Origin of the sequence: Lutibacter sp. (genome assembly GCF_016342705.1) — a bacterium.
Taxonomy (GTDB): Bacteria; Bacteroidota; Bacteroidia; order Flavobacteriales; family Flavobacteriaceae; genus Lutibacter.
Genome location: NZ_JAEINV010000010.1, coordinates 1 through 57,671 on the forward strand (window position 1 = coordinate 1; position 57,671 = coordinate 57,671).

61 protein-coding genes, 1 tRNA gene and 1 pseudogene (1 of these 63 running past the window's edge) are annotated in these 57,671 nt (G+C 30.0%); 38 read left to right on the forward strand and 25 right to left on the reverse strand.

The genetic code is table 11. From position 1 onward, the window contains the following. The first annotated feature begins 957 nt into the window (after window positions 1-957). The 5 genes from thrS (at window position 958) to JEY78_RS10430 (ending at window position 5,286) form a co-directional block, all read left to right on the forward strand. Complete coding sequence (gene thrS, locus JEY78_RS10410; RefSeq protein WP_291850636.1) at window positions 958-2,898, forward strand: threonine--tRNA ligase; 1,941 nt, start codon at window positions 958-960, stop codon at window positions 2,896-2,898. A 23-nt stretch (window positions 2,899-2,921) separates the two neighbouring features. Next, window positions 2,922-3,482: a translation initiation factor IF-3 gene (infC, locus tag JEY78_RS10415; protein WP_291851001.1), complete on the forward strand. Its 561-nt coding sequence runs from the start codon at window positions 2,922-2,924 to the stop codon at window positions 3,480-3,482. A gap of 85 nt (window positions 3,483-3,567) precedes the next feature. Continuing rightward, entirely contained in the window at window positions 3,568-3,765 is a 198-nt protein-coding gene (gene rpmI / locus JEY78_RS10420) for a 50S ribosomal protein L35 (protein WP_291850639.1), read from the forward strand. Window positions 3,766-3,861: 96 nt separating this feature from the next. Continuing rightward, entirely contained in the window at window positions 3,862-4,206 is a 345-nt protein-coding gene (gene rplT / locus JEY78_RS10425) for a 50S ribosomal protein L20 (protein WP_090224892.1), read from the forward strand. 132 nt (window positions 4,207-4,338) lie between these two features. After that, window positions 4,339-5,286: a TerC family protein gene (locus JEY78_RS10430; protein WP_291850646.1), complete on the forward strand. Its 948-nt coding sequence runs from the start codon at window positions 4,339-4,341 to the stop codon at window positions 5,284-5,286. Between the two features lie 18 nt (window positions 5,287-5,304). Here the strand turns inward: JEY78_RS10430 and JEY78_RS10435 are convergent, their stop codons facing one another. The 12 genes from JEY78_RS10435 to JEY78_RS10490 all read right to left on the reverse strand — a co-directional run bounded on the left by JEY78_RS10435 (window position 5,305) and on the right by JEY78_RS10490 (window position 19,687). Then, entirely contained in the window at window positions 5,305-6,942 is a 1,638-nt protein-coding gene (locus tag JEY78_RS10435; protein WP_291850649.1) for an ABC-F family ATP-binding cassette domain-containing protein, read from the reverse strand. A gap of 135 nt (window positions 6,943-7,077) precedes the next feature. Further along, window positions 7,078-8,154 (reverse strand): peptide chain release factor 1, encoded by a 1,077-nt coding sequence (gene prfA, locus JEY78_RS10440; protein ID WP_291850684.1) that lies wholly within the window; start codon window positions 8,152-8,154, stop codon window positions 7,078-7,080. Between the two features lie 48 nt (window positions 8,155-8,202). Then, on the reverse strand, window positions 8,203-9,381 hold the full coding sequence (locus tag JEY78_RS10445; protein ID WP_291850686.1) for an AIR synthase related protein: 1,179 nt from the start codon (window positions 9,379-9,381) through the stop codon (window positions 8,203-8,205). Window positions 9,382-9,486: 105 nt separating this feature from the next. Next, window positions 9,487-10,992, reverse strand: coding sequence for a carboxypeptidase regulatory-like domain-containing protein (locus JEY78_RS10450; RefSeq protein WP_291850689.1), 1,506 nt, complete (start codon window positions 10,990-10,992; stop codon window positions 9,487-9,489). Window positions 10,993-11,003: 11 nt separating this feature from the next. Next, window positions 11,004-12,398, reverse strand: coding sequence for a CsgG/HfaB family protein (locus tag JEY78_RS10455; RefSeq protein WP_291850691.1), 1,395 nt, complete (start codon window positions 12,396-12,398; stop codon window positions 11,004-11,006). A gap of 20 nt (window positions 12,399-12,418) precedes the next feature. Next, window positions 12,419-12,829, reverse strand: coding sequence for a curli production assembly/transport component CsgF (locus JEY78_RS10460; protein ID WP_291850694.1), 411 nt, complete (start codon window positions 12,827-12,829; stop codon window positions 12,419-12,421). Between the two features lie 21 nt (window positions 12,830-12,850). After that, complete coding sequence (csgH, locus tag JEY78_RS10465) at window positions 12,851-13,579, reverse strand: curli-like amyloid fiber formation chaperone CsgH (protein WP_291850696.1); 729 nt, start codon at window positions 13,577-13,579, stop codon at window positions 12,851-12,853. Between the two features lie 3 nt (window positions 13,580-13,582). Further along, window positions 13,583-14,038 (reverse strand): hypothetical protein, encoded by a 456-nt coding sequence (locus tag JEY78_RS10470; RefSeq protein ID WP_291850699.1) that lies wholly within the window; start codon window positions 14,036-14,038, stop codon window positions 13,583-13,585. Window positions 14,039-14,164: 126 nt separating this feature from the next. Next, window positions 14,165-15,187, reverse strand: a complete 1,023-nt coding sequence (locus JEY78_RS10475) for a hypothetical protein (RefSeq protein WP_291850702.1) — start codon at window positions 15,185-15,187, stop codon at window positions 14,165-14,167. Between the two features lie 422 nt (window positions 15,188-15,609). Beyond that, window positions 15,610-16,053 carry a hypothetical protein gene (locus tag JEY78_RS10480; RefSeq protein WP_291850705.1) on the reverse strand — a complete coding sequence of 148 codons (444 nt, stop codon included), beginning with the start codon at window positions 16,051-16,053 and terminating at the stop codon, window positions 15,610-15,612. 73 nt (window positions 16,054-16,126) lie between these two features. Then, window positions 16,127-17,071, reverse strand: coding sequence for a hypothetical protein (locus JEY78_RS10485; RefSeq protein WP_291850707.1), 945 nt, complete (start codon window positions 17,069-17,071; stop codon window positions 16,127-16,129). A 429-nt stretch (window positions 17,072-17,500) separates the two neighbouring features. Further along, window positions 17,501-19,687 (reverse strand): glutamine synthetase III, encoded by a 2,187-nt coding sequence (locus tag JEY78_RS10490; RefSeq protein WP_291850710.1) that lies wholly within the window; start codon window positions 19,685-19,687, stop codon window positions 17,501-17,503. A gap of 219 nt (window positions 19,688-19,906) precedes the next feature. On the opposite strand from JEY78_RS10490, the gene JEY78_RS10495 reads away from it, so the two are divergent. Continuing rightward, entirely contained in the window at window positions 19,907-20,926 is a 1,020-nt protein-coding gene (locus tag JEY78_RS10495) for a glutamine synthetase beta-grasp domain-containing protein (RefSeq protein ID WP_291850714.1), read from the forward strand. Between the two features lie 66 nt (window positions 20,927-20,992). Here the strand turns inward: JEY78_RS10495 and JEY78_RS10500 are convergent, their stop codons facing one another. After that, on the reverse strand, window positions 20,993-21,928 hold the full coding sequence (locus JEY78_RS10500) for a calcium/sodium antiporter (protein WP_291850717.1): 936 nt from the start codon (window positions 21,926-21,928) through the stop codon (window positions 20,993-20,995). A 137-nt stretch (window positions 21,929-22,065) separates the two neighbouring features. Here JEY78_RS10500 and JEY78_RS10505 point away from each other — a divergent pair, with 137 nt between their 5' ends. The 5 genes from JEY78_RS10505 to JEY78_RS10525 all read left to right on the forward strand — a co-directional run bounded on the left by JEY78_RS10505 (window position 22,066) and on the right by JEY78_RS10525 (window position 25,198). Next, complete coding sequence (locus tag JEY78_RS10505; RefSeq protein ID WP_291850720.1) at window positions 22,066-22,431, forward strand: BlaI/MecI/CopY family transcriptional regulator; 366 nt, start codon at window positions 22,066-22,068, stop codon at window positions 22,429-22,431. 2 nt (window positions 22,432-22,433) lie between these two features. After that, on the forward strand, window positions 22,434-24,074 hold the full coding sequence (locus JEY78_RS10510) for a M56 family metallopeptidase (RefSeq protein WP_291850723.1): 1,641 nt from the start codon (window positions 22,434-22,436) through the stop codon (window positions 24,072-24,074). A 526-nt stretch (window positions 24,075-24,600) separates the two neighbouring features. After that, window positions 24,601-24,717, forward strand: coding sequence for an SsrA-binding protein (locus JEY78_RS10515; RefSeq protein ID WP_367158780.1), 117 nt, complete (start codon window positions 24,601-24,603; stop codon window positions 24,715-24,717). A gap of 35 nt (window positions 24,718-24,752) precedes the next feature. Then, window positions 24,753-24,826: transfer RNA gene (locus JEY78_RS10520), tRNA-Arg, on the forward strand. A 231-nt stretch (window positions 24,827-25,057) separates the two neighbouring features. Further along, window positions 25,058-25,198 (forward strand): hypothetical protein, encoded by a 141-nt coding sequence (locus JEY78_RS10525; RefSeq protein WP_291850729.1) that lies wholly within the window; start codon window positions 25,058-25,060, stop codon window positions 25,196-25,198. A gap of 100 nt (window positions 25,199-25,298) precedes the next feature. Here the strand turns inward: JEY78_RS10525 and JEY78_RS10530 are convergent, their stop codons facing one another. Further along, entirely contained in the window at window positions 25,299-26,255 is a 957-nt protein-coding gene (locus JEY78_RS10530) for an IS110 family transposase (RefSeq protein WP_291850731.1), read from the reverse strand. A 450-nt stretch (window positions 26,256-26,705) separates the two neighbouring features. Between JEY78_RS10530 and JEY78_RS10535 the strand changes: the two genes are divergently transcribed. The 12 genes from JEY78_RS10535 to JEY78_RS10590 all read left to right on the forward strand — a co-directional run bounded on the left by JEY78_RS10535 (window position 26,706) and on the right by JEY78_RS10590 (window position 37,298). Further along, entirely contained in the window at window positions 26,706-26,885 is a 180-nt protein-coding gene (locus tag JEY78_RS10535; RefSeq protein WP_291850733.1) for a hypothetical protein, read from the forward strand. A 2-nt stretch (window positions 26,886-26,887) separates the two neighbouring features. Continuing rightward, window positions 26,888-27,016: a hypothetical protein gene (locus tag JEY78_RS10540; protein WP_291850736.1), complete on the forward strand. Its 129-nt coding sequence runs from the start codon at window positions 26,888-26,890 to the stop codon at window positions 27,014-27,016. Between the two features lie 478 nt (window positions 27,017-27,494). After that, on the forward strand, window positions 27,495-29,225 hold the full coding sequence (locus JEY78_RS10545; protein WP_291850739.1) for a helix-turn-helix domain-containing protein: 1,731 nt from the start codon (window positions 27,495-27,497) through the stop codon (window positions 29,223-29,225). A 105-nt stretch (window positions 29,226-29,330) separates the two neighbouring features. After that, a complete protein-coding gene (locus tag JEY78_RS10550; protein WP_291850742.1) occupies window positions 29,331-30,410 on the forward strand; it encodes a serine hydrolase in 1,080 nt (359 codons plus the stop codon). Between the two features lie 21 nt (window positions 30,411-30,431). Further along, window positions 30,432-31,292: an SDR family oxidoreductase gene (locus JEY78_RS10555; protein WP_291850746.1), complete on the forward strand. Its 861-nt coding sequence runs from the start codon at window positions 30,432-30,434 to the stop codon at window positions 31,290-31,292. An 18-nt stretch (window positions 31,293-31,310) separates the two neighbouring features. Continuing rightward, entirely contained in the window at window positions 31,311-31,679 is a 369-nt protein-coding gene (locus tag JEY78_RS10560) for a hypothetical protein (RefSeq protein WP_291850749.1), read from the forward strand. An 11-nt stretch (window positions 31,680-31,690) separates the two neighbouring features. Then, the gene (locus JEY78_RS10565; RefSeq protein ID WP_291850752.1) at window positions 31,691-32,308 is read left to right on the forward strand and encodes a CatB-related O-acetyltransferase; all 618 of its coding nucleotides are present in this window, start codon (window positions 31,691-31,693) and stop codon (window positions 32,306-32,308) included. A 177-nt stretch (window positions 32,309-32,485) separates the two neighbouring features. After that, complete coding sequence (locus JEY78_RS10570) at window positions 32,486-33,466, forward strand: alpha/beta hydrolase (protein WP_291850755.1); 981 nt, start codon at window positions 32,486-32,488, stop codon at window positions 33,464-33,466. Window positions 33,467-33,581: 115 nt separating this feature from the next. Beyond that, window positions 33,582-34,226 carry a hypothetical protein gene (locus JEY78_RS10575; protein ID WP_291850757.1) on the forward strand — a complete coding sequence of 215 codons (645 nt, stop codon included), beginning with the start codon at window positions 33,582-33,584 and terminating at the stop codon, window positions 34,224-34,226. Between the two features lie 32 nt (window positions 34,227-34,258). Next, window positions 34,259-34,864, forward strand: coding sequence for a hypothetical protein (locus tag JEY78_RS10580; RefSeq protein WP_291850760.1), 606 nt, complete (start codon window positions 34,259-34,261; stop codon window positions 34,862-34,864). Window positions 34,865-34,909: 45 nt separating this feature from the next. Then, complete coding sequence (locus JEY78_RS10585; RefSeq protein ID WP_291850762.1) at window positions 34,910-36,046, forward strand: serine hydrolase; 1,137 nt, start codon at window positions 34,910-34,912, stop codon at window positions 36,044-36,046. A 4-nt stretch (window positions 36,047-36,050) separates the two neighbouring features. Continuing rightward, complete coding sequence (locus JEY78_RS10590; protein WP_291850765.1) at window positions 36,051-37,298, forward strand: S41 family peptidase; 1,248 nt, start codon at window positions 36,051-36,053, stop codon at window positions 37,296-37,298. A 934-nt stretch (window positions 37,299-38,232) separates the two neighbouring features. Here the strand turns inward: JEY78_RS10590 and JEY78_RS10595 are convergent. Beyond that, on the reverse strand, window positions 38,233-38,568 hold the full coding sequence (locus tag JEY78_RS10595; protein WP_291850768.1) for a helix-turn-helix domain-containing protein: 336 nt from the start codon (window positions 38,566-38,568) through the stop codon (window positions 38,233-38,235). A 511-nt stretch (window positions 38,569-39,079) separates the two neighbouring features. Between JEY78_RS10595 and JEY78_RS10600 the strand changes: the two genes are divergently transcribed. The 9 genes from JEY78_RS10600 (at window position 39,080) to JEY78_RS10640 (ending at window position 45,594) form a co-directional block, all read left to right on the forward strand. Then, window positions 39,080-39,316: a hypothetical protein gene (locus JEY78_RS10600; RefSeq protein ID WP_291850771.1), complete on the forward strand. Its 237-nt coding sequence runs from the start codon at window positions 39,080-39,082 to the stop codon at window positions 39,314-39,316. A gap of 248 nt (window positions 39,317-39,564) precedes the next feature. Next, the gene (locus JEY78_RS10605; protein WP_291850773.1) at window positions 39,565-39,822 is read left to right on the forward strand and encodes a DUF2493 domain-containing protein; all 258 of its coding nucleotides are present in this window, start codon (window positions 39,565-39,567) and stop codon (window positions 39,820-39,822) included. A gap of 345 nt (window positions 39,823-40,167) precedes the next feature. Further along, complete coding sequence (locus JEY78_RS10610) at window positions 40,168-40,869, forward strand: TlpA disulfide reductase family protein (RefSeq protein WP_291850776.1); 702 nt, start codon at window positions 40,168-40,170, stop codon at window positions 40,867-40,869. Between the two features lie 138 nt (window positions 40,870-41,007). Beyond that, a complete protein-coding gene (locus JEY78_RS10615) occupies window positions 41,008-41,931 on the forward strand; it encodes a hypothetical protein (RefSeq protein ID WP_291850778.1) in 924 nt (307 codons plus the stop codon). Window positions 41,932-42,275: 344 nt separating this feature from the next. Further along, on the forward strand, window positions 42,276-43,034 hold the full coding sequence (locus JEY78_RS10620) for a hypothetical protein (RefSeq protein WP_291850781.1): 759 nt from the start codon (window positions 42,276-42,278) through the stop codon (window positions 43,032-43,034). Window positions 43,035-43,313: 279 nt separating this feature from the next. Next, window positions 43,314-43,982, forward strand: a complete 669-nt coding sequence (locus tag JEY78_RS10625; RefSeq protein ID WP_291850783.1) for a hypothetical protein — start codon at window positions 43,314-43,316, stop codon at window positions 43,980-43,982. Window positions 43,983-44,162: 180 nt separating this feature from the next. After that, a complete protein-coding gene (locus JEY78_RS10630; protein WP_291850786.1) occupies window positions 44,163-44,597 on the forward strand; it encodes a nuclear transport factor 2 family protein in 435 nt (144 codons plus the stop codon). Between the two features lie 273 nt (window positions 44,598-44,870). Next, a complete protein-coding gene (locus JEY78_RS10635; protein ID WP_291850790.1) occupies window positions 44,871-45,401 on the forward strand; it encodes a CIA30 family protein in 531 nt (176 codons plus the stop codon). A gap of 19 nt (window positions 45,402-45,420) precedes the next feature. Next, a complete protein-coding gene (locus JEY78_RS10640; RefSeq protein WP_291850793.1) occupies window positions 45,421-45,594 on the forward strand; it encodes a Lacal_2735 family protein in 174 nt (57 codons plus the stop codon). A 46-nt stretch (window positions 45,595-45,640) separates the two neighbouring features. On the opposite strand, the gene JEY78_RS10645 is transcribed toward JEY78_RS10640, so the two are convergent. The 4 genes from JEY78_RS10645 to JEY78_RS10660 are packed head-to-tail and all read right to left on the reverse strand — an operon-like array spanning window position 45,641 to window position 47,184. Next, window positions 45,641-45,814: a hypothetical protein gene (locus JEY78_RS10645; RefSeq protein ID WP_291850796.1), complete on the reverse strand. Its 174-nt coding sequence runs from the start codon at window positions 45,812-45,814 to the stop codon at window positions 45,641-45,643. Beyond that, window positions 45,804-46,031 (reverse strand): hypothetical protein, encoded by a 228-nt coding sequence (locus JEY78_RS10650; RefSeq protein ID WP_291850798.1) that lies wholly within the window; start codon window positions 46,029-46,031, stop codon window positions 45,804-45,806. Before JEY78_RS10650 ends, JEY78_RS10645 begins: the two co-directional genes overlap by 11 nt. Beyond that, entirely contained in the window at window positions 46,028-46,429 is a 402-nt protein-coding gene (locus tag JEY78_RS10655; protein ID WP_291850802.1) for a DUF5675 family protein, read from the reverse strand. The genes JEY78_RS10650 and JEY78_RS10655 overlap by 4 nt, the downstream gene beginning before the upstream one ends. Beyond that, window positions 46,429-47,184, reverse strand: a complete 756-nt coding sequence (locus JEY78_RS10660; protein ID WP_291850805.1) for a hypothetical protein — start codon at window positions 47,182-47,184, stop codon at window positions 46,429-46,431. Before JEY78_RS10660 ends, JEY78_RS10655 begins: the two co-directional genes overlap by 1 nt. Before the next feature lie 157 nt (window positions 47,185-47,341). Here JEY78_RS10660 and JEY78_RS10665 point away from each other — a divergent pair, with 157 nt between their 5' ends. The 4 genes from JEY78_RS10665 to JEY78_RS10680 all read left to right on the forward strand — a co-directional run bounded on the left by JEY78_RS10665 (window position 47,342) and on the right by JEY78_RS10680 (window position 49,149). Next, window positions 47,342-47,545 carry a hypothetical protein gene (locus JEY78_RS10665; protein ID WP_291850808.1) on the forward strand — a complete coding sequence of 68 codons (204 nt, stop codon included), beginning with the start codon at window positions 47,342-47,344 and terminating at the stop codon, window positions 47,543-47,545. A 124-nt stretch (window positions 47,546-47,669) separates the two neighbouring features. After that, window positions 47,670-47,888, forward strand: a complete 219-nt coding sequence (locus JEY78_RS10670) for a type II toxin-antitoxin system Y4mF family antitoxin (protein ID WP_291850811.1) — start codon at window positions 47,670-47,672, stop codon at window positions 47,886-47,888. Window positions 47,889-47,891: 3 nt separating this feature from the next. After that, entirely contained in the window at window positions 47,892-48,227 is a 336-nt protein-coding gene (locus JEY78_RS10675) for a HipA N-terminal domain-containing protein (RefSeq protein ID WP_291850814.1), read from the forward strand. Further along, window positions 48,217-49,149 carry a HipA domain-containing protein gene (locus JEY78_RS10680; RefSeq protein ID WP_291850817.1) on the forward strand — a complete coding sequence of 311 codons (933 nt, stop codon included), beginning with the start codon at window positions 48,217-48,219 and terminating at the stop codon, window positions 49,147-49,149. The genes JEY78_RS10675 and JEY78_RS10680 overlap by 11 nt, the downstream gene beginning before the upstream one ends. A gap of 178 nt (window positions 49,150-49,327) precedes the next feature. Here the strand turns inward: JEY78_RS10680 and JEY78_RS10685 are convergent. From JEY78_RS10685 to JEY78_RS10710, 6 genes and pseudogenes are all read right to left on the reverse strand, one after another. Beyond that, a pseudogene (locus JEY78_RS10685) lies at window positions 49,328-49,536 on the reverse strand (transaldolase family protein); the annotation flags it as partial. 85 nt (window positions 49,537-49,621) lie between these two features. After that, entirely contained in the window at window positions 49,622-51,037 is a 1,416-nt protein-coding gene (gene xylE, locus JEY78_RS10690) for a D-xylose transporter XylE (protein ID WP_291850819.1), read from the reverse strand. 13 nt (window positions 51,038-51,050) lie between these two features. Next, window positions 51,051-52,376: a xylose isomerase gene (gene xylA, locus JEY78_RS10695; protein WP_291850822.1), complete on the reverse strand. Its 1,326-nt coding sequence runs from the start codon at window positions 52,374-52,376 to the stop codon at window positions 51,051-51,053. A 40-nt stretch (window positions 52,377-52,416) separates the two neighbouring features. Further along, window positions 52,417-53,901, reverse strand: coding sequence for an FGGY family carbohydrate kinase (locus JEY78_RS10700; RefSeq protein WP_291850824.1), 1,485 nt, complete (start codon window positions 53,899-53,901; stop codon window positions 52,417-52,419). A gap of 4 nt (window positions 53,902-53,905) precedes the next feature. Then, window positions 53,906-54,904 (reverse strand): GntR family transcriptional regulator, encoded by a 999-nt coding sequence (locus tag JEY78_RS10705; protein ID WP_291850827.1) that lies wholly within the window; start codon window positions 54,902-54,904, stop codon window positions 53,906-53,908. A gap of 539 nt (window positions 54,905-55,443) precedes the next feature. Continuing rightward, window positions 55,444-55,755, reverse strand: a complete 312-nt coding sequence (locus JEY78_RS10710) for an isoamylase early set domain-containing protein (protein ID WP_291850830.1) — start codon at window positions 55,753-55,755, stop codon at window positions 55,444-55,446. Window positions 55,756-56,068: 313 nt separating this feature from the next. On the opposite strand from JEY78_RS10710, the gene JEY78_RS10715 reads away from it, so the two are divergent. Both JEY78_RS10715 and JEY78_RS10720 read left to right on the forward strand, forming a co-directional pair. Continuing rightward, window positions 56,069-56,554: a biotin/lipoyl-containing protein gene (locus JEY78_RS10715; protein WP_291850833.1), complete on the forward strand. Its 486-nt coding sequence runs from the start codon at window positions 56,069-56,071 to the stop codon at window positions 56,552-56,554. 36 nt (window positions 56,555-56,590) lie between these two features. Continuing rightward, a protein-coding gene (locus JEY78_RS10720; RefSeq protein WP_291850836.1) for an acetyl/propionyl/methylcrotonyl-CoA carboxylase subunit alpha crosses the window boundary here: on the forward strand, window positions 56,591-57,671 show its 5' portion. The gene runs 362 nt beyond the window's last position; the window shows 1,081 of its 1,443 coding nt (coding positions 1-1,081); its start codon is at window positions 56,591-56,593; its stop codon lies beyond the right edge, outside the window.

Below are 57,671 nucleotides of genomic sequence, written 5' to 3' on the forward strand. Positions count from 1 at the left end.
TAATTACCCCGTTAGCGGCTGCAAATGTAATACCTTTTTTTTCATTCTAGCAAACTTTTTCGAATCTTTTTTAAAAATAATCTCAAGCTCCCAAATCAAATCCCTTAAATATAGCAACTTAAACCTTGATTTATTTTTTGAAAATATTTAAAATTTGTACTTAAAAAAGTTATTTACCCTATTGCAATGTCCTTTTTACAAGTAAAATTGTACTAAAACTAAAGTAAGTAAATAAGATATTTACAATTAATTACTTTGATTATAGCTTTATTTGGCAAATATGAATCCCTTTAATTAATATACTCTCTTAAAATCAGACAGAATAATTGTAGAAATGGATTCTATTTTTTACTTATTTGATTGATTTATCAATTTTAGCCTTCTTTTGTAAAATTGAAACAACAGTAAATAAACTTCATCAATAGCAGTCTTTAATTTAATATTGCTGTTGTTAATTATAGTACTACTATTATTAATATCAAATAAACACAAACCAATTTTCACGTTTGTAAAAAAATAATCATCAATTGTAATAAAAAAAAGCAAAATTAGCTTTCTATAAAAATAATTTAAAAAACTAAACATCTAGTGTTATCCTAAATCCTAACAAAGATTCAAAAAATAATTGATATCAGCCCATCAACTTCACTCTCTTTATTATATATATGTAAATAAATTAAGTCTTACATTTACTTTGAGTTTAACATATTATTTAATCATATAAATAATATGTTAAACTCACCCCTTTTTGTTGACTTACATTAGGCACTACTATTTAATAGCATTCTTTCACATTAAATAATAATACCTATTCTATAATTTTAACTATCTATTCAAATACAAAATGAATTAATTAGTGTTATAATTAAATGCTCTCTACTTCTTTTTTTAATTCTACTAAATTAATATTGTATTCAAACAAGAATTCTAATATCTTTGCACCTTTAATAAAATATTATGATTCAAATAACTCTACCAGACGGTTCAATTAAGGAATTCCCTAAAGGGGTAAATGCTATTGATGTTGCAAAAAGCATTAGTGAAGGATTAGCTAGAAATGTAATTTCGGCAAAGTTTAATGAGAAAACTATTGAAACTTCAACCACTTTAACCGAAAATGGAAGTTTAACTTTATACACATTCAACGAACCAGAAGGTAAGAAAGCTTTTTGGCATTCATCTGCACACGTTTTAGCACAGGCAATTACATCATTTTACCCAAATGTTAAATTAACAATAGGACCTGCAATTGATAATGGGTTTTATTATGATGTAGATTTAGGTGATGATACTATTTCAGAAAAAGATTTTAATGAAATTGAAAACAAAATGCTTGAATTTGCAAGAGGTAAATTTGAGTTTTTAATGCGTGAAGTGTCAAAAAAAGATGCTTTAGATTTTTATAAAAATCAAAACAACCAATATAAGGTTGAATTAATTGAGAACTTAACTGATGGAGAAATCACTTTTTGTGATCATTCTGATTTTACAGATTTATGTCGCGGTGGACATATTCCAAACACAAGCATTATAAAAGCAGTAAAAATTACAAGTGCTGCTGGTGCATATTGGAGAGGAGATGAAAAAAACAATCAACTTACTCGAATTTATGGAATATCGTTTCCTAAACAAAAAATGCTTACTGAGTATTTAGAATTATTAGAAGAAGCAAAAAAACGAGATCACAGAAAATTAGGTAAAGAACTAGAATTGTTCGCCTTTTCAGCAAAAGTTGGACAAGGATTACCTTTGTGGTTACCAAAAGGTGCTGCTTTAAGAGAACGTTTAGAAAATTTCTTGAAAAAAGCACAGAAAAAAGCAGGTTACGAAATGGTAATTACGCCACATATTGGTCAAAAAGAATTATATGTAACTTCTGGCCATTATGCTAAGTATGGTGAAGATAGTTTTCAGCCAATTAAAACACCAAAAGAAGATGAGGAGTTTTTATTAAAACCTATGAACTGCCCTCATCACTGTGAAATTTACAATAACAAACCATATTCTTACAAAGAGTTACCAAAACGATTTGCTGAATTTGGAACAGTATATAGATATGAACAGAGTGGTGAATTACACGGATTGACGCGTGTAAGAGGATTTACACAAGATGATGCACATATTTTTTGTACGCCAGATCAATTAGACACAGAGTTTAAAGCAGTTATAGATTTAGTATTATACGTATTTAAATCGTTAAGTTTTGAAAATTTCACTGCCCAGGTTTCATTAAGATCAAAAGAAAAAAGTGACAAATATATAGGTAGTGATGAAAATTGGGAAAAAGCAGAAACTGCCATTATAAACGCTGCTAAAGAAAAAGGCTTAGATTATGTTATTGAATATGGAGAAGCTGCTTTTTACGGACCTAAATTAGACTTTATGGTGAAAGATGCTTTAGGTAGAAGTTGGCAATTGGGAACCATTCAGGTTGACTATAATTTACCGGAACGTTTTGATCTTCAATATAAAGGAGCAGATAATCAACTTCACAGACCCGTCATGATTCATAGAGCGCCATTTGGCTCAATGGAACGGTTTATTGCGGTATTACTCGAGCACACGGCAGGTAAATTTCCACTTTGGTTAACTCCAGAACAAGTTATTATCCTACCAATCAGTGAGAAATATCAAATATATGCTGAAAAAGTTTTACATTTGCTAGAAAATTCCGAAATTCGCGCCCTTGTAGATGAAAGAAATGAAAAAACTGGTAGAAAGATACGAGATGCTGAAATGAACAAAATCCCATTTATGTTAATTGTGGGTGAACAAGAAGAGAGTGAAGGAACTGTATCAGTTAGAAAACAAGGTGAAGGAGATTTAGGAACATTTACAATAGAAAAATTTATTTCATTAATAGATAACGAAATTAATAGTACATTAGAAAAATTTTAAGTTTAATTTAAAACCTAGAAGCCATAGCATTAAGTAGAAATAAAGGTCAAAGAAAACCTTGGAGAGTAGTAAAAGAAGATCAACATAGAATTAATGAAAAAATAATTCATGTTGCTGAAGTACGTTTAGTAGGTGAAAACGTAGAAGTTGGTGTATATCCTTTAATTAAAGCAAAAGCTTTAGCTAAAGAGATGGAATTAGATTTAGTCGAAATTTCACCAAAAGCGGATCCACCTGTTTGTAAAATTATAGATTATAAGAAATTTTTATACGAACAAAAAAAACGTGAAAAAGTTCAAAAAGCTAAAGCTTCAAAGGTTGTAGTTAAAGAAATTAGATTTGGTCCTAATACTGATGAGCATGACTTTGAATTTAAAAAGAAGCACGCACTAAAGTTCTTACAAGAAGGAGCAAAATTAAAAGCCTTTGTATTTTTTAAAGGAAGATCAATTATATATAAAGACCAAGGTCATATATTATTATTGAGATTAGCTACGGAACTTGAAGAATTTGGAAAAGTTGAGCAAATGCCTAAATTAGAAGGGAAACGCATGATTATGTACATTGCTCCTAAAAAGAAATAAACCTTCGACTATGTTAAGTAATAATTAAAAGTTACTTTTGCGGCCGAATTAAAATATTAAGCAAGATAAAAAAAGTATAAGAGAGATGCCTAAAATGAAAACAAAATCTAGTGCTAAGAAGCGTTTTAAGCTTACTGGCTCTGGTAAAATAAAGAGAAAACACGCTTACAAAAGTCACATTTTGACTAAAAAAAGCAAAAAACGTAAGTTAAAACTTACTCACTCAGGTTTAGTACATAAAGCTGATGTGAATAGTGTTTTACAACAGTTAACTTTAAAATAATAAAGTTACAGGGAAATTAATAATTAACCTTGGAGTAGTGCACAAACAAGTGTAAATTAAATTTTACCGCCTACTACAAAAAAACAAATTGAAATTATGCCAAGATCAGTAAATTCAGTTGCTTCAAGAGCTAGAAGAAAAAAGATATTGAAGCAAGCAAAAGGTTACTTCGGACGTAGAAAAAACGTTTATACAGTAGCAAAAAATGCGATTGAAAAAGGAATGGTTTATTCTTATAGAGATCGTAAAAACAAAAAGAGAACTTTCCGTGCTTTATGGATTCAACGTATTAACGCTGGAGTTCGTCAGTATGGAATGTCTTACTCACAGTTTATGGGACAAATTAAAGCTAATAATATTGAATTGAACCGTAAGGTACTTGCCGATTTAGCTATGAATAACCCAGAAGCTTTTAAGGCAATTGTAGATACAGTAAAATAGATTTTTAATTTCTTGCTTATATAAAAAACCCAATCTTTTTAGATTGGGTTTTTCTATTTAATACAAATTTCATATGCTGCTAGAGTTCTATTTTTTTGTATATATTTACACTGAATTTTAATAACTTATAGTATGCTTGTCTGGGGAATATTTATTGCTGTTATACTCATTTTTTTAGCGTTAGACTTAGGCGTTTTTAACAGAACTCCACACATAATTAGCACCAAAGAAGCAACAAAATGGACTGCAATTTGGGTAACAATCTCCCTGTTATTTTCTGGTGTAATTTATTGGTTATATTCAACAAATATAATTGATAACGTTGACAACCTCTCCTCTACTGATGCTACTTTAAAATACATTACAGGATACCTAATAGAACTATCTTTAAGTGTAGATAATATTTTTGTGATTGCAGTTATATTTACTTCATTTAAAATACCTTTAAAATACCAACACAGAGTTTTATTTTGGGGAATTTTAGGCGCAATAGTATTTAGAGCTTTCATGATTTTCTTTGGAGTAATCCTTATTAATAAATTCAGCTTTACCACGTACGTTTTTGGTGCATTTTTAATTTTTACTGCATACAGAATGCTGGTATCAAAAGATGAAGAGTTTCACCCAAAAAAATCTTTTGTTTATAGACAAGTAAGAAAGTTAATCCCAATTACAAGTCATATGAATGGTGAACACTTTTTTGTGAAATTGAAGCATATTACCGCTGCTACTCCACTTTTTATAGCTCTAATTATTATTGAATTTACTGATATCTTATTTGCATTAGATAGCATTCCTGCAATTTTAGCAATTACGTCCGATCCTTTTTTAGTTTTTACGTCTAATATATTTGCAATCTTAGGATTACGATCTATGTACTTTTTCTTATCTAATATGTTAGCTAAATTCCATTATTTAAAATATAGCTTAATTGTAATTTTAACTTTTGTGGGAATTAAACTACTATTAGCGCATAACTATACATTTCCAGAATGGTTTTCACTAACTGTAATAGCAATATCTTTAATGGCTGGAGTAATTGTTTCGTTAAAATTAATAAATGAGGAAGATAAAAGTTAATCGAAAAAAAGAACTAGGTTAGTTCTTTTTTTCGATTTCTCTTAAGTTTTCTATTTTTTTATGTGCCAAGAAGCCGGCAACATCTTCAAAATGTTCTTTAACACGTTTATGGGTAAATTCAAAAACCTTCGCCGCTAATCCATCTAAAAAATCACGATCGTGAGAAACTAGTATTAAAGTACCATCAAAATCTTTAAGAGCTTCTTTTATAATATCTTTTGTTTTCAGATCTAAATGGTTTGTAGGCTCATCTAAAATTAAAACGTTTACTGGTTCTAACAATAATTTAATCATTGCTAAACGCGTTTTTTCTCCTCCTGAAAGTACTTTTACTTTTTTGGTAATATCATCGCCGCTAAACATAAAAGCACCCAACATATCCTTTATTTTGGTTCTTATATCTCCAACTGCAATTTGATCAATTGTTTCAAAAACACTTAAGTTTTCATCTAATAAAGAAGCTTGGTTTTGTGCAAAATACCCAATTTTAGCATTGTGCCCAATTTCCATCTTTCCTTGAAAATCAATTTCACCCATAATGGCCTTAATCATAGTTGACTTTCCTTCTCCATTTTTCCCAACAAAAGCTACTTTTTCTCCACGCTCAATAACTAAATTTGCATTATTAAAAACAACGTGTTCACCGTAATTTTTAGATAATTCCGATACAACAACTGGGTATTGTCCACTTCTTGGTGCTGGTGGAAATTTTAACCGTAATGATGAATTATCTACCTCATCAACTTCTACCAACACTAACTTTTCCAACATTTTTACACGAGATTGTACCTGATTTGTTTTAGAATAAGTTCCTTTAAAACGTTCAATAAACTCCGTGTTTTCAGCAATCATTTTTTGCTGTTCATCATAGGCTTTTTGCTGATGCACTCTTCTATCTTTTCTTAACTCTAAATAATAAGAGTAATTTGCTTTGTAATCATAAATTCTTCCCATTGTCACTTCAATGGTTCTATTTGTAATATTGTCTACAAAAGCTCTATCATGTGAAATTACTATCACCGCTTTTGCTGAATTGATTAAGAAATCTTCCAACCACATCACACTTTCAATATCAATATGATTCGTTGGCTCATCTAATAAAATTAAGTCTGGTTTTTGTAATAAAATTTTAGCCAACTCAATTCTCATACGCCATCCTCCTGAGAATTCGGAAGTTGGTCTATTAAAATCTGAACGTTCAAAGCCCAATCCTTTTAAAACTTTTTCAACTTCAGCTTCGTAATTTACTTCTTCAATGGAATAAAACTTTTCACTTAATTCAGAAACTCTTTCTATCAATGCCATATAAGCATCACTTTCATAATCCGTTCTAACAGTTAATTCTTCATTTATTTTTTCAATTTCGGCTTTCATTGTAAAAATTTCAGCAAATGCTTTTGAAGTTTCTTCAAAAACTGTAGCATTATCTTTAGCCAATAAATGTTGTGGTAAATAAGCAATTACAGCTTCTTTTGGTGCCGAAATATTACCTGATGACGGTTTGCTTGCTCCAGCTATAATTTTTAATAAAGTAGATTTTCCAGCGCCATTTTTTCCCATTAAAGCTATTTTGTCATTTTCATTTATGGCAAATGAAACATTACTAAACAGTGTTGTTCCACCAAATTGAACTGAAATATCATTTACTGTAATCATCTATTAAATTTTTATTTTTTGAATTGGCAAATATACATGATTGTTTTAATACAAAACCATTTAAAATTTACAGTGTATTTCAAAAAAAAAGCAAGAATTTCTTCTTGCCTTTTTTATATTATTTTAAAACTACGTTTAAAAAACTTCACCTAATTCTTTTAACTTTTCAGTATTTTCAGCAAGTTTTAATTCTTCAACAATTTTATGAATATCACCGTTAATAATATTGCTCAAATCGTACATTGTTAAACCTATTCTATGTTCAGTAACGCGACCTTGAGGATAATTGTAGGTTCTAATCTTTGCAGATCTATCACCAGAACTTACCATACTTTTACGCTTTTTGGAATCTTCTTCTTGCTTTTTAGCTAATTCTAATTCATACAAACGAGAACGTAAAACAGTTAAAGCCTTCTCAAAGTTTTTATGCTGCGACTTTTGATCTTGACATTGCGCAACTAAACCTGTTGGAATATGTGTTAAACGAACTGCAGAATATGTTGTATTTACGGACTGACCTCCAGGACCAGATGAACAATATAAATCTTTACGAACATCTTTCATATCAATTTGCACATCAAATTCTTCAGCCTCTGGTAAAACCATTACTGTTGCTGCAGATGTATGAACACGTCCTTGTGTTTCAGTTTGAGGAACTCTTTGCACACGATGCACACCTGCTTCAAACTTTAAATCTCCATAAACATCATCCCCTTGAACACTAAAAATAATTTCTTTAAAACCACCCGAAGTTCCTTCGCTTACATCAACAATTTCTGTTCTCCAATTTTTATCAGCACAAAATTTTATATACATTCTATATAAATCCCCAGCAAAAATACTCGCTTCATCACCTCCAGTTCCTGCTCTTATTTCAACCATTACGTTTTTGGCGTCTTCAGGATCTTTAGGAATTAACATAAATTTAATTTCTTCCTCCAATTGTTGAGTTCTAGCATTTGCTTCCTCTAATTCCATTTTTGCCATTTCAGTCATTTCTGGGTCTGAACCATCGGCAATAATTTCTTTAGCTTCTTCAATATTATTTAACAAAGTTTGATACTCATCTCCAAGCTTCATCACTGAGCTTAAGTCTTTATATTCTTTATTAATTTGAATATAACGTTTTTGATCTGAGATAATATCTGGTTGAATTATTAAATCAGAAACCTCGTCAAAACGTTGTTTTATTATTCTTAATTTATCTAACATCTAGTTTTTTAATTGGATTGCAAATTTACAACAAATTCTTGATATTTTTTAATATTCAAATACTCCGAATTCACTAGTAATTGTTAATTTTTTATTTTCAGAAGCTGCTACCCTACCAATAATTTGAGCATTTACATTAAAACTTTTTGAAATACTAATAATATCATCTGCAATTTCTGAAGGAACATATAATTCCATTCTGTGCCCACAGTTAAAAACCTGATACATTTCCTTCCAATCTGTTTTACTTTGCTCTTGAATTAATTTAAATAAAGGAGGAATTGGAAATAAGTTATCTTTTATTATATGCAAATTATCAATAAAATGAAGAATTTTAGTTTGCGCTCCTCCACTACAATGCACCATTCCGTGAATTTCTTTTGAAGAATATTTCTCTAAAATCTTTTTAATAATTGGTGCATAGGTTCTTGTTGGAGAAAGCACTAATTTTCCTGCATCAATAGGTGAATTTTCAACGGAATCTGTTAATTTAACATTTCCTGAATACACTAAATTACTCGGTACACTTGCATCAAAGCTTTCAGGATATTTTTCAGCTAAATATTTATGAAACACATCATGGCGTGCAGATGTTAATCCGTTTGACCCCATACCTCCATTGTATTCCTTCTCGTAAGTTGCTTGCCCAAAAGATTCTAAACCAACAATTACATCTCCGGGTTTTATGTTGGCATTGTCAATAACATCAGATCGTTTCATTCTTGCTGTTACAGTAGAGTCTACAATAATTGTTCTTACCAAGTCACCAACATCAGCAGTTTCACCGCCAGTTGAATGAATATCAACCCCAAAACTTTTTAAATCTTGTAATAATTCTTCTGTTCCGTTTATAATAGCAGAAATAACTTCGCCAGTAATTAAGTTTTTATTTCTACCTATTGTTGATGATAACATAATATTATCGGTAGCTCCAATACACAATAAATCATCAATATTCATAATTAATGCATCTTGCGCTATTCCTTTCCAAACTGAAATATCACCTGTTTCTTTCCAATACATATATGCTAAAGAAGATTTTGTTCCAGCTCCATCAGCGTGCATTATTAAACAATAATCTTCGTCATTTGTTAAATAATCTGGCACAATTTTACAGAAAGCTTTTGGAAACAATCCTTTATCTACATTTTTTATAGCATTGTGCACATCTTCTTTTGAAGCTGAAACACCTCTTTGACTGTATCTTTTACTAACTTCTGAACTCATTGTTATGTGATTTTATTGTTTTGCAAAAGTAATTTTTCTTTTTTACATAGGAAAACATAAAAAAACCGAATGCAATACATTCGGTTTTTTTATGTTTTATTAAATTTATTCCCAATCTGGCATTATAGCATTTGAAAACATTTTAGTTCTATCATTACTGTCATCAATATCCATTTTGTAAATGTCTTTTATGGAAATTCCATCATTGGATGTGTTTACAAAAATAACTTCTGCTTCATTAGGGGAAAAACGGGGATCTAAATCTACAGTTCCTGCAATTTTATTTGAAGAAATATCTAAATTAGTTGCATCACTAAATTTATGAATAAATATATGTGTATCCAACTGTCTATTATTTGGACTCTCAAATTCTGAAATATCATAACTATATAATAAAAGTTTATTATTTATTGAGATATTTAATCCACCTGCAGCCCCGTGGACTCCAGACAACACATTATTTATAGTATTTCCCTCTAAATCAATTGTGAAAATTGAAATATTGTATCCTGCAATATCATTAGTTTTTAAGGCAATTAAACTTTCATCATTACTCCAGTCACATTCAGTAATAAAACTTCCATCAGTAGTTTTATAAATTTGTTTCAATCCGCTTCCATCTTTATTTATAATGTATAACTTATCATAATGCGGATAAATAAATCTATCTCCATTAGATGACCAAGAATAATCAATTTCATTAAAATTAAATCCTGTAACAGGAACTGCATCGGTTACCTTTTTAACATCTGATCCATTAGGACTCATTGTAAACAAATGTGTTTCATTATTATAAGTTCTTAGAAAAGCAATTAAATTGGATGCCTGATTTTTTCGAGGTCTCCAACTATTCAATTCTTCTGAAGTTAATTGAATTTTATTTTCAGGTATAGAGTCCGTTTCATTAAAACTTGAAGAATAAATAACATGGTTATTATTTTCATATTTTTCAACATATACATATCTATTTTCAGGAAATTGCTTTATTTTAAACGTACTTATTGTACTTAAAACTTCATCATTAATATTATCAGACGCCCCTATTTGCCAAAAATATTTTACTCCATATTTTAAATTTGAAATTACATATGTTGATTCACTGATACTATCAACTTTTATAATATCATTATTATAATCATTTTTAAGTTCAATACTATAAGATATTTCATCTTCATCTGGGTCTGTAGATTCCCACGTAAATTCCACTGAAAGTTCCAAATCTTCAGTAGCATCAATTGGTGAAATTAAAATTGGAGCTGATGGGGGGCGATTTAAAGCATTATCATCTTCCATCTCAAAAATAACATTCACTGTTAAATCTACAGTAACGGTTGCTGGTTCAAATGTTGTTAAATAATTTTCTTTTGTTGCACTTACGGAATAATCTCCTGCTTCAATTTCTTCAATAGTAAAATAGCCATCAACATCGGTAAAAACAGTATTATTGGTAGGGCTTAAAGTAATTTTAGCATTTTCAATTGGATCAAAGCTTACAGCTTCTACAACTCTACCGGTAATAGTACCTTTCCCAATAAAACCTGTTGTTTCTTCACTACAATTGGTTAAAAATACTAATAGAAAGATTAATAAAATATTTATATTTTTTTTCATAATTTCATTTTTTAATCAAACATTACTGGCTTAACACTATTATATGGTTTTCCTAAATAAAAATTTAATCCAAAACCTATTTTGTAATAAAAATCATTCCATTTTCCTTGGTTTAAATCTTCTAATTTGTCTGTAAACAACATATTTTGTTCAACAAACACTTTAATTCCTAAATTATTTACTGGTAAAAATTCTATTCCTCCACCATATTGAAATTTAGCATACGTATTATTAAACTTTTTATCTGAAACAGCCCCAAAACCAGCGTAAATAAAAGGCGTTAAATTATCGTATGGTAAAATATCATATCCTAAATTCGTATCTAAAGAAACGTAGTCATTTTTAAAGGTATTTTCGTTTTCTAATTGAAAATAGCTAGTAACAAAGTTTAAATTTAATCCAGGTTTTTTAAAATACATTTTTATTGACAAATTTGCTCCTAACCTTTTAGCTGCATCTCCATAATCATTATTAGGAATGGTCATTGCCCCATCAAAATTTATTGCTGAAGATCCTCTTTTATCTTCTAATTTTCTATCATATAAGGCCGTAGATTCAGCCTCTTCTTTCTCCTTTAAATATTTTTCTTTTACTAAATTTACAACAGGCTCTCCGCCTTTTGGCACCCACAAACCGTCAACAATTCCTTCAACAATTAAAAGCTCTACAGCTTTATCAATGGCTTCTTTAATTGCCAATTGTGCAGGTTCATTTTTGGTAACACCTGTTTCAACTTCTAACAATTTTTTAATATTAACATATCTAAACAAATTAGCTGAAATTCCTTGTGACAATATTGTTTTTGAAACGTACACATTCTTTAAGATTCTGCCACTTGATGTAGAAACCGCTCTTAAATATACCGTTATTCTATCTTGCCTATATTTTGCAGCTCCACCTAATCCAAAATACCTAGCGCCTGAACCTCCTGTAATTATATTAGAATCATAAGAAACAACGCCACCTTCAATAATAATACCTGCAAATAATAATGGTGGAATTGATGTAGTTTGATCTTCGTTTGCATCTCTTGCATATTCTTGACGTGTAGATCTAATTATTTGTCTTTCATTTAACAAATTACCTATATTCTCTCTTTCTATAGGTTTAAACCAATTAGATTCTTCTAAAGATTTTAATAAAATAGAAGTACCTCCTTGTGAAACAGCTGTGCTAAAAGTAGAGCCATTTTCTACTAGTTTATATTGACCCGTTTGATCTCTAAATTTATAAACACCAACTACGTTTTCAGTAGCAGGAAAAATACTATCTAAAATACTTTTACCGGAAGTATTTTCTCCAATTCTTGCTTTACTAGTTTTAAATGGTTGATTAAAATAAGTGCCACAACTTGTTAATAATAATAAAATAACAAAGCTATTGATAACTTTTAAATACTTTCTCATAATTTTAAGGGTTGTAGTATTTAGTTTGGAATTGTAATTTGAGTTTGCTCTCCAGTTGATGTATCTAAGATATTAACAGACAACCCATTACTTGTTGGACTAACCTCAACTACTAAAGAACCGAAAACAAATGTTCCAACTGATAATGCTTGATCACCAAATTGCTGAGTAAATAAATCTTGAGACAATGAATTTAATAATTGTCTATTTAAGCTTTCTGTAAAATTTTCTAAATCTGAAGCTTGATCAAAACTAAATCCTGAGTCTTCTTCAAAACTATTTTGTGCATTTGCAGACGCCAATAATTGTTGGTAATTAAATGTATCACCGCCAAAAAATGGATTAATTGGTTTGTAAACTAAGTTTTGTGAAAACATGAAAATCGGTATACAAATGAGTATAACGACTTGTATAAATTTTAACTTTTTCATACTTAAAGATAGTAATTATTTTTAGATTCTGCTATTTCTAAATAACATTTTTCGTTGTTTAGAATATTGACTTAAATTTTGTAATGATGCCTTAACTCCTGATTTTAAATAGTCTTCATCTGGTTTAGACATAAATTCAAATAATACTTGATCATCAACCTCCACCGTAATTATACTGCTAGTTCCAAAATACGGTTTTTCTTTAATTGTTATAATAAATGGATATTGCGTTCCTGAAGTTAAATAATCTTGATAAAAATAATCATGAAAATCTTTACCTATTTTAGTTATCACTTCATCAACTACAATACCTTTTAACTCAAAATCAGTTTCTTTTACTTCTTTTTCTTGAGCTTGTTGTTGTTTTTGAGGAAGAATATATATTGAATCTTTTGAAATTAATACACCTTCTTGTTTTACAAACAAATAAATCCGTAAGTCTTCATCTGAATTTAAATTTAATCGAATTTCAGATACAGTCTTACTTTCTTCAGGATTTAATGAAAATTCACCTTCCTGCCTATTGCTTGAAAAATTTCCGGATGCATTTTTTTTTAAAGCTAATAAATTATAGTATAAATTACTCTTAAAAACAGATTCTTCATTTTCAACTTGAGCGCGTATTAAAATTAAATTATCAGATTCCTGAATATTAATTTTTGCCTTAACAGCCTCATTTAGTTGCCCATAAAATTGATTAAAACTTAACATTAAACAACATAAAACAATATGTATTTTAAATTGTTTCATTGGTTAGTAATTTTTTATAATCAATGTGTTAAAGTCAGATTTCTGAATAATACCTATATTTTTAATTATTGAATTTTCACCATAAATTTGAAGGCTATTAGAATTTCCTTGCTGTGTTATATTAAAATTTGATGGTGTACTATTATAGTAGTTTATAAAATTATAATAGTTATTATTACCTAATTGATTTACTTTTTGAGCATCAATACCTTTTTGTTTAATATCAATCTCATTATTATTCCCAATTTGATTTAAACTAACAATATTACTTTGCACTTGATAACTATTCGTAGAAAGTGTTTTTGCTTCAGTTAATTTTGATGATAATTCTTTATTTGATTGAAAATATTGATTTATTACATATGTATTTTCATCTGATAGCTGCTGTGCAGTTATAAAGTTACAATTAACAAAGAACAATGCTAAAGTAATAATTATTATGTAGTTGCATTTTTTCATCTTACTCAAATTTAAGAAAAAAAGAGGGTTTTCACCCTCTTTTTATTGATTATTTTTAGTAGTAATATATTTTTTCGTTATGTTAAGACAATAAGTTTCTTTATTGTTTTAACTAACTAAGAATAATTAAAAAGGAGAAGTCCCATTAGTTTGCATTACACTTGCATTGTTCATGTTACCATATTGTGAAATATAACTAATATTACCCCATCCACTTGCATCTGTATTTTGAGAAACACCTGCTTTATTATTATTTCCTAATTGATAAATAGCACTTAAATTAGCTCCCATAGGTCCAGCTTTTTGATCAACACAAGCTAAGTTTTCATTTCCAATTTGTAATGTGCTTGAATAATTTGATGCAAAACCATCACCTACATTACTATACCCTACTTGAGTACTTAAAGATGTATTTCCTGTACCATTTTGTTCAGCAAACCCATAATTATGAGTACCTGTTTGAACTTGTTTTGCTTTATTGTCATCACCTCCATATTGCCAAATACTTGCTTCGTTCCCTGTACCTGCTGAATGACTGTCTGTTGAATTCTGGATTTGAGTAGCTTCATTATTATTTGTAAGTTGTTCTACCATAGCAGTATTACCATCACCTCTTTGTTTTTGATAAGATGCATTATCATCTCCCATTTGGCGAGTATATGTAACATTATGTTCTGCCCAGCCTATTCCAACATCTTGCATTACAAAGTTTCTATTTCCTGATTGTATAACATCACTATCATTAAAATCTCCATCTTGTTTAACATCTGAATAATTTTGATCACCACTTTGGTATACTTGAGCGTCATTAAATGTTCCTCCTAATCCTAAATAACCATCATTTCCTTTTTGGTTTATCATAGAATAATTTTGAGCTCCTACTTGAAAAACATTCGCATCATTATTATCACCTGTTTGGTTAATAATACTATTATTTTCGTTATCGTAAGAAATATATGTTAGTCTTTGAATTTGTGGAACACTGCAATCTACACAACCAGCCTCATCAGGAGCACTTTGTGTGGATACACCTGTAGCCCATTGATTAACTTGATTGTAGTAAAATGGATTGCCGGTAAAAAATTGCGTTTGAGCAAATAACATACTTGTTGCGCATAGCATAGCCATGCTTAAAATTAATTTTTTCATATTAAATGATTTTAAGTTAGTAATAATTAGTAATAAATTTTTAAAATTTATATGAGGATACTATATCAAGTCAGTAACTAAAAAGCACTAAAATGAATAATATAAATTTTCAATACGGGGAAAACAATTTTTTTTGGGATTTAAACAGTGGGGTAATAAAATAAAAAAGTACTTTATCTATATTTAAGCAGGACTAAATTACAGATACTTAATGAAATAACCATACTTTTTTGCGAAAAATATACAAAATACATCCTTTTACTAATAAAATGTAAAATATGTAACATACATTACATGTTTTTATTAAAAAAACAAATTCATTCCTTCTTTCAATATATGAAAAGGATTAAATAGTGTTAATTATCAATAAGTTAAGTGATGGCAAAAAATAAATTACAAGCTGTAAGCTAAGGTCCGCTCAATTACTTGTAATTTGTAATAGTGATAGTTTTATTGTTTGAAAACTGTAGTATTTTAATATTATTAACAATTGAATTTTCGCCAAATATGTGTAAATTATTATTTGAACCCAATTGTTGCACTTCAAAATTTAAATGGCTAGCACGATAGTAGGTTTTAAAATCAAAATTATTATGATTCCCTATTTGCTGAACCTGTTTATCTCCTCCGTTTGTTATAATGTTTGTAGTATTATAATCTCCTATTTGTAGTATAGAAACTTCTGAATTTACAGTATTGCAATTATTAAAATTTGTAGATTGTACTAAATGGGTATTGCTTTGAGTAACTATATTTTGAAAATATTGGTTTATTAGAAAAGTATTTTGGTCTGTTTCTTGTGAAAAACAAACAATTGAAGAAATGAATAAAAAAAGTAAAAATAACTTATTTAATAGTGTTTTCATTTTAAGACTTTTTTTATAAAAAAAGGGGAAGGAAAAATTCCCTTCCCCTTTTTAATTAATAATTAATACAAATTTAGAAAGGACTTCCTGGTCTAACCATTAATTCTGTTCCAACTTGAGTTACACAAGCTTTGTTAGAATTTCCTTGTTGATTTACATCACTCCAGTTACTTCCCCATAAAGCATCTTGATCTACATTTGTAAAATTAGTTTTACCATGTTGAGTTACGTAACTTTTGTTAAAGTCAAAATTCATAAACATAAATGAATCAGTATTATTTTGATCTACACAAGCCATATTACTATTTCCATGTTGATCAATTATAGAATAATTCCAACCACTAAAACTAGCTGCTTGGTTACTAACTGCAGTGTTTCCGTTACCATGTTGATCTGAATATGCTTCATTATAGCTTCCATACTGTGTTTGTTTAGCTGCATTTTCGTGACCATTTTGATCAATATCAGCAATGTTATGAGTATAATATGATCTACCAGAATTTTGATTTTGCTCTGCATAGTTATCATTTCCTTCTTGGTCTACAAAAGCATCGTTGTATTTTCCATCTTGGAATTGGAAAGATGTATTCCATTCTCCATCTTGATTTACTGTAGCTTCATTTTTATATGCATAACCAGCATCTCCAACTAATTGTTTTGCAAAATTTAATTTACCATTTTGAACAACTGTTCCTTCATTTTCGCGACCATATTGATCAACTATTGAATGATTATATCTACCTGTTTGAGTAACATGAGTAACGTTTTCATCCCCTAATTGTTTAACATATGAATAATTACCCCATCCAAATTGATCAACAACAGCTAAATTTCTTAATTCATCTTGATCAACATAACTTGTGTTTTCAAAAGCTCCTCGCCATCCTGTATCTAATTGAGTTATTGTACAACCATCACATTCTACTTGTTGAGGTGGTTCTATAAAATTTTCAACAGCTTGTGCAAATAACATACTTGTAGCAAATAATAGCGCTACTGCTAATAATAGTTTTTTCATAATAAAAAATTTTTAAATTAATAAATTCATACTTAATACTGTGATATAATTATATAGGGGAATTGAACTACATTTTAAAAATCATTTATTACAAATCATCTTAAAATAATTCTATATAGTTATAAAGTAGGGCGAAACTATTGTGTAGGGTTTATACAGTGGGGAAAAACAATTTTTTTTGCGCAATTGAAATTAATTGTACGTAATACTATTTAATTTCTGGTACTAATGTACAATATTATTTTAAATTTTACAATATTAAAAGTCTTATTTTCAACACTTTAAGTTGTTTTTTTTTTGAAACTTAGGTTACATAAAAGTGAAAAAGTCAAACAATTTAAACATTGTTTGACTTTTTAATAATTAAACTTACAAAAAAATAAAATTCCACAATTTAATGGCCTATAATTATGAATTTAACAATGAAAATTATCGTGTAAATAACAATTCTCTGTATTTAGTAAGTGGCCAAATTTCATCATCAACCATTAACTCCAGTTTATCACAATGATATCTAATCTCTTCAAAAAATGGTTTTACCTCTTTACAATACAATTCTGCTTTTTTAACGGCATTTGTTGTGTTATTTGCTTTTTTTCGAGCGTTAATCATTTCTTCTACTTTTGAATGAATAGCTTCAATATGTCCTGAAATACCTTTTATAAGCTGTATTTGTTGTGTCGCGTGTTCTTCAAAATTGTTACCAAAAATTTCTTTTAGCCCTTTTACATTTTCTATTAACATATTTTGATAGCGCACTGCTGTTGGCACAATATGATTTCCTGCAATATCACCTAACACTCTAGATTCTATTTGAATACGCAAAGTATATTCTTCAATTTCTATTTCATAACGCGCTTCGGTTTCCACCTTACTCATTACATTCATTTCTTCAAACAATTCAATAGATTTTTTTGAAATTCTTGCTTTTAAAGCTTCGGGTGTTGTTTTATTATTACTTAAACCTCTTTTCTTGGCCTCTTTTTCCCAAGCTTCACCATAACCATTTCCTTCAAACAAAATATTTCTTGAAGATTTAATGTATTCTCTTAACACATTAAATATAGCCTCATCTTTCTTTAAATCTTTTTTATCAATTAAAGCATCAACCTCTTCTTTAAAGTCTTTTAATTGTTTTGCAACAATGGTATTTAAAACTGTCATTGGGTTGGCGCAATTTGCCATAGAACCAACTGCTCTAAATTCAAATTTATTTCCGGTGAATGCAAATGCAGATGTCCTATTTCTATCTGTATTATCTAATAAAACATCTGGAATTTTACCAACCACATTTAATTTTAAATCTGTTTTTTCTTCAGGAGATAATTTCCCTTGGGTAACACCTTCTAACTCTTCCAATACTTGTGTTAATTGCGCACCAATAAAAACCGAAATTATTGCCGGAGGCGCTTCATTGGCTCCTAACCTATGATCGTTACTTGCAGATGCAATTGCTGCTCTCAACAATGCCTCGTGGTTATTTACTGCTTTAATAGTATTAATAAAAAAAGTTAAAAACTGAAGATTACTCATAGGTGTTTTTCCTGGCGCTAATAAATTTACACCAGTATCCGTGGATAGTGACCAGTTATTATGTTTTCCTGAACCGTTAACACCTGCAAATGGTTTTTCATGAAATAATACTTTAAAATCATGACGAGAAGCCACCCTTCCCATCACATCCATTAATAATGAATTATGATCTACCGCTAAATTTGCTTCTTCATAAATAGGTGCTAACTCAAATTGGTTTGGAGCAACTTCATTATGTCTTGTTTTTGCGGGAATTCCCAACAACATACACTCCGTTTCCAAATCGCGCATAAAATTTAATGCTCTAGAAGGAATTGAGCCAAAATAATGATCATCTAATTGTTGTCCTTTTGCTGGTGAATGTCCCAATAAAGTTCTTCCTGTTAAAGTAATATCTGGCCTACTTGAAGCCAAAGCTTTGTCTATTAAAAAATATTCTTGTTCCCAACCTAAAGATGATGTAACTTTTTTAACATTTTTATCAAAATATTTACACACATCCGTTGCTGCGGAATCAATTGCTTGTAATGCCCTTAATAAAGGTGTTTTATAATCTAAAGCTTCTCCAGTATAAGCAACAAAAATAGTTGGTATACATAACGTTGTACCATATATAAATGCTGGTGAAGTTGGATCCCAAGCTGTATAACCACGTGCCTCAAAAGTGTTTCTTATTCCCCCATTTGGAAAACTAGAGGCATCAGGCTCTTGTTGCACTAATTGACTTCCTCCAAATTTTTCAATAGCCATTCCATTTTCAATAGTTTCAAAAAATGCGTCATGCTTTTCTGCAGTTGCTCCAGTTAATGGCTGAAACCAATGTGTATAATGCGTAACTCCTTTTGATAGTGCCCATTCTTTCATGGAAGAAGAAACTTGGTCTGCTATTTTTCTATCAATTTTTTTTCCGTGCTCAATTGCACTCATAACTCCTTTAAAAGCTTCTTTTGTTAAATATTGGCGCATTGTATTTTCATTAAATACATTTTTACCAAATAATTCAGATCTTTTAAATTTCTCTTTTATTGTTATAGGTTTTCTACTTTGAGCAAGTGCAATTGCTTTAAAACGTAATTTTGCCATAATATTTAGTATTAGTTAATACGAAGATACAAGAATTTAAAAATATTTTTATCAAAAAAAGAAGGATTTTTTTTAAGTATTTTTCAAATACCCCTGTCAAAAATAAGGCTTCTATAAAAATATACCCACTTTATACATTTTACCCCCTCAAATTTTTATTATACTGTTTAAATAATTATTTTTGCTCAAATATTTGAATCTATATAAATAAATAATATTATGGCGAAAATAAAATTAGAGTATATTTGGTTGGACGGTTACTTACCAACACAAAACTTAAGAAGTAAAACAAAAGTTGAAGAACATGAAAATTTTAAAGGAACAGTTGAAGAACTTGGCGATTGGTCTTTTGATGGTTCATCAACTAAACAAGCAATTGGAGGTTCTTCTGACTGTGTATTAAAACCTGTTGCAATTTATCCAGATCCAGAGCGTATTAATGGATACTTAGTTATGACTGAAGTTATGAATCCTGATGGAACTCCACACATTTCTAACGGAAGATCTACAATAGATGATGATAATGATGATTTTTGGTTTGGTTTTGAGCAAGAATATTTTATTATGGATGTGAAAACTGAATTACCTTTAGGTTTCCCAAGAGGTGGTTATCCTAAGCCTCAAGGAATGTACTATTGTTCAGTTGGTGGTTTAAATACTCATGGACGTGAATTAGTTGAGGAACATGCTGATGCTTGTATTAAAGCTGGGTTAAACTTTGAAGGTATTAACCAAGAAGTTGCTTGTGGACAATGGGAATTCCAATTATTTGCAAAAGGAGCTAAAAAAGCTGGGGATGAAATTTGGATTGCAAGATATTTATTAGATAGATTAACTGAAAAACACGGATATTATATTGAATACCACCCAAAACCACTTGGTGACACTGATTGGAATGGATCTGGTATGCACGCTAACTTCTCTAATACCACTTTAAGAACTTGTGGTTCAGAAGCTACCTACAAAGCTATTTGTGAGGCATTTAGACCTGTAACAGCAGAACATATTGAAGTTTATGGTGCTTTTAACGATCAACGTTTAACCGGTAAACACGAAACTGCATCTATTACAGATTTCTCTTATGGAATTTCTGATAGAGGAGCTTCCATTCGTATTCCAATCTTTACAGTTAAAAAAGGATGGAAAGGTTATTTAGAAGATAGAAGACCTGCTTCAAATGCAGATCCATATAAAGTTGCTGCTAGAATTATTAAAACTGTTAAAACAGCTAAAGTATAATTTTAGAACATTTATAAAATAAAAAAACACTGCGCTTGCAGTGTTTTTTTATTTTATATTACATTTCTACATAAAAGTTTTGAACATAAAAGCAATATAAACGCCTAATAATATTAAGCCTTCCTTCCAAGTAAACTTCATTTTAACAGGCATAAAATTTAAGGGTAATATAAGGAATGAAATTACCAGCATCCAAATAATATCATTTGATATCAAACCTTGATCCAAAACTTTTATAGGTGTAATTATTGAAGTAATACCTAACACTGCCAATATATTAAATACATTGGAGCCAATTAAATTCCCCATAGATATGGCTTTTTCCTTTTTTATAATAGCAATTAATGAAGCTGCTAATTCTGGAACACTTGTCCCAATGGAAACCACTGTCACTCCAATAATTCTTTCGCTTATATTAAAACTAGTTGCTAAACCAACAGCTCCTTTTACTAATAGTTCTGAGCCTCCCCATAAAGCCGCACCACCCATAGCCAAAAACAATATACCTTTATATAAAGGTAACTCTATATCATCTTCAGGTAATTCATCAACAATTGCTGGTTTTTGAAATTTTAACAAATAAATTAAAAACACTATTAATAAAGACACCATGATTATTCCTTCATACCGCTGTAATTCTCCATCAAAAGCTATAAAAAAGTATAACAATATAGATGAAAGCATCATCACTGGCCAATCAATTTTATAAAAACCATCTTGTACACTAATAGTTGCTATTAAAACAATTATAGCTAAAACCAGCCCTAAGTTAGCTATGTTCGAACCGATTACGTTTCCCAAAGCAATATCCGCATGGCCAGTTAATGCGGCATTTAAACTCACAATTAGTTCTGGTGCAGAAGTTGCAAATGAAACAATTGTCATTCCAATAATTATTTTTGGAATATTCAAACGTAATGAAAAGCCAACTGCACTTTTCAATAACCAATTTCCACCAATAACTAATAAAACAAAGCCAACCAACATTAATACTATATTCATACAATATAAATTTCTGCAAATATAGTGGAATATAAATTGCACCAAAATTGTTCAAAATTATAATTTCATGTTAAATAACTATTTTTGTAGTTGTTTAACTATTAATATAGTTTATATTTGATTTAAAATATTTTAGAATGAATAAACTTACCACAAAAGAAGAAGAAATAATGCACGTTTTATGGAAGTTAAAAAAGGCTTTTGTAAAAGAGGTAGTTGCTGAACTTCCAAAACCAAAACCACATTACAACACAGTTTCTACGGTTATTAGAAAAATGGAAGACAAAGGTTTTGTAACTCACGAATCATTTGGAAAGACACACCGCTATTTGCCAACAATTTCTATGGAAGAATATCGAAAAAAATATTTTTCAAGCGCTATTCATAATTATTTTGAAAATTCTTATAAAAATGTAGTTTCATTTTTTGCTAAAGAAGAAAAAATAAGTGCAGATGAACTCCGCGAGATCATAAAAATAATAGAAAGTAAACAAAACAATTAAATATGGAATACTTATTAAAATCTAGCGGATTGGTAATAATCTTAGTTGTTTTTTATAGTTTATTTCTAAAAAATGAGACCTTTTTCACATCTATTAGAAGCTATTTTTTAATTGGCATATTCATTATAATTGTAACTCCACTACTAGAAATTCCAATTTATACATTACAAGAAATACCCCAAACTAATCAATTTAATTTTGCATCAATTGATACAAATAATCAAGCTATCAAAAATTCATTAAATTTGATTTCAATAATAACTAACATTTATTTTTTAGGAGTTCTTTTTTTTAGTTTAAAGTTTGTTGCACATTTCATTTCCCTTATAGTGCTACTAACCAATCACAAAACAACAATACAAAGTGATTTGCATTTTATTGAAACTTCAAAAAATATTGCTCCATTTTCATTTTTCAATAGAATAATTTACAACAAAGAACAATTTACAATTGAAGAATTAGAACAGATTATACATCACGAAAAAGTTCACGTAAAACAATGGCATTCATTTGACACCATTTTATCTCACATCCTTGTCATTCTTTTATGGTTTAATCCATTTGCTTGGTATTTTAAAAAAATAACACAACAAAATTTAGAGTTTTTAGCAGACTCCTGCGCTCTTAGCGTTTCAAAAAACAAAAAACTTTACAAGTTTACTTTATTAAAAGCAAGCGCAAAACATTTCAACATTTCTTTAGTCAATAATTTTTACAATTCATTAATTAAAAAACGAATAATTATGCTACACAAAAAACAATCTCAAAAAAAGAAACAATGGAAATATGCTCTTTTAATTCCAGTATTACTACTTTTTATTTCAACTTTTAACACTAAAATTATTGCCCAAGAAGTAAAAGAGGGAATACTATCTAAATCTAAGATTGAATTAATTTTAAACAAAAATTCAACCAATGAAAATTTAGAGAAATTCTCCAACATTTTCAAAAAAACATTTGATATAGAATTAACTTTCAATAGTATTAAAAGAAATTCTAACAATGAAATTACCGCCATAAAAATTGACGCTAAAAATAGCTCAAACTCAACTCTTTTTATGCGTCAAAGTGATAAACCAATAAAACCAATACTAATAAGTTATGATTCTCAGAAAGATGATATTACTATTGGCAACATTCAGGAAAAAGAAGAATTTCATTTTACATCCAAGAATAATAACAGTATAATTGACACGCTAAAAAAATCAAGCACAAAAATTATTTGGCATAAGGACAAAGACACTAATTTAGAAGTTGAAGTTTTTGATGAATCAAAAGATGAACTATCTAAAAATCATAACATTAAAATAAATAAAGCTGTATTTATATCAGATGATGGAGAAGCAAATGAATTAATTTTAGAAGAAGACAATGCAAGTGAAAATGTGTACATTATTAAAAAAAATAACAAAAATGATGAACAGAATATACTCTCAAAAAAAGGAGAAGTAAAAATTATACATACCAGTAACGATAAACCAATTTATATTGTTAATGGTGAAGAAATAAATTCTGAAGAAATTAAAAATATAGACGTTAATAAAATTGAAAGTATTAACGTTTTAAAGGGTGAAAATGCCATTAAAAAATACGGTGAAAAAGGTGAAAATGGAGTGATTGAAATGGTCTTAAAAAAAGAATAACTTAAGTTTAAATTAAATTTTATAAAACCTGCTTTAAAATATTTTAAATGCAGGTTTTTTTATGAAATAAAATTAAATGTCTCTAAAAAGAGGGTTTCAACAATAAAACATCCTTTACTTTTTAAAACAATACCAAAAGCGCCCATTAAAATATTACACTTTATAACTTTTATTTAGTTTTTAGTTGTTTTTTATAACTTACACCTAGTATTTCATTTACATCAACAAATTAAAGTTCTCTTTTTACAAACAAAAGAAAGTCAATCTTATAAATTCCTCATTTAATAGTTGGATGATATTTTAAAATAGAATTACCTTAATAAAACAATTAATTTATGAACCAAAAACCAACTATTATGATCACTTTTTTTGTCCTAGTTACCAAACTAGTTTTAACAATCATTCACTATTTCCTATAAAAAAAAAGCAACATTAAATTGCTTAAAAAAATCCTACTTATTGTAGGATTTCTTTTATTGTGTATTTTTACATCATGAAAAAACAAATGTTTAAAATAGTTGCTAGTTTGAATAAAATTTTATTGCCTAGTTTTTCAAAAAGAAGACTTGATATGACCAAAGCTAAAAAATGGCAAATGGCAATTATAGGCTGGAGATATTTTGTTACAAAAAATAGTTTGTAAATAATATATTTATATTATATTTGCACCCTCAAAACGGCCTCGTGGCGCAACTGAATAGCGCATCTGATTACGGCTCAGAAGGTTACAGGTTTGAATCCTGTCGAGGTCACTAAAGCTACATACAAATAGCAACAAAACCATCTAAATCCTATGATTTAGGTGGTTTTTAGGTTTTTAGGACTTCATAGAATTTGATGTTATTTGATTTAATATGGTAGCAAAGTGTCAGCTTTTTTTGAAAGTGTCAGCTTAGCTGACACTTTCAAAAAAATGTAGATGTAAATTAATAGTTGATTTGACTTTCGTTTTGAACAATGTTTAACATTTTAAAACGACAACTATGAGAACAAAAAACACATTTTCCACAAACTATTGGCTACAAAGTTCAAGAGCAATTAATGATGAAGAATTACTTTATGTAAGAATTACCATCAATAAAAAAAGACTCAGCATAAGAAGAACTGAGTTAAAAAACAAGTAAATTCTCCGTTATTTTTTGGCAATATAATTCTGAGCCTACTAAAGTATATTTAATATTTTGATAGGCTTTTTTGTTACTAATTACTATTGATTTACTTTAATCAAGAAACAAAATTTTCATCATAAGGTAACCCTGATTTAGCTATTGCAAAAGCCTGTTTCAATAACTTATTACTCACTGCTATTAGCGCTAATTTTTTACTCTTTCCCTTGGATACAATTCGTTCATAAATTGCTTTACATCCCTTATTGTATTTACAAGCTGAAAAACCACATAAGAATAACAAGTTTCTCATTTTTTGATTCCCCATTTTACTAATTCTACTTCTCCCTCTAACACTGCTGCCTGAGTGTCGTATTGTTGGTGTAATACCTGCATAACTGCACAGTTGTTTTGAATTTTCAAAACGATTAAAACCATCGATCATAATAATAAGCATCAGAGCTGTTTTAACTCCCATACCTGGAATACTTTTCAATAAAGTTAATTGCTTTTGCTGATGATCTTTAACTAATGAATTCAAACGATCTTCCAATAAACCTATTTCCTTTTTTATGGACTTTAAGGAGCGATTCAAGGAACGATAAACTGCTTTTGAGGGAATTCCTAAAGCTTCTTCTCCGTGTATTTTATTCTTCATCATTGTACGCTGCTTTAAATAAATATCCATTAAACGGATTAGTTGAAGGCATTCAGCTTGGCTTTCATCCTTTGCTGTGTATAATGGAACTTCATTGAAAGAACCATATTCACATATAGCTTTGGCATCCGACTTATCTGTTTTTATCTTTGATAATTTCATTTGAATAAAACGCTTTACTGATAACGGATTTACTACAGAAACTAAATAACCTTGTTCATAAAGGTATTGGGCTAGACAATAATGATAATAGCCGGTAGCCTCCATTACAACTAAGGTTTCTTTTGTTAGCTTTTTTGTAAACGCTTTAAATCCTTTTAAATCATTTGAAAACTGATAATAATCCCCCTTTGAGTTCACAACATCAAACACATCTTTGCTAATGTCTACTCCAAAAATTTCACTATATTTATACATAAGAAAAAAAGTTTTGGAAAGAATAGCTACTCAAGTTTCAACGACTTAAAATCGAGCTTAAAAACTCATAGAACTGAACGAAATTTAAGTAGAAAAAGAGAGGGGATTATCAGTGTTGACGAAATCTAGGTTTCACCTCATAAACTAACCTTATTCCTCTCTTTTATTCTTTCTGATTAATTATTAAATTTAATGATTTACAAACTTAAGACTCACATCAAAACCGAAGGAACCTCAAAATTCCAAATAGGAGAAATCAGAGATAATGTAATTCACTACGATTTCGAAAAAATCAAAACCTACCTCAACATCAAAGGACATTTGCTATTTGGCAAAAACTTTAAAATATACAAATAAGACGAACCACTAATTTTTAAATTATGCTGCTATTACATTCAAGACCATAACAGTTGTGCTCAAACGGGAATCGACACCAACAAAGGAATATTATTGACAGGACCAGTAGGATGGGGAAAAACATCTTTGATGAAATTATTGTTACACTTAGCACCACACAAAACAAATTATGAAATCATTCCAACAAGAAACATCGTATTCAACTTCAACGCATCCGGTTTTGAAATCCTAGAGCATACAACCAAACTAAAAATTACTGTTTTGATGATTTAGGAGTGGAGCCAACAGGAAGCCATTATGGAAAAGACCTCAACGTATTAGGAGAAATTCTACTTTCAAGATATGACCTTTTTACACGTCATCCTGAACTTGTTTCAGGATCTCATCATAATTCTAACAACTAACAATTCCGTTTCCATAAGAAACAGTAGAGCAAACTACAAACATCCGTGCAGGTAATAAGGTGTTCGTCAATTGCTCCATTTAGCTCCATAAAATACAATTAAAAAAGTATTTAGTAATCAAATATAATTTAAACTCTTCATCTTTTAAGTCGAGGAGCTAGAGGAAGAATTGAAAATTAATCTACATTTACCAAATATAAAAATATTCATTTTTAAAATGATATTAGCTGCTATTCAAAAGCTCTTTAACAAATGATAATAGCGTATATAAAATTGTACTACTTCATCCACCGTAATCATTAAGTTTTGATAATTACGGAGAAAAAAGTAAATTGCTTATTATATTTTGTTTAAAATTATCCAAGTCATAAACATAATTATGATGTTTCAACCTAATGTATAAATCGTCTACAATCGTATAAAAACTAAATAAGTGCAAATTAATTCTAAATCTATAGCTGTGCTACCTTTTGTCAATATGAGCAGTGATATTGATAACGAATATTTTTGCGATGGAATTACTGAAGAGATTATTAATGCACTCACAAAAGTAAAAGGCTTAAAAGTAATTGCAAGAACATCATCTTTTGCCTTTAAAGGAAAGGATATTGATATCAGGGAAATTGGTAAGCAATTAAGTGTAAACACAATTCTTGAAGGGAGTATAAAAAAAGCACAAGATACGGTTAGGATAACAGCGCAGTTAATAGATGTTGTGGACGGTATACATTATTGGTCTAAAAAATACGATAGAGAACTGCTTAACATTTTTGAATTAGAAGACGAAATTAGTTTGGCTATTGCAGACGAAGTTAGAAACAATTTTGGGCATTTTGAAGTGCAAGACCATTTAATTAAGCAACCGACTAACAATATTGATGCCTACCAATTGTTTTTAAAAGGACGCTCTTTGCAATTAAAATGGACATCTGAAAGCTTAAACCTAGCCATTGAATTTTACAATCAAGCCATTGCTATTGATAAAAATTATGCCAAAGCATATTTTGCCAATTTGCAATGTTATGGATTATTAGCAATGTGGGGCTATATGCCCTATCAAGAAGCTATGGAGTTGGCAATTAGTAATTTGTTAATAGCCAAAGAAATTGACACCTCATTACCAGAATATCCTTTGTCCTTTGTAGGTAAGTTTTTTTGGGAAGAATGGGATTTTAAAAATGCTTACACACATATTATCAAAGTTTTAGAGATAAACCCGAATCACATAGATGGTTTAGAAGCGATGGCAGAATTATGTATTGCTCTCGGTTTTTTTGATGTAGCTTTAAAATATGCGAACAAATTATTAGAGGTAGATCCGCTTTCGGCTAACAATCATTACACCTTAGCCCATATTTACTACTATCAACGTCAATTTGAGAAAGCTTTGGAAAATGTTAATTATGCCTTAACACTGAATCCTCAATTAGAATTGGCTCATCATTTAAAGTGTTTCTGTTTAATATGGCTCAACAAAAAGCAAGAATTTATAGCGCATATTCACAATACAACACTTATTGAAGAAAAAAATTTATTGTTTAGTCTTATTAATGAAAATGAAGTTGTAGTTCCACAACAAATTATCGATAAATGGAAAGAGGATGATAATAAACAAACAATGCTTGTACCTTATGACGTATTTATTTTAAGCAATTCAAATCATAAAGACAAAGGGTTTTCTCTTTTAAAGGAAATGATTGACCAAAGACGTGGTCAAATTATAAATTTTAGGCAAGAACCATTTTTGCAACCTCTGCACAACGCAAATGGTTTTAAAAACTTGCATCAATCTAATTTCTTCTTTGAAGAAATTAAAATCATTAAAGAAGAGGAAGATAAAACAACTTCAAACATTTTAGATGATCATCAAATAGAAACTTTAAAAGAAGAAATACTTGCCTATTTTAAGGAAGAAGAACCGTATTTAAATCCACAATTAACATTAAAATTTGTAGCAGATGTTTTAGGGTTAAATACAAATAAAATGTCTTATTTAGTTAACCAAGCATTTGACGTTAATTTCAATGACTTTGTTAATTCGTATCGTTTAAATTATTTTAAAGACATAGCCTTAGACCCTAAAAATTCACACCTCACCATTCTTGGATTAGCTTATGATAGCGGCTTTAATTCTAAAAGTGTATTTAATACTTACTTCAAAAAAACAGAGGGCATTACCCCTAAGGCTTGGTTAAAAGCCAATTCGTAGCAAATCTTATTCAGTTCGTTTCAAATTATAATTCAGAACGATTGCTTTAGTTATCTGATGAATCTTTGCATCATCATTTAATTAATAATCAAAAAACGAACAGTTATGACAACTTTACACAAAATTTTTGTAGCATTTATGGTAACTACCATAATACTTTTTACATCTTGTTCAAAAGATGATGACAACAACATACCATTAAACAATTACACAACCGTAGAAAATTTACTAACTGAAATTGATTTTCAGGGGTATGCCATTGTAACTAAAAACGGAAACGATTTAGTGAGACAAGGTTTTGGATTGGCTAATGAAAGTACAATGTTACCACAAGATTTTGAACTTGGGTATCGCATTGGTTCGGTAAGTAAAACTATAACAGCAGCGGCAATAGTTCAATTAAAACGAGATGGTTTAATTACAAGTTTTAATCAAACTTTAAATGAATTTGATGCTGAATTTCCAAATGGTGATCAAATTACTATTGCACATTTATTATCACATCAATCAGGAATTCCAGATTATCAATTTGTGGTTGAAGAATTCTACGAACAAGGCCAAACCTTTGATGAAGAAGATATTTATGAAGTAATTACAGAAATGATATCAGAAGACGGTTTAAATTTCACACCAGGTTCAGGAAAACAATATAGCAATTCAAACTTTCTTATTGCAGCAATGTTAGTTCAAGAAATGGCTCAAATGTCTTACCACGAATATATTCAGCAAAAAATATTATCTCCTTTAAGTATGACTAATACAAGTAAAGGTTTCAATGTAGTTGATGCTGATACGCACGCTGAAGGTTATCAAAATGGTAACATTAATAGTACATATCCAATGTCAATTGCATTTGGAGCAGGTGACTTTAGTAGCACTCCAAAAGATATGGAAATTTGGACCAATGCTGTAAAAAATAATTGGTTTACAAATGATGAAAAAACCGAAATATTTACCCAAAACGTACCAAGTGGTTATACCGATTTTGGCTTGGGATGGTTAACCACACAAGAAGGAAATACAACAATGTATTGGCACGGTGGAGATATTAATGGTTATTGGAGTATGATTGGTTTTATACCAGAATACGATGCTAACATTATTTTGTTAAGTAATCTACAAGACGATACAGGGATGCAACGCAATACCATTATTGAACAATTATTAATAAATGAGTTTAATTAAAATCATAATAACCCTATAGTAATGAAACATACCAACATATTATTAGCAGGTGCTACAGGTTACTTAGGGTCCTTTGTATTAAACGCCTTAATTGAAAATCAAAATCAAGTTCTTGCCATTGTACGAAATCCAAATAAACTAAAAAATAATAACGAAAATTTTTTAGAGGTTAAACAAGCAGAGGTTACAAAACCTGATACCTTACGTGATATTTGCAAAGGTATAGACACGGTAATATCTACAGTAGGTATAACAAGGCAAAAAGAAGGCTTAACATATTTAGATGTAGATTATAAAGCCAATATGAATCTACTGGTAGAAGCAAAAAAAGCAGGTGTAAAACATTTTGTTTACGTTTCAGCAATCAATGGTAATAAATATCGGAATTTAAAAATTTTTGAAGCCAAGGAAAAGTTTGTAGATGCCTTAAAATCTTCAGGACTAAACTATACCATAGTAAGACCCAACGGTTTTTTCTCTGATATGAAAGATTTTTTGCAAATGGCAAAATCGGGTCGGGTTTATTTGTTTGGCTCGGGCAATCAAAAATTCAACCCAATTCACGGTAAAGATTTAGCAACATTTATTGTGGATAATTTAGAGGAAACCAATAAAGAATTTACCATTGGTGGACCCGACGTGTTAAGTCTTAATGATATTAGTAAATTGGCTCTAAATACTCTGAACAAACCCATAAGAATCATTCATTTACCAGATTGGATGCGAAAACTAACTATTTGGAGTTTAAGAACCTTTACTAGTGTAAAAACCTATGGACCCATTGAGTTTTTCTTAACCCTTATGGCAGAGGATAATATAGCACCAACCTACGGAGAGCATCATTTAAAGGAATTTTATGTTCAAGAAGTAAAAACAATTTGATCATATAAAAACATCACAATGAAATTATCTCAAAAAATCGCCCTAATTATTATTGTTGCCTACTGTATATTTCACGTGTTGGTTTTATTTCAAATCATTCCATACACTATAGTTTGGGGTGGTAAAATAAAAGCTATTTCAGAAATGTATATTTTGGAAGGCGTATCATTAATTATAATGCTGTTTATAGGCACAGTCCTTTCTATGAAAAGCAGGCTGTTAAAACCAATTTTTACAGCTAAAACCATAAAAAGAATACTATTGTTTTTTGCGATTTTTTTTATGTTAAACACTATTGGTAATCTTTTAGCAGAAACCATAATTGAAAAATGTCAGGCTATCATAACCTTATATTTAGCTATAGTATTTTATAAATCATCAAAATAAATGAAGTCTCTATGAAAGCACCCAACCCAAAAACCCTATTCCCACTACCCAATTATAAAAAACTTTGTTTTTTAAAAAACCTTATTAACAATCCTAATATTATAGTTGGTGACTATACTTATTATAATGACTTTGAAGATGTTTCAAACTTTGAGAAAAACGTAAAATATCATTTTGATTTTATTGGAGACAAACTCATCATAGGTAAGTTTTGTATGATTGCTTCAGATGCTACATTTATTATGAATGGTGGTAATCATTTAACAGAAGCCACAACAGCATATCCATTTGCCATTTTTGGTGGTGCTTGGCAAGATGCTATGGAAGGTAAAACCTATCCAACCAAAGGTGATACCATAATCGGTAATGATGTTTGGATTGGTCACAATGCTACCATTATGCCAGGTGTTTACATTGGTGATGGTGCAATAATAGCATCAAAAGCAGTCGTGACAAAAAACGTAGAACCTTACACTATTGTTGGGGGTAATCCTGCTAAACTAATTAAAAAGCGGTTTTCTGAAGATACCATTTCAAAACTATTACAGTTAAAATGGTGGGATTGGGAGATTGAAAAAATTACTGAAAATGTAGAAAAGCTTACCTCTAATCCTGAAGCGTTGCTATAAGATAATACCCTAAGAACTAATAAAAGGCTTAACTCTAAAATGTTAAGCCTTTTTTATGCCGTTTTGTTCTGTTTGTAAGAAATAGATATAGCACTCAATAGGTACTACATTATAATCTAAAACGATGGAAACTACTTTTCAAATCATCTTTGTCCTAGTGAAATAAAAACAATTAAAATGAATTTTAAAGCAACTTCCTTAATAATTATTAGTGTATTTATTTATAAAATGAATGCACAAAATATAGAAAACGTACATCAAAAAATAGATACATCCTACTTTGTAAAGATTGGAGGTATAGACCAATACATTAGTCTTAAAGGTAATAAGGATAAACCAATAGTGTTGTATTTACACGGAGGTCCAGGAGCAGCGGCATCTGCCCATAGTGAAAAAATAACAGCATCGTTAGAGCTAGACTTTTTAGTGATTCACTGGGATCAAAGAGGTGCTGGCAAAACCTTAAAACAAAATGGTTTAAAACAAAGGCCAACATTAGCATTAATGCATTCTGATGCTGAAGAGTTACTTACTTATATTTTAAATAAGTTTCATCGTCAACAAATTATTTTAGTCGCAAATTCTTGGGGGACTTTATTAGCCATTCATTTAGCGGAATCAAAACCTAATAAAATTTCAACATTGGTTGCCATAAGCCCTATTGTAAGTCTTTTTTCAAGTCAAAAAAGTCTGAATAAGATACTTATTAGACACTTTAGGAAATCTAAAAACCAAAAAGCAGTTAAGCAACTAAAAACTATTAATATACCATATCATAATGCAAAAGATATGGCCATTCAGTTCAAATGGCTCTCTGAATACCAAGGCGAATCAATTAATGATACTCTCTATAGACAATATTCACAGTTTTTCGAGCAATGGTACACCAATTGGGGCTTATTATACAGCCAACTTTATAAAGTAAACAGACTAAAAATTTCATCTTCAATACAATGTAGAACGATTGTTTTTTATGGAGATAAAGACTATACAGCTTATTATAAGTTGTCCAAAAAGTTCTTTAAGGGTATAAAACCTAAAGAAAAGGAAATTTATAGGTTTAAAGATGTAGGTCATCAAATACCAATGGAAGCATCCAATAGAATGCAGGAGCTACTTCTTAAAGTTCTGCTTAATGGTAATAAAATTAAGTATTAAAACTATCAGCAAAAAGGTTCCAAATTATAATTCAAAACGATTGCCCTTAAAATTCAGTGAATCTTTGTACCATCAAATTATTAATCAAAACACGAACAATTAAAAACACATTAAAATGAAAAAACTAGTAATCATTTGCTTAGCATTTTGTGCGCTAAATGCTTTTGCACAGAGTAACAATGTATCATTAGAAAATTATAATACAGATTTCAAATACAGAGTCAGCTTTCCTGCTATTATCTTGGGCAACATTGGTAAGGGTGGCGAAAGAACCAATACGCAACATATCGAATTTCACGTAAAGCGTGAATTGGATTCAAAAAATATTATCGGATTAAAGTTTGCCACTTGGCGTTTATTTCAACCAATGGGTATTCAATGGTGGGATGGTCTTCTTGATAAAATAGATTCTGAAACTGAATTCTATCCAGGTTACCTTCGTGAAACGGGTATAGGATTTTCTTACCAACGAATGCTCTGGAAAGGTTTATTTGCTTCCGTAGAAGTATTGCCACAATACAAAACCTATTTAGATTTAGATAACAAAAAAATAGCAAACGGTTTTAAGCTTTACAATTCGTTCCATCTTGGTTATCATTTTGCATTTGGTAAGAATAAAAGATTTTTTATCGAGCCTCAGGTTCATTCTCAATTTTGGGTTTTTGACACCAATACGCCTGATGCATTCAAACAATTAGATAATAGATGGAAAAACTACTTCCTTTTTGAACCAAACCTTTACATAGGATTTAAATTTTAAAAAAAATAATCAATAGATAAATAGTAATAAAAATGAAAACAAGAAATAAACAAATAAGATTTACAATACTACTTATATCATTAACATTATGCACTATCGTAGTAACTGCACAAAACAATTCAACAAATGAAACAATTTTTAAACGCGATGGCTTTATGTTTGAGTTTAGTTTAGGTGGTGGTGTAATTGGTGTTGAAGATAACCAAGGCATTCAAACTTTCGATAAATCTCAAGGTGCGTTAAGTTTTCCTGAATTAAAGTTTGGGTATATGTTAAACGATAACTTAGCAATAACTGCTTCTATGCCAGGTATGATTTATGAATTTAATAACAACGATAGGCATTTTGGAGGTTTCATTCCCTCAATACAATATTGGGTGAAAGATCGTTGGTGGATACACGGAGGAGTTGGATTAGCTATTGACTCACCTGCTCTTTACGATATAAAAGACAATGTTAATGATTATTGGAATTTTGGATGTGCTGTTATGGCCAGTACAGGATATGAGTTTTACAAAAAGAAAAACTTTGCATTGAATGTGCAATCCAAAGTAGTAATGGGTAGAACCTTTTTAGAAGGTGATGTACATGGAGATGCGGTAACATTCAATATAGGTTTGGGCTTCAGTTGGTTCTAATATTTAGGTGTAACTTTATAGCTAATTCTATCAAATTAAAATGATATGCGAAATATAGTAACTATTACATTCCTGTTTAGTTTCTTAATAACAGTTTCTGGGCAACAATCTATGGATAATGAGATTACGCAACGATTTATAACAGAGTTAGAAAAAGAATCTATAAAAAGTGCATTTCTTCATATATATTCAAAATCTAAAGAAATTAATATACAGTTGGCACAAGGTAAAAATGCTGACGAAGATGCTTTAAACTTAAATAATCCTTTTTACACAGCGAGTATTACCAAAATGTTAACGGCTACTTCAATTGGGATTCTAAAGGATATGGGAAAATTAGATTTTGATGATAAGATTAGTCAATATTTGACAAAATCTCTACTAAAAAAATTGCACTTGTTTAATGGTAAGGACTATACTAACGAAATTACAATTACTCATTTATTACAGCATACTTCGGGTTTACCTGATTATTTTACTGACGAAACAATTGATGGTAGTCAAAATATTATCAATCAATTACTAGTAGATGCTAATAGGCTTTGGACACCTTATGAAATGATTGAGTTTACTAAAGAAAAAATGAAACCTCATTTCATTCCTGGTCAAGGCTATCATTATACAGATACGGAGTATGTGCTTTTAGCTTTGATAATTGAAAAAGTAAGTGGTATATCATACAATGAGTTTTTAAAGAAACATATTTTTCAACCTTTAGCAATGTCAAATTCTTATATCAATTTAAAATCTTCACCTATAAAAAATCAATTTCCCATAGCTAAGTTTTATGCAGGTGACATTGAACTATCATCCATTAAAAGTTTAAGTGCAGATTGGGGTGGTGGTGGATTGGTCTCAACAACCAAAGACCTTATAACTTTTTTAGAAGCTTTCAATGCTGATAAAATTGTAAAAAAGAATACGCGTTTAGCAATGCAAAACTGGATTGATGAAACTGTTGGAATGGAATACGGCTATGGGATTAGAAAAATATCATTCAATGTCTTATATAAAATAAACACAGGCCTTCAGCTTATTGGTCATACAGGTAGTACTGCATCCTTTTTGTGGTATTGCCCAGAACTAGATATTTATATAGCAGGTACTCTAAATCAATTAGAGGCTTCAAAAAGTACAATCTCATTAGTTTATGACGTACTTAAAATCATAGAAGGCAAGTAGTATTATGAAGTTATTAAATAAAAAAAGTATTTATTATATCATTATTATATGCTCAATCTGTAATGTATCAGTTGCACAGACATCAAAAAAAATTGATTGGAAAAATGACCTTGAAATTTATAAAAAGGGCTTAGAACAAAAACATATAGAAGTATACCATTCAATTACTAAAGAAGATTTTGCAAATGAGTGGCAAAAGATTTACAACAGTTCTGACACTTTAAATGATTTTGAAATCATTTTAAAATTAATGCGTTTAACAAGGCGTATTAATGATGGGCATACTTCTGTTTCATTGCGAAATATACCTTTACATCGTTTTCCTCTTGAAGTAAATTTTATTGATGGTAAGTGGCGTGTGGTAAAAGTAAGCAGTAAACATAGTAACTTATTAAAATTATCCTTAACAGCCATAGATGATATTCCCATTGATGAGGTTTCAGCAAAAGTGTCGGAAGTTGCACAATTTGTAGAAAACCAATATTCTCAAAAAATAAGAACTGGGGAATATTTGAATATATCCGAATTACTATTTGCACTTCATATTACTAAAAAAGTGGACAAAGCGGTATTTACCTTTCTAGACGATAACAAACAAGAAATAAAAGTAACACTTAAAGCAGTAGATAAAGACGCATCAAACAAAGCATCAGATTTTATTCATTTAACTACAGGCGTTGCAGAAATTATAAAGCCAAATGATCCTGCCTTTCCATATTTATGGTTTACACCAATAAAAAATACTAAAGCCTTATATATCAATTTTGAAAGCTATCCAACCTTTGAAGATATGCAGGTTTTTGGGGAAACATTAGTAAACTACATTGCTACAAACCACATTCAAAAAGTCATCATAGATATGCGTAATAATGGAGGTGGTGATTTATATGTTGGGGTGGTTTTAGCTTATGCATTAAACCTTGCAGATTCAATAGATTGGAAAAATGGAATGTTTCTATTAACAAGTAACAAAACGTTTTCGGCTGCAACAAGTAATGCAGCACTTTTTAAACAATTATTAAATGCTAAAATTGTTGGTGAACCTACTGGATCTAATCCAAATGGTTATCAGGATATGGATAGTTTTACTTTACCTAATTCAAAATTAGTAATTACATATTCAAAGCGATTATTTCAGTTATCAGAAAAGCTAAATGCTGCACTTCAACCAGATATTCTTATAAAACAAAAAAAGAATGATTTATTTGATAATATAGACACTGTTTTGCGGGTATTGATAAGTAGATTTTAAAGGCAGGTAATAAGGTGTTCACAATACGCTCAATTTAGTTCCATAAAGAATAATTACAAGGGCATTCATTAAAAAACGTCATCCTGAACTTGTTTCAGGATCTCATTATTAAAAAACGTAAAACAAAAAACCCTTGTACTTGCCGTTCATTGCACTGCAATTTGTGCTCCAGTGGGTGCTCATTGCAGCGCATTCACTTATTTTATTGCACACATTTCACGCATTCCTCAACCTCAGCTATTTTTTGCACCCAACCCCTCTAATGTTTTGCTACGCAAGTCATTTTATTTTTTACAACCGCTGTTTCATAATTTTGGCTCGCCTGCTGCTCACTCTGGGCTAATCGGGTTGTCACAGTTTTTGCAGTACTTACTTCAGAAATAGAAACTCCATTTTGCATATAATTTAACCCTTGTCCTCGCGAAAGCGGGGAACTGTTTATAATAAATCAAATCATTTTTAATATCTTATAATTTAACTTCTTAGGTTTTAAACCATATTGCAAACGCTCACAAGAGCAAGATATATCGTTTAAATTTAAAGGTTAAAAAAATTAAATAATAAAATACCCACTTACCAAAACGGCCTATTAAAATAGCTGTAGAAATTCAAGTTATCGAAACGTCTGAGTAATCCAAAGAGCGGAGCGGTCTGGATGCGAAAGTGAGATAACGTGTATTCTAGGCTATTTTAATCAGTCTTGATTTTTTGGTTCGTTTTGCATCAAGGCAAAATGAATAGAAGGAATAAATAAACCACTCCATATCTTGCACTTGCCTTTCCCACCTCATAAATTTGATTACAAAGAAATAAGCAAAAACAGCGCCAACCCTTCGTGTGCCACGTAGTTGTTGCACGCACTTATTCCGTTGTCAACGTGCTTTTGCCCCAACACCCTACGTTCGAACTCGCAGTTAGCCTCGCTGTAGCTTCGCTAATTCTTAAATTTATTTTTTATACAATAATTAGCTGCTTGCATTTCTATTTCCCTTCTAGTTACAATCTTATTTTGTAATAGCCAATTATCAATTTCATATTTGTTAAAATACAATTTTTTGCCACCCCTTTTATAATGCGGGATTTCTTGGTTACTCGTCAGTTTATAAAGATGGCTTTTAGAAATCTCTAAATAATCACACACCTGATTTAAGTTCATAACTTCTTTATAACCATTTTCGTTGGAGGTAACACCTAATTTGTGCTCAATTGTTGAAAGTCGTTTTTCAATAACAGTTAGTTTTTCTACAATAATTTCAAAAGGATTTTCCATAATACGTTATTTTAGATTCAAAGTAAAAATAAAAAAAGACAGCAAAACTCGGTTGCTCCCTGCTCCAGCCACACAACACCTTTCAAGGTCAAGCCCTACGGGTTTTGAAAAAAATCTCCACCTCACAAATGTTCGTTTCCGATTTTTTATAAAAACACAGGTCGTATTTTTCTCAAAAACCTTGACAGGCTATCCCTCACAACCAGTAACATTGCTTTCTTTTTCCTTTTGTTTCAAAATTTATGTGTGCGGAACAGGGTGGAGCGTATAAAAACAGTCCAGTGGACTGGTTTAGCGAACAAGCCAGCGGGCGCATTGGAATATAAATTTTAAATGCCTTACTGTGTCAAATTTTGAAATCAAAACCCACCAACCAGGAAGAACCTACAACACACCGAACTTTTTTATCTTGTCTAAAGGCTTAAACAGTGGCAGGCCGATGAACCAGCCTTGCCCCAACTGTTTTGTGATTACAACAGCTGCAGAGCCAACCCGGGAATCGTTGTATTAATTGTACTTATCACTTAAAACAGATCAATACTTCAGCTATTATTTAAAAGGAAGTGTTATCCCATTTATATGTATTTCAGACGCTAAAAAAGTAATTAATGAAGCACTCCAAAACAACCAAGAACAACAATGGAAAATGAAAGTTGAAAAGCTCAAAAAAATCAATGCTTTTGAAGAAAACCTAAAACAACAATTATCAGCAATCAAGCAATTAAAAATTGCGTTGTTGAGGTCTTAAAACTATAATTATTTAACAAAACTGACCTAATTGAATTTCTGTAGTAATATAAGTTTTAGAAGCGACTAAGTATCCAAAGAAGGGCAAAGCGTTAAGAAAATGTTTAGTAAACATTTTTAGCGAATGAGCCAGCTTGAGCCAGGAGCTGGATACGATAGTGTATAAAACGTAAGAATTCAAAGAAATTCAAATAAGTCTTGACTTTTTTGGTTCGTTTTTGTGTCAAGACAAAAATGAACATATAATTTATGAAAATCATTATTGCCGGAAGCCGAACCTTTACCGACTACAAAAAACTATGTGAAGTTTGTGACAACATTCTCCAGGATCAAACCGGTGTTGAAATTGTATCTGGAGCTGACTACAAAGGGGCTGACTTACATGGAGAAAAATATGCAGCTGAAAAAGGATTCAAACTGACAAAATTTCCTGCAGATTGGAAAAGATTTGGAAGAGCTGCAGGACCAAAACGCAACGAACAAATGGCAAATTATGCAGATGCTTAATTGCCTTCAGGGATGGGAAAAGTAAAGGAACTAAACATATGATTAAGGTAGCCAGAAAAGAAAATTTAATAGTCAAGATTATAAATTTTGAAACGTCATCCTGAACTTGATTCAGGATTTCAACTAAATTGATATAAAACCAAAATAGGGCATAACTAATTTATTTTAACCATAAATTAACAACCAACATATTTTTAAACTCTTTTTTATTAAATTAGTACATTGAAAAATTGCAATTTCAACAAATGATAAAATATTCTAAAATTACTTTTAACCTCTATTTTATTAAGGGATAAAAGAATGAAATAATGTATATAACCCGTTGGCTAAAATAACCGAAATGATATGAAAAAGATTTTAATAGTTATGGTTTTGATAATTTTTTCCTCTTGTAAAGAAAAGACTTTGTATTATAAAAACATCGATTCTGGAAAAATTTATACAGAGTCCGAGTTTTCAAATTTAGGAAAAACTATTATAGAAAAATATAGAATTGATTCATTAGTTGATTTAAAAATAAACCGCAGTTTAAAGAAAAGATATTCGAAAAATGATTCAATCATTCAACCATTTGGACTTGATGTGAGAGTTGGAGAAAATTACATAATCTCAACTTCAAATAAAGATAAGATTTACGATTTAATTGGACAAAATTTACCTGAATTTGAATTAAAGACTATTAATGATAAGTTTATTTCAAAAACAGATATTTTAGATAAACCTTGTTTGATAAATTTTTGGTTTACGCAATGTCAGCCTTGTATTGAGGAAATTCCTGAATTAAATCGATTGAAAGAGAAATACTCTGATAGAGTTAATTTTATTGCAATTACATTTAATGATAAAACTGAGTTAAACAATTTTCTAAAGCAAACTAAATTTGATTTTATTCAAATCATAAATGCTCAAGAATATATTGATGAAGTGGGAATAAGAGCTTTTCCTAAAAATGTGTTCATTGATAAAATCGGAAAAATAAGATTGATTGAAAATGGACTTTCAGGAAATTTCGAGCAATTTGAAAAGTATTTAAATAATTTACTTTAGCCAACAACTCATATAATTTATACTTAAATTTGAACTAGTTAAAACGACAAACATTCAACAAACGATTTGCTACAACCGAAAAATCTCCGATTTTCCAGTCGCACAAATCATATAAAAACTCGTTGTAGGTAATTAAAAATGAACAAATTTTTAGGAATATTAATTATACTTGTAGTTTTAATTTCTTGCAAAAACGCAGAAAAGGACAAAACGGAAAATCCAATAAAAACTCAATTTCAAGAAATTGCAAACGAAAATTACGAATTGAGTAAACCGACCGAAAACATAAAAAAGATATTAATACTTTTTGGAGGTTTTCCAGAAAATGCTGAAGATATTAAGCGTGAATTTAAAATACTTGAGATTGCAAAGGAAAATAATATTGCTGTACTTTATATGAACTACAATCAAAAATTGTGGCTTGAAAAAAATGAAAAACAAAAACTTGCTGAACAATTAGAAAATATATTTATTAAAAATAAACTACCTACAAACGACATATATATTGGAGGATTTTCGAGTGGTGGAAATGTATCTTTATTGATTGGCTCATTTTTAGTTGAAAATAAAAACTTCACAATAAAACCAAAAGGAGTTTTTATAGTAGACTCGCCAATAGATTTGGTAGCATTGTATAAAAGTTCAGAAAAAAATATTAAACGAAATTTTTCAGAGGTATCTGTTGAAGAATCAAATTGGATAATCGAAAACTTGGAAGAGAACTTTGGGAATCCTAATAAAAACTTAGCAAAATATGAAAATAGCGCAGTTTTCACAGCAGAAACAAACGCGATAAATAATTTAAAAAGTTTAAAAAACACTAAAATCAGACTCTACACTGAACCAGACACTATTTGGTGGAAAAAGAATAGAATGGAGGATTATGAACAAACGAATGCATATTATATAAAACAACTTTCAGAAACTCTTAAAAAATCAGGATTTAATCAAGTTGAATATATTCCAACAGAAAATAAAGGATACAGAGCTAACGGAGAAAGACATCCACATAGTTGGTCTATAATTGACAAAAAGGAGTTGATAAAATGGATTATGGAATAAAAAAACTGTTTACAAACTTAAGCCTCATATAATTTATGCTTACATTCGAACTAATATTAACGACAAAAATTCAACAAACGATTTGCTACAACCGAAAAATCTCCGATTTTCCAGTTGCACAAATCTTATAAAAGCCCGTTTGCCAGTAAGTTTATAAAAAAATACTAAACGACAAACATTATTTGATTTTTTTCTTCAGTATCCAAAGAATAATCTTATTAGGAATTATGAGTGTTAAATCATTTTGCAACATTTCTTGAACTTTTTGCTAACTTTTTAACTAATTAACGAACCAAAATACATTCAACAATCAAATTAATTTAAACAAATTTATTTCTCTAAAAATGAAAAGACTAAACATAAAGATAAAAATAATTGCAATATTGTTCTTAAGCCTAACAATTAAAGCTCAAGAAAAAAAGGACACAATTAATATATTATTTGTTGGAAATAGTTATACCTATTTTGAAAATATGCCACATATGGTATCCTTAATTTCAGATAATTCAAAAACAAAATTAGTTACAAAAAAAAGCGTGGTAGGTGGAGCAAAATTAAGTGAACATTGGCTTGGTCAGAAAGGACTAAAAACGCAAGAGTTGATAAAGAAAGGAAAATTTGATATTGTGGTGCTTCAAGAACATAGTATGGGCTCTATCAAAGAAGCCGACAGCCTTGTCAAATATTCAAAATTATTTTGTAATCTCATCAAGGAAAATGGTGCAAAACCATATCTATACATGACATGGGCACGAGAAAAAGTTCCTCAATATCAAGAGGAAATAAATAAGGTCTATTCTTATGTGGCAGATGAAAATGATGCGATGATAGTACCCGTTGGTAAAACATGGGAATTAGCAATGGAATTACGTCCAAATATTAAATTATTTGATGATGATGGGAGCCACCCCAACCAATTAGGTGCTTTTTTAACTGCTTGTACCTTTGTAGGAACTATTTTAGGAAACGTCCCTGACAATTTGGGTACATTTTACAGTATTAAAGATGCTTATGGTGAATCTATTATTCTATTGGATCAGATTGACGCCCTAGATGTTATTTTTTTAACAAAAGTAGTCAACGAAATAATAATGAAACACTAATCTTAATAAACCCTTAACTCTAGTAAAATACAATTAAAGTTTTGCTATAATAATTTGATAATTGGAAATTTCAAGAAAGTTTATAAAGAAAAGCCTACAGGCAACAATCCCCATAAAAAATTGTTTAATTAAATAAAATATAATGTTTCTAAAATAAAAATATATTAAATTTAAACATCTGAAAATTGCGTTTTCAAAACCCGCAACTTTTCATGCGCTAACCGTTCACGTCATTTATCACAACAATCAACTAAATGACAAATTGTCTAAATAAAACCTATGAAAAGATTATTTTTATTAATGACTTTCCTAATTGGAAATCTATTATTTGCAAATGAACATTTTAAGTTATTGAATGATTGCACTGATATCTTTATAAAAATGGATAAAGGAACGATTGAGTTCGAAAACATTATCAAAACTAATTCAAATATTAACGATCTAAATTTCTCAATAAAAAAATATAATGATTTGATAGTTTTGTATTCCTTAAATAATCTTTTAAAATATACTAAAAGTGAAAATGAAGAAATTAAGGGAATTTCAAAAGATATAAAAAATTTATTATCCGATTTAGTAAAAAATAATTATGTGTTTTTAAATTCAATTTTAAATACCAAACTTTCAAAATTAGAAATAACTGAAAACGCCAATAAACTAATTCAGAAAAACAGATTAGTAACTCAATTTATTAATCAAATATCTTTAGGATTAATAAATGCTGTTTTAAAAGAGAATAATACCAAAAATAAAAAAACTCAATATTTAAAAATATCATATAAAGAGAAATTAGAAATTTCTAGAAAAATAAAATCGAACTTTAAAAAATCAATAAAAAGGGGATTAAAAGAAACATTAAGAGATAATAATACAACTTCGTTTGAAAAATCTTTAGTATTGATTTATGATTTTTTTAATATAAGAAATGATTGGGTTTATGAAACATAATAATAAAACGTCGTGCAAAACCTCTTAAAATTTATGCTTACATTTAAACTAAATTACAAACCGACAAACATTCAACTAACGATTTGCTACAACCGAAAAATCTCCGATTTTCCAGTTGCACAAATCTTATAAAAAATTTTAGGCAGCAAGTTGAAAAATATAACATTAATGAACATCAATATGAAAAGATTATTTATCGGACTTATTTTATTCTTAACAAGTGCTCATTTATCCTACTCACAGGATTCTACAACTGAACAGGAAATTAAAAACCTGTCTAAAGCCAAATGGCAATGGATGGCAGATAAAAATGTTGAGGAATTGAACAAACTTTTTCATAAGAACGCAGTATTTGTGCATATGGGAGGAAGTTGGGGTAAGGACCAAGAACTTAATATTATAGAAAGTGGCGGAATTCATTATAAAAAAGCTGATATCCACGAAGTTTCAGTAAATGTGATTGGAGACACAGCAATACTTTTGAATCGAATTACTTTGTTGGCAGTTGTTGGTGGAAATGAAGTCACTAATCCATTTATGGTAACTGAAGTCTATAAAAAGGAGAGTGAAGATTGGAAATTAGCATCTTTATCATTTACAAAATTATTGAACTGACAAAAATGCCAGCAGCGAACAATGTATAAAATTTATACTTAAATTTGATTTAGTATAAACCGACAAACATTCAACTTCCGATTTTCCAATCGCACAAATCATTTAAAATCCCGTTGTGTTTCATTATAACCAACCAATAAGATTCCCACTTTCTCAGGAAATGAAATGATAAAATTTTATCGATTTAACCAAAATAATACTCGGTAAATCATTTTATTAAATAATTTTTGTCTAATTTTACAGAATAATACTTAGACAAAAAATAGTTGAAGAATGAAATATGTCATATGTATCTTAATTTTATTACAAGGAATGAACGCTAAAATGATTTTTGATTTTAATAAAGGAACAGATATTCAAAATTGGAATGTTATTGATGATGAGGTAATGGGAGGAATATCATCTAGTCAATTTAAGCTCAACTCTGATGGATTTGGAGTTTTTAAAGGACATGTGTCTTTAGCGAATAATGGTGGTTTCGCATCGGTTAGATATCAGTTTAAAAAAACTGAAGTCACAAAATACACCAAAATAAAAATTAGACTAAAAGGTGATGGTAAAGATTATCAATTTAGAATTAGGGATAATTCAAGTAACTATTATTCCTACATCGCTATATTTTCTACTTCAAATGAATGGCAAGATGTCGAAATAGATTTAAAAGATATGTATCCTTCATTTAGAGGAAGAAGACTTAATGCTCCAAATTTTTCACATGAATACATAGAGCAAATTGTATTTTTAATTGGTAATAAAAAAGATGAAAACTTTGAACTTATAATTGATACAATAGAATTGATATAAATTAAGATTAAATAATACTATGTTAAATATATTTAAGAAAAAATCCAAAGCTGAAAAGCTAAATGATCAGTATAAAAAATTACTAGAGGAATCTTACAAACTATCCACAACCAATAGAAAACTTAGTGATAGAAAGGCAGCAGAAGCCAATGAAATTCTAATTCAAATAGATTTGCTTAACCCACGCAACTAAACATAAAAAGACCGTTAAAAACAAAGCCTGGCTAAAATAGCAAGCTTTATTTTTTTGAAAACAACCTCCGCAACAAACAAGAAACAAAAAAACTTACAACTGCTCCAATCACAGCCATTACAACAGTAAAAACAATATCGTGTAAGCTGATATTAAAAATAGTGGAGAGAAAAGTGCCTCCTACAACACCAGAGCGCAGTTGTAGGTCATTATTCGTCATTGTTGCCACTTTCATTGTCAGAAACCACCGCCTGACTTACAGCAGTCGCCACAGCTCCTGCAACAGTTAAATAAGTTGCAATGGTTATAATGGTTGCAGGCAATGCAATGGGAGCTGCAATAATAGCACCTCCAGCAGTTGCTAAAGCAATACCAATATTTCTTAATTTTCTAAAAAAGGAAGGTGTTGGTTTTTGATATCGTTCTATAAGTTTCATAAATTAGTTTTAAAAGTTAAGGTTACTTTTTCTTTTCGGTCAAATGCTTGGTTACAAGCAGAAAGTATTTTCTGAAATACAAAACGAGATTGCAATCCTTTGGCAATCCCTGTAAGTGAACTTACAGGTGCAATACAGCCTTGTAAATCTTTGTTTGCATCATTAGCTGGGTGTATTAAAATCAAACTTCTTTTAGGTACATTCTGAAGTACTAAATGATGTTTAAACTTGTCAGAATACCGAGGCTTCAATTCATACATACCTTCAGGAATACACGACACCCTTTTCAAATTTTCTTTCCAGGGCAATTCAATGGTAAATCCCAAAAATTGTTGATTTATAAAAAGGGCACCGTTGGTACCCTCTTTAAAATACGTTCTATGCAAAACAAGTTCCACTATAACGTATCAACTTTTACAATTGCAAGTGCATTGTATGAGCCATTTTTCAATGGATACATAGTGCCATTTACCTCTTGATAAAATTCAATTCCCAAAACCTGAATAACAGGAAGGTCAGAATTTGCAGTTACAGTTGCACTCAAATCAATAGCAGCTGTATTTGCATTTACATAAGGTAGAATTTCAGTTTCATCACTTTCAAAAGTGGAGGTTTCATTTACAAAATCTAATGCTGCAACACCCGTTACCACTTTAAAATGTGTTGTTCCATTTGGAGCAGCAATTCTTTTCTTCGCTGAAAAAGGTGCAATACTAGCAGTTGCTTCTCCAGTAACACGGTCAAAAGCATTTAAAGTTGGAGTAAACAAGGTAGAACCTAATTTACCGTTGGTGTTAAATTCAAACCCCTGAATTAAGCTCATATTCCCATCTTGAATAGTTCTTGCCCCACGATCATTTACACTGTCTGTTTTTACCACCTTTAAAAGGTCGGTTGTCAATCTGCTTACCACTCTTTTATCTTTTGCATTTTGCAAAAGAATACGAATAGCATTTCGCACAATCTTTCCACCTTTTCCTGCAGATCCAAATTCAGAACCATTTTCACGTGTTCTTTGAAATGCTGGATCGTTTGCAATTCTGGAAGCATCAACTCCTCCTTTTTCACGAGCAAGGTCTCCATCAGAAGTTTTGTAAAAGGTAATACCTCCGATAGTTCCTTTTAATTTAATAATGCCTTTTTGTCTAGCCATAATTGTATAATATTTTTAATTCTCAACAAATGAACCTATCTTTAAATAAAAATTAAAAAACCAACAACCATCCATTCCGAAACAATCTTTTTGTTCCGAATTAAACACATAGATAAAGTATAGATACCGGTAGGATAAAGTATGGATAGTGTATGAAATGAAAATAATTAGAGCCTGCATATACCCAAAAGACATTCAATGCATCACTGGCAGAAGTGAACGCTATGGAAGAAAACTACTCAATGAAATAAAAGCGCATTTTGGGAAGGAATCACATCAGTTTATTACTTCAGAAGAATTTGCTGAATACAGCGGAATCAAATTAGAAATTGTAACCGAATATTTACAAAAGGTTTCATAAATCAACTTTCTTATTTTCTTTATAGTATATGCTAAAGCATACAAATATGTAATATAAACATAAAATATACGTAATTACATATAATTTACTATATTTACATATAAATTATACTTTAAAGCATATAATGAAAGAATTAGCGCAGTTTGTAAAGGAACGTAGAAAAGAAGTGAATTTAACGCAAGAAGAATTCGCAGAAAGGACAGGAGTTGCACTTACAGTTATCCGAAAAATAGAACAAGGTAAAACCAATCTTAATATGGATAAAGTAAATTTGGTGCTAAAAATGTTTGGACATCAATTAGCTCCCGTAAGTTTAAAAGAAAATATAGAATCTAATAATTAAGCTATGCGAAGTGCTAAAATATTTTACGATAAAACTCTTGCTGGAACATTAATTGAAACCAATGATGGAGAATACACATTTACATACTCAACCGAGTATGTGCTTAATTTCCCAAATCAGTTTATAACATTTACGTTACCTGTAAGAAAAGAATCCTATAAAAGCAACCGATTATTTCCTTTTTTTGAAGGATTAATTCCTGAAGGTTGGCTGTTAAATATTGCATCAAAAAACTGGAAAATAAATCCGAATGACAGAATGGGATTGTTATTGGCTTGTTGTCAGAATTGTATTGGAGCAGTGAGTGTTCAACCTCTAACTTCAGAAAATGAAAAATAAGTGCTTGTATTGTTATAAAGAATTAACTACAGAAATCGATTTTCATGAAAAATGTAGTCTTGCTTTTTTTGGAACGAAAGAAGCGCCAAAATTGAATTATTCATTGGAACAAATGACTGATTTAGCTAAAAATGTGGTGGAGCGAAGTATTTCAGTTCCTGGAGTACAACCCAAATTATCTATGACATTTAATGATCAGGCAAAAGACAATCGGTTAACAGTTGTTGGGGCTTTAGGTGGTAATTATATTTTTAAACCACCTTCAAAAGACTATCCAGAAATGCCAGCCAATGAACACGTAACAATGCGTTTGGCTGAATATTTAAAAATTAAAACGGTTCCCTCCTCTTTAATTCGATTAAATTCTGGTGAATTATCGTACATCACAAAACGCATCGACCGCACTGACGATGGAAAAAAGATTCATATGTTGGATATGTTTCAAATAACAGAAGCTTTTGATAAATACAAAAGCTCTATGGAAAAAATTGGAAAAGCATTGGGTCAGTATTCCAACAACACGCTATTGGATAAATTATTCTTTTTTGAAATTGCAGTATTTAGCTTTTTAACTGGAAATAACGATATGCATTTAAAAAACTTTTCAATGATTGAAAGCAACGCTAATTGGATTTTAGCACCAGCTTATGATTTGTTGAATGTTGCTATAGTAAATCCAGGGGACAAAGAAGAAATGGCATTAACCTTAGAAGGGAAAAAGAATAAATTAACCAGAGGAGATTTTATAAAATTAGGGTACAATTTAGCGTTAAACGAAAAACAAATAAATGGCGTTTTTAAGCGATTTAAAAGTAAACAACCTGAAATCATAAAAATTGTAAACACCTCTTTTCTTTCAGAAAAAATGAAAGAAAACTATATAAAAATAGTTTTAAAAAGAGCAGCTATTTTATTCAACTAAATCATTAAAAATCATAAATTTTGATGTTATTTAGTGTTATTTAGTCATTTAAAAGTCGTATTTTTATAGTTCAAAACAAAGTGAAAAAGCTATAACATTAAACTTTTTTTTATGGTCGTTAAATAACACCTCAACATCTTTGACATTTATAAACCCTTATAAACACTAATACATAGGATACAGGTTTGAATCCTGTTGCAATTACTTCTGCAGAAACATCACCATCAACAGCATTGCAAATATCTAAGTAATGTTTTAAAATATTTGCTGATCCAGTAATTCCTTCTTTAGCCGTAAAGATGGGTTTGTTATAACTCCATTTAAAACACCTAATGCTTATGCTTCTTTAATTTGTTCTAAATTTGCTGTATCTATAAAAAATTTCATATTATTCTTTTTTTAATTAAGTAACACGTTTTAAAATATCCTAAAACTGTGTTGCTTGTTGTTAATTTATTTTAATGGAAAATAGTTATTTCTCCCAAATAGTTTCCATTTCTTCTAATGTTTTTCCTTTTGTTTCTGGTACAAATTTCCAAACCAAAATAGTGGCTAGTATTCCCATTACACCATAAATCCAATAGGCAAAACCATGATTAAAAGTTTCTACTAAATGTGTGTTTTTATCCATCATAGGAAAAGTCCAAGATACTAAGTAGTTAGAAATCCATTGTGCTGCAACTGCAACAGCTAATGCTCGGCCTCTAATTTTATTTGGGAAAATTTCAGATAACAACACCCAACAAACAGGTCCCCAACTCATTGCAAAACTTGCCACATATAACAACATAAAAACTAAAGCCCCAATACCAACAGATTCCAAAAAGAATGTTGTTCCTAAAGCAAACATTGAAATTGCCATACCTAAAGCTCCAATAATCATCAATGGTTTTCTACCAAATTTATCAACTGTCATAATTGCTAATACTGTAAATACTAAATTAACAGCACCTACAATAATAGTTTGTAACAAAGCTGTATCGGTTCCTGAACCCATACTTTTAAAAATCTCTGGAGCATAGTACAATACAACATTGATCCCTACAAATTGCTGAAAAACTGATAATAAAACACCAATTACAATAACCGTCATTCCAAAAGAAAATAACTTTCCTGAATGGCTTTCTACTGTATTTTGAATGTCTGCTAAAATTTTCTTACCTTCTTGAACTCCATTAACTTTAATTAAAACATTTAATGCTTTTTCTGGTTGCGATTTTAACACCAAAGATCTTGGGGTATCTGGAACAAAGAACAACATCACTAAAAATAATGTTGCTGGAATTACTTCTGAAGCAAACATCCATCTCCAACCTACTGAATTTAACCAAGTATCATCACCTTGTTTTGCGATGTAATAGTTTACAAAATAAACGATTAACATCCCAAAAATAATAGCAAACTGATTCATTGAAACTAATTTTCCTCTGCTTTTTGCAGGTGCAATTTCTGCAATATATAAAGGAGATAGCATAGATGCCAATCCAACACCAATACCACCAATAATTCTGTAAACAATAAACACATACATAAATGTATGGTCTGCTTCTCCAATTGGTTTTAAAAACATTTCTGGCATGGAAGAACCTAATGCTGATAATAAAAATAATCCAGCCGCTAAAACTAAGCCGTTTCTACGCCCTAATTTTTTGCTAATTATACCACCTGAAATCCCTCCAATAATACAACCAATTAAGGCACTTGAAACAACAAATCCTAATCTGGCATTTGCTTCCATTTCATCCAATCCAAAGGGCAGTACAAAAAAACTTTCTAAAGAACTAACAGTTCCTGAAATAACTGCAGTATCATATCCAAAGAGAAGTCCTCCTAGAGTAGCTACAATGGTTAATTTAAATAAATAACTAGAATTTGTTGCTGTTGCCATTACATTTTATTTATTAAATATATTGGTTAATAATATTTTCAAATAACTCTTGTTTTCCACTTTGAAGTGTTAACTCACCGTTTTCTTGTGCAATTTTGTACAAATCTTGCATAGATAATTTTCCTTCTTCAAACGCTTTTCCGTTTCCTGCATCAAATGAGCTGTAACGCGCTGTTCTTAATTTGTCATAAGCAGATGAAGTAATAATTTTATCAGCAGTCAATAAAGCTCTAGCAAACGTATCTGCTCCACCAATATGCGCGTGGAATACATCTTCCATATCTGTTGAATTTCTTCTGATTTTTGCATCAAAATTAACTCCACCTCCTTGAAGACCTCCTGCTTTTAAGAAAACCAACATAGCTTCTGTAGTTTCTTGAATGTTGTTAGGGAATTGATCTGTATCCCATCCGTTTTGATAATCTCCACGGTTCGCATCTAAACTTCCTAACATTCCTGCTTTTGCAGCTGTTTCAATTTCGTGTTGAAAAGTGTGTTGTGCCAAAGTAGCGTGATTTACTTCAATATTCATTTTGAAATCGTTCTCTAAACCTTGCGCTCTTAAAAATCCGATAGCAGTAGCACAATCAAAATCATATTGATGTTTCATTGGCTCCATTGGTTTTGGCTCAATAAAGAAGTTCCCTTTAAATCCTTGTGCACGTGCATAATCACGAGCCATTCTTAAAAATTGTCCCATATGGTCTAATTCTCTTCCCATATCAGTATTTAACAACGACATATAACCTTCACGTCCTCCCCAAAATACATAGTTTTCTCCTTCTAAAGCAATAGTTGCATCTAAGGCTAATTTAATTTGACCACCTGCTCTTGCTACAACATTAAAATCTGGATTGGTTGCAGCACCATTCATATAACGAGGGTTAGAAAAACAGTTGGCTGTTCCCCATAATAATTTAATATTATTCCCTTTTTTCTTTTCTTTTAAATACTCCGTAATAATAGCTACTCTTTTTTCTTGCTCTGCAAAAGTTGCTCCTTCTTGAATTAAATCTGTATCGTGAAAACAGAAATAATCAAAGCCCATTTTACTAATAAATTCAAAAGCTGCATCTGCTTTATCTTTTGCTGCTTGAATTGGATCTGATGATTTATCCCAACTAAAATTTTGTGTTCCAGGTCCAAATGGATCTCCACCTTGACCACAGAATGTATGCCAGTACGCTATTGCAAATTTAAAATGCTCACGCATTGTTTTTCCAGCCACCACCTGATCTGGGTTGTAATATTTAAATGCTAACGGATTGTCAGATTCTTTTCCTTCAAATTTAATTTCTCCAATACCTTTAAAGTATTCTTTGTTTCCTAAAATTGCCATTGTAATTATTTTATGTTATTTTATTATTTATTTCTTCTATTTATTTTACACTCAAAATGAGTTCTAACTCTTTTTTCCAATTTTGGTATGCTTTTAAATATGGTTCCTTATCTTTAAAAGGCATAAAAGTCATTACATGATCGTTTTCCATAATTAAGTTTCCATAGCTTTCAAAATCTCCTTTATGTAAACCTGATGCACGTGCAGCTCCTATTGCTCCTGTAGTATTGTAAATTTCAATTTCATGCTGAATTAATGTTGCAACTGTATTTGCAAAAATTTCCGAACGAAATAAATTATCATTACCAGCACGCATTACCTGAACATTAATACCATCAGATTTTAAAATTTCCATTCCATAAACAAATGAAAAAGCAATACCTTCTAAGGCGGCTCTACAAATATGTCCTTTGTGATGATTGTTTAAATTAACATTTACTAAACGAGTTCCAATTTCTAAATTATTTAACATTCTTTCCGCTCCGTTTCCAAATGGAAGCATACAAATACCATCCGATCCAACTGGTATTTCAGAAGCTAAGTTGTTCATTTCTTCGTAAGAATTTACTGCTAAATTATTAAGTAACCATCTGTACTGAATTCCAGCTCCGTTAATGTTTAATAATTTTCCAATACGCGGTGTAGATTTAGTATAATTAACGTGTGCAAAATTATTAACTCTTGTACTTTCTTTTCTCGATAAATTTTCAGTTACAGCGTATACCACTCCAGATGTTCCACCTGTTGCAGCTATTTCTCCAGGATTAAATACATTTAAAGCTAACGCATTGTTTGGCTGATCTCCTGCTCTGTACAGTATTGGGGTTCCTGCTGCTAAACCACATTCCTGCTCTCCTTTTTTGCTTACAACAGATTGTTCTCCAAAAGTTGGGACAATATTTGGTAGCAATGATTGATCAATCCCATATTTTTCTAATAAAAAATCGGCTACTGTATCGTTTTTAAAATCCCAAAAAATACCTTCAGACAAACCTGAAATAGTTGTATTTATGGTGTCTGAAAACTTATAAGCAATAAAATCACCCGGCAACATAAATTTATATATTCTCTTATAAATTTCTGGTTCATTTTCTTTTACCCATTTTAATTTTGAGGCCGTAAAATTGGCTGGAGAATTTAACAAATGTGACGTGCATTTTTCCTTGCCAATTTCTTCAAACGCATTATGGCCAATTTCTACAGCTCTACTATCACACCAAATAATGCTTTTTCTTAAAGGCTTTCCATCTTTATCAACAATTACTAATCCGTGCATTTGATAAGCAATTCCAATACCTTTAATTTGTGTTCTAGATATATTATACGTTTTTTTTAATCTCTCAATGGCTTTACAAATATATTGCCACCATTCTTCTGGTTTTTGTTCTGCCCAGCCATTTTTTAATGCGAGCATACTCATTTCTTTTTCTGGCTCTTGTACAACTCCAATGCTTTTTCCTGTTGAAATTTCAACAAGTGCTGCCTTGATAGATGAACTTCCTAAATCAAATCCGATGTAATACATAATTCTATAATGATTCTCTAATTGTTAATTTTGTAGGTACGTAATATTGCATTCTCTTATCTTGGTTAATAAATTCTGCCGCTTTGGTTCCTAATTCTTTAAAATCAGTTGAAACAACTGTAATTCCTTTGTAAATAAATTTCTTCATGGGTGTTTCGTTGTAGGATAAAAACCCTACATCAACTCCCGGCTCATAATCCTTTTCTCTACATTGCTCTAAAAAACTACCTAAAACTCTATCACTTACACTTATATACGCCGTATGTTTTTCAATAATAAAATCCTTTGGATTGGTTAGAATTTGATATTTAATCTTCTCTTCTTTACAAAAACGCTCAAAATATTGAACAGATTCAATTGGGTGATTTGTAAATGTTGGATATAAGAATTTTACTTCTTTGTATTTTTTAAAAAGATTTACGGCTTCATTTAGAACGTCTCCAAAAGCTTTTCCAAAATCTTGAAAAATATAATTACACCCTTCTGAAGCACAAATATTCCAATCTATTAATAACAATTTTTCTGTGTTTATTTTTGTTAAAACCTCTGGAACTGAAGCGTGATCAAAACCCATTACAACATATTTATAATATTTACCTACACTGTTATTAATAATAGTTTTGAAATTGTCAATATTATAATGATGAAATTGTATATCCGTTATTATATTGTCTGGTAAATTATTTGTAAATGAATGATACAATACCTCTTTATAAGCTTTAAAAGTATCTAGAACCAATAAAATTTTACGGGTATCACTCGCAACATAGTAACCTTTATTTGGTACAGAATCTATAACTCCATTTTCCTTTAGAATAGAATATGCCTTAAAAATGGTATCTCTAGATATTTTATGAGCTTTACAAATACTATTTACGGAAGGCAGCAAATCCCCTACTTCAATATTTTTCTTTGAAATAGCATCGTTTATTGAATTTACTATCTGTTGATATTTTGGGATATCGCTTTTATGCTGAATACTGATTGTAAAGTTATTTTTCATTTTACCGATCTGTTCTGTTGTGGTATGTAAAACTAATAAAAATTAATTATAAAACAATACACAATTATCTATAAAACAGAAAATATTAAAAATGAAACGCTTAATTTTTCAAAAAATATAACCTATTGATTAATCTAATCTATAAGGTTTTATGTAGTAATTATAAGTTTTTACTATTTGAAATAAGTAACTTTTAAAGCAAATATTCAACATAAAAAAATTTAGTTTTTAAAATTAAAAATGAAAATACATGACGCCCTTTCTAGCTAATAATTACTTTAAAAATTTTTGTATTTATAACTTAATGCCAGCAACAATAAGCCAAAGCACTTCATAAAAGCTAAAAAAATTTATGAAAATTACACTTTTTTTCAATTTCCTGATAAAAGTCATAGATTACCTTAACAAATACAGATACTTTTACATCATAATTCAATTACTTAATCAGTTTAAGTAATGTTTTTGATTTTTTTAGTTAGTAGTAAAAAAAAAGAGAATTCGCCCGAATTCTCTTTTTTTTATTTTTAACTATATTGTTTTTAAACTATTACAACAGAATTCTCCTCTGCTCCAATTCCACTGCTCACATATTTATCTGCTTCCCAATCATTTTCCCACTGCTCACCATCTAATAAATACTTAAACTGATATTCTTTTTCAGTTTCTAAATCAACAGTAACTTTAAAAGTTCCGTTTTTAAATTTTGTTAACTCTATAGCTTCTTTAGATTTCCAATCGTTAAAATCACCTAATAGCTCCACCTTGTTTGCTCCTTTTGCTTCTTCCTCTGAAATTAAAAAAGTTACCTTACAAACTGGTTTACTTTTCAAAAACTGCTTCTTTAAACTCATAACTAAATTTGTTAAAATTAATTGTACAAATTTGCACTAAAAAAAAACTAAATTCAACAACAATTTTTTCACTTTTATATTCTATATTAACTTCGAAAACGTTTTAGATACATTTTTAATATCAATTTAACATATTATATTATTTAAATACTTCATAATCAAAACATAAGGAATTTCAAATTAGACACTTTATTAAATTATATGCATATTTTACTCATAATTAGTACTTTAAAAAACGAAATATTCAATTTTATTGTATGATTCTATTAAAATAATCAATAACTTTATAAAAGAAAACCAAAACAAACTATTTATGGAAAGTAATTTTAAAGTGCAGGTAAATGAAACTTTAGAATATGATTTTAATGATTCAGATAGTGAGAATTTAGATATTGTAAAACTTTCCGAATCTAAATTTCACGTTTTGCAAAACAAAACATCCTATAATGTTGCCATAGAAAAGACTGATTTCTATTTAAAAGAATACATTATTTCTGTAAACTCCAACAGCTATCAAGTCAAAATTTCAAATCAATTAGATGTACTTATTAAAAAAATGGGTTTTCACAAGGGAGCTTCCAAAAAAGTAAACGACATTAAAGCGCCAATGCCTGGCATTATTCTAAGTGTTCTGGTCAAGGAAAATCAACAAGTTAAAGAAGGTGAAACGCTTTTAATTCTTGAAGCTATGAAAATGGAAAATGCCATCACTTGTCCAAAAGATGCAATCATTAAAAACATTACAATATCTGTAAATCAAACTGTTGATAAAGGTCAACTTTTAATTGAACTAGCCTAATAATTATTCAAACTTCCTATAAAAATACCTTTCCATATGAAAAAAATATTAATTGCAAATAGAGGAGAAATAGCTATTAGGGTTATGAAAACAGCAAAAAAAATGGGAATTAAAACTGTTGCTGTATATTCTGAAGCTGATAGAAATGCACCTCACGTTCGTTTTGCCGATGAAGCTGTTTACATTGGTGAAGCTCCTTCAAACAAATCGTACCTTGTTGGAGATCGAATAATTGATGAAGCAAAAAAATTAAATGTTGATGCTATTCATCCTGGTTATGGCTTTTTAAGTGAAAATGCAAATTTTGCCGAACAAGTAGAAAAAAGTGGTATAATTTTTATCGGTCCAAAATCTGACGCTATTAGAATAATGGGAAGTAAATTGGCAGCTAAAGAAGCTGTAAAATCTTACAACATTCCAATGGTTCCGGGAGTAGACAGAGCTGTAACTGATCCTAAAGAAGCCATTGAAATTGCTAAAAAAATAGGATTTCCAATTTTAATAAAAGCCTCAGCAGGTGGTGGTGGAAAAGGAATGCGAACAGTTGAAAATGAAACTGATTTAGAAATACAAATGAAACGGGCAATTAGTGAAGCTATCTCAGCTTTTGGAGATGGTTCCGTGTTTGTTGAAAAATATATTTCATCACCTCGACATATTGAAATTCAAATTTTAGCTGACAGTTTTGGAAATACACTTCATTTTTTTGAGAGAGAATGCAGCATACAACGTCGTCACCAAAAAGTAATAGAAGAAGCACCTTCCTCAATCTTAACTCCAGAAATACGAACAAAAATGGGAGAAGCAGCTATTAAAGTTGCTAAATCTTGCAACTATATAGGCGCTGGAACTGTTGAGTTTTTAATGGATGCCGATTTAAACTTTTATTTTCTAGAAATGAATACTAGATTGCAGGTAGAACATCCTGTAACTGAATTAATTACTGGTTTTGATTTAGTTGAACTTCAAATTAAAATTGCAAGAGGAGAGAAATTATTAATAAAACAAGAGGACTTAAAAATTAATGGACACGCATTAGAACTAAGAGTTTATGCAGAAGATTCAATGAATAATTTTTTACCTAGTGTAGGTAAATTAAGTGTGTACCAATTACCTG

Coding starts and splice junctions, on each gene's coding strand:
- thrS (WP_291850636.1), top strand. CDS start 958: ATGATTCAAATAACTCTACCAGACGGTTCAATTAAGGAATTCCCTAAA.
- rpmI (WP_291850639.1), top strand. CDS start 3,568: ATGCCTAAAATGAAAACAAAATCTAGTGCTAAGAAGCGTTTTAAGCTT.
- rplT (WP_090224892.1), top strand. CDS start 3,862: ATGCCAAGATCAGTAAATTCAGTTGCTTCAAGAGCTAGAAGAAAAAAG.
- JEY78_RS10430 (WP_291850646.1), top strand. CDS start 4,339: ATGCTTGTCTGGGGAATATTTATTGCTGTTATACTCATTTTTTTAGCG.
- JEY78_RS10435 (WP_291850649.1), bottom strand. CDS start 6,942: ATGATTACAGTAAATGATATTTCAGTTCAATTTGGTGGAACAACACTG.
- prfA (WP_291850684.1), bottom strand. CDS start 8,154: ATGTTAGATAAATTAAGAATAATAAAACAACGTTTTGACGAGGTTTCT.
- JEY78_RS10445 (WP_291850686.1), bottom strand. CDS start 9,381: ATGAGTTCAGAAGTTAGTAAAAGATACAGTCAAAGAGGTGTTTCAGCT.
- JEY78_RS10450 (WP_291850689.1), bottom strand. CDS start 10,992: ATGAAAAAAAATATAAATATTTTATTAATCTTTCTATTAGTATTTTTA.
- JEY78_RS10455 (WP_291850691.1), bottom strand. CDS start 12,398: ATGAGAAAGTATTTAAAAGTTATCAATAGCTTTGTTATTTTATTATTA.
- JEY78_RS10460 (WP_291850694.1), bottom strand. CDS start 12,829: ATGAAAAAGTTAAAATTTATACAAGTCGTTATACTCATTTGTATACCG.
- csgH (WP_291850696.1), bottom strand. CDS start 13,579: ATGAAACAATTTAAAATACATATTGTTTTATGTTGTTTAATGTTAAGT.
- JEY78_RS10470 (WP_291850699.1), bottom strand. CDS start 14,038: ATGAAAAAATGCAACTACATAATAATTATTACTTTAGCATTGTTCTTT.
- JEY78_RS10475 (WP_291850702.1), bottom strand. CDS start 15,187: ATGAAAAAATTAATTTTAAGCATGGCTATGCTATGCGCAACAAGTATG.
- JEY78_RS10480 (WP_291850705.1), bottom strand. CDS start 16,053: ATGAAAACACTATTAAATAAGTTATTTTTACTTTTTTTATTCATTTCT.
- JEY78_RS10485 (WP_291850707.1), bottom strand. CDS start 17,071: ATGAAAAAACTATTATTAGCAGTAGCGCTATTATTTGCTACAAGTATG.
- JEY78_RS10490 (WP_291850710.1), bottom strand. CDS start 19,687: ATGGCAAAATTACGTTTTAAAGCAATTGCACTTGCTCAAAGTAGAAAA.
- JEY78_RS10495 (WP_291850714.1), top strand. CDS start 19,907: ATGGCGAAAATAAAATTAGAGTATATTTGGTTGGACGGTTACTTACCA.
- JEY78_RS10500 (WP_291850717.1), bottom strand. CDS start 21,928: ATGAATATAGTATTAATGTTGGTTGGCTTTGTTTTATTAGTTATTGGT.
- JEY78_RS10505 (WP_291850720.1), top strand. CDS start 22,066: ATGAATAAACTTACCACAAAAGAAGAAGAAATAATGCACGTTTTATGG.
- JEY78_RS10510 (WP_291850723.1), top strand. CDS start 22,434: ATGGAATACTTATTAAAATCTAGCGGATTGGTAATAATCTTAGTTGTT.
- JEY78_RS10525 (WP_291850729.1), top strand. CDS start 25,058: ATGAGAACAAAAAACACATTTTCCACAAACTATTGGCTACAAAGTTCA.
- JEY78_RS10530 (WP_291850731.1), bottom strand. CDS start 26,255: ATGTATAAATATAGTGAAATTTTTGGAGTAGACATTAGCAAAGATGTG.
- JEY78_RS10545 (WP_291850739.1), top strand. CDS start 27,495: ATGAGCAGTGATATTGATAACGAATATTTTTGCGATGGAATTACTGAA.
- JEY78_RS10550 (WP_291850742.1), top strand. CDS start 29,331: ATGACAACTTTACACAAAATTTTTGTAGCATTTATGGTAACTACCATA.
- JEY78_RS10555 (WP_291850746.1), top strand. CDS start 30,432: ATGAAACATACCAACATATTATTAGCAGGTGCTACAGGTTACTTAGGG.
- JEY78_RS10560 (WP_291850749.1), top strand. CDS start 31,311: ATGAAATTATCTCAAAAAATCGCCCTAATTATTATTGTTGCCTACTGT.
- JEY78_RS10565 (WP_291850752.1), top strand. CDS start 31,691: ATGAAAGCACCCAACCCAAAAACCCTATTCCCACTACCCAATTATAAA.
- JEY78_RS10570 (WP_291850755.1), top strand. CDS start 32,486: ATGAATTTTAAAGCAACTTCCTTAATAATTATTAGTGTATTTATTTAT.
- JEY78_RS10575 (WP_291850757.1), top strand. CDS start 33,582: ATGAAAAAACTAGTAATCATTTGCTTAGCATTTTGTGCGCTAAATGCT.
- JEY78_RS10580 (WP_291850760.1), top strand. CDS start 34,259: ATGAAAACAAGAAATAAACAAATAAGATTTACAATACTACTTATATCA.
- JEY78_RS10585 (WP_291850762.1), top strand. CDS start 34,910: ATGCGAAATATAGTAACTATTACATTCCTGTTTAGTTTCTTAATAACA.
- JEY78_RS10590 (WP_291850765.1), top strand. CDS start 36,051: ATGAAGTTATTAAATAAAAAAAGTATTTATTATATCATTATTATATGC.
- JEY78_RS10595 (WP_291850768.1), bottom strand. CDS start 38,568: ATGGAAAATCCTTTTGAAATTATTGTAGAAAAACTAACTGTTATTGAA.
- JEY78_RS10605 (WP_291850773.1), top strand. CDS start 39,565: ATGAAAATCATTATTGCCGGAAGCCGAACCTTTACCGACTACAAAAAA.
- JEY78_RS10610 (WP_291850776.1), top strand. CDS start 40,168: ATGAAAAAGATTTTAATAGTTATGGTTTTGATAATTTTTTCCTCTTGT.
- JEY78_RS10615 (WP_291850778.1), top strand. CDS start 41,008: ATGAACAAATTTTTAGGAATATTAATTATACTTGTAGTTTTAATTTCT.
- JEY78_RS10620 (WP_291850781.1), top strand. CDS start 42,276: ATGAAAAGACTAAACATAAAGATAAAAATAATTGCAATATTGTTCTTA.
- JEY78_RS10625 (WP_291850783.1), top strand. CDS start 43,314: ATGAAAAGATTATTTTTATTAATGACTTTCCTAATTGGAAATCTATTA.
- JEY78_RS10630 (WP_291850786.1), top strand. CDS start 44,163: ATGAAAAGATTATTTATCGGACTTATTTTATTCTTAACAAGTGCTCAT.
- JEY78_RS10635 (WP_291850790.1), top strand. CDS start 44,871: ATGAAATATGTCATATGTATCTTAATTTTATTACAAGGAATGAACGCT.
- JEY78_RS10640 (WP_291850793.1), top strand. CDS start 45,421: ATGTTAAATATATTTAAGAAAAAATCCAAAGCTGAAAAGCTAAATGAT.
- JEY78_RS10645 (WP_291850796.1), bottom strand. CDS start 45,814: ATGACGAATAATGACCTACAACTGCGCTCTGGTGTTGTAGGAGGCACT.
- JEY78_RS10650 (WP_291850798.1), bottom strand. CDS start 46,031: ATGAAACTTATAGAACGATATCAAAAACCAACACCTTCCTTTTTTAGA.
- JEY78_RS10660 (WP_291850805.1), bottom strand. CDS start 47,184: ATGGCTAGACAAAAAGGCATTATTAAATTAAAAGGAACTATCGGAGGT.
- JEY78_RS10665 (WP_291850808.1), top strand. CDS start 47,342: ATGAAAATAATTAGAGCCTGCATATACCCAAAAGACATTCAATGCATC.
- JEY78_RS10670 (WP_291850811.1), top strand. CDS start 47,670: ATGAAAGAATTAGCGCAGTTTGTAAAGGAACGTAGAAAAGAAGTGAAT.
- JEY78_RS10675 (WP_291850814.1), top strand. CDS start 47,892: ATGCGAAGTGCTAAAATATTTTACGATAAAACTCTTGCTGGAACATTA.
- JEY78_RS10680 (WP_291850817.1), top strand. CDS start 48,217: ATGAAAAATAAGTGCTTGTATTGTTATAAAGAATTAACTACAGAAATC.
- xylE (WP_291850819.1), bottom strand. CDS start 51,037: ATGGCAACAGCAACAAATTCTAGTTATTTATTTAAATTAACCATTGTA.
- xylA (WP_291850822.1), bottom strand. CDS start 52,376: ATGGCAATTTTAGGAAACAAAGAATACTTTAAAGGTATTGGAGAAATT.
- JEY78_RS10700 (WP_291850824.1), bottom strand. CDS start 53,901: ATGTATTACATCGGATTTGATTTAGGAAGTTCATCTATCAAGGCAGCA.
- JEY78_RS10705 (WP_291850827.1), bottom strand. CDS start 54,904: ATGAAAAATAACTTTACAATCAGTATTCAGCATAAAAGCGATATCCCA.
- JEY78_RS10710 (WP_291850830.1), bottom strand. CDS start 55,755: ATGAGTTTAAAGAAGCAGTTTTTGAAAAGTAAACCAGTTTGTAAGGTA.
- JEY78_RS10715 (WP_291850833.1), top strand. CDS start 56,069: ATGGAAAGTAATTTTAAAGTGCAGGTAAATGAAACTTTAGAATATGAT.